General features: G+C 54.3%; 48 protein-coding genes, 1 tRNA gene and 2 pseudogenes (2 of these 51 running past the window's edge). 31 read left to right on the top strand and 20 right to left on the bottom strand.

From position 1 onward, the window contains the following. Positions 1–318 carry the final stretch of a methane monooxygenase/ammonia monooxygenase subunit C gene (locus ACZ5BW_RS01075; protein ID WP_464541672.1) on the top strand. 513 nt of this gene lie to the left of the window's left edge, so the window shows 318 of its 831 coding nt (coding positions 514–831); the start codon falls outside the window, past its left edge; its stop codon occupies positions 316–318. A 327-nt stretch (positions 319–645) separates the two neighbouring features. Here the strand turns inward: ACZ5BW_RS01075 and ACZ5BW_RS01070 are convergent, their stop codons facing one another. From ACZ5BW_RS01070 to ACZ5BW_RS01050, 5 genes are all read right to left on the bottom strand, one after another. Then, positions 646–2,973: a DNA translocase FtsK gene (locus tag ACZ5BW_RS01070; RefSeq protein ID WP_464541669.1), complete on the bottom strand. Its 2,328-nt coding sequence runs from the start codon at positions 2,971–2,973 to the stop codon at positions 646–648. Between the two features lie 288 nt (positions 2,974–3,261). Next, on the bottom strand, positions 3,262–4,611 hold the full coding sequence (gene glcF / locus ACZ5BW_RS01065) for a glycolate oxidase subunit GlcF (RefSeq protein ID WP_464541667.1): 1,350 nt from the start codon (positions 4,609–4,611) through the stop codon (positions 3,262–3,264). Then, on the bottom strand, positions 4,612–5,721 hold the full coding sequence (gene glcE / locus ACZ5BW_RS01060) for a glycolate oxidase subunit GlcE (protein WP_464541665.1): 1,110 nt from the start codon (positions 5,719–5,721) through the stop codon (positions 4,612–4,614). Between the two features lie 49 nt (positions 5,722–5,770). After that, a complete protein-coding gene (locus ACZ5BW_RS01055) occupies positions 5,771–7,228 on the bottom strand; it encodes an FAD-linked oxidase C-terminal domain-containing protein (RefSeq protein WP_464541663.1) in 1,458 nt (485 codons plus the stop codon). A gap of 35 nt (positions 7,229–7,263) precedes the next feature. Continuing rightward, a complete protein-coding gene (locus tag ACZ5BW_RS01050) occupies positions 7,264–8,205 on the bottom strand; it encodes a 2-hydroxy-3-oxopropionate reductase (RefSeq protein ID WP_464541661.1) in 942 nt (313 codons plus the stop codon). A gap of 251 nt (positions 8,206–8,456) precedes the next feature. Here ACZ5BW_RS01050 and ACZ5BW_RS01045 point away from each other — a divergent pair, with 251 nt between their 5' ends. Both ACZ5BW_RS01045 and ACZ5BW_RS01040 read left to right on the top strand, forming a co-directional pair. After that, positions 8,457–8,621 (top strand): hypothetical protein, encoded by a 165-nt coding sequence (locus ACZ5BW_RS01045; RefSeq protein WP_464541659.1) that lies wholly within the window; start codon positions 8,457–8,459, stop codon positions 8,619–8,621. Next, positions 8,618–9,772, top strand: a complete 1,155-nt coding sequence (locus tag ACZ5BW_RS01040) for an NAD(P)/FAD-dependent oxidoreductase (RefSeq protein WP_464541657.1) — start codon at positions 8,618–8,620, stop codon at positions 9,770–9,772. Before ACZ5BW_RS01045 ends, ACZ5BW_RS01040 begins: the two co-directional genes overlap by 4 nt. Positions 9,773–9,920: 148 nt before the next feature. Here ACZ5BW_RS01040 and ACZ5BW_RS01035 read toward each other — a convergent pair whose 3' ends face one another. Further along, positions 9,921–11,078 (bottom strand): glycosyltransferase family 4 protein, encoded by a 1,158-nt coding sequence (locus ACZ5BW_RS01035; RefSeq protein WP_464541655.1) that lies wholly within the window; start codon positions 11,076–11,078, stop codon positions 9,921–9,923. An 827-nt stretch (positions 11,079–11,905) separates the two neighbouring features. Between ACZ5BW_RS01035 and ACZ5BW_RS01030 the strand changes: the two genes are divergently transcribed. Then, positions 11,906–12,112 (top strand): YqaE/Pmp3 family membrane protein, encoded by a 207-nt coding sequence (locus ACZ5BW_RS01030; RefSeq protein ID WP_074975983.1) that lies wholly within the window; start codon positions 11,906–11,908, stop codon positions 12,110–12,112. 126 nt (positions 12,113–12,238) lie between these two features. On the opposite strand, the pseudogene ACZ5BW_RS01025 reads toward ACZ5BW_RS01030, so the two are convergent. After that, positions 12,239–12,421, bottom strand: a pseudogene (locus ACZ5BW_RS01025) (transposase); the annotation flags it as partial. 359 nt (positions 12,422–12,780) lie between these two features. Here ACZ5BW_RS01025 and ACZ5BW_RS01020 point away from each other — a divergent pair. Then, entirely contained in the window at positions 12,781–15,303 is a 2,523-nt protein-coding gene (locus tag ACZ5BW_RS01020) for a TonB-dependent receptor (RefSeq protein ID WP_464541653.1), read from the top strand. A 197-nt stretch (positions 15,304–15,500) separates the two neighbouring features. On the opposite strand, the gene ACZ5BW_RS01015 is transcribed toward ACZ5BW_RS01020, so the two are convergent. Beyond that, complete coding sequence (locus ACZ5BW_RS01015; RefSeq protein ID WP_464541651.1) at positions 15,501–15,899, bottom strand: response regulator; 399 nt, start codon at positions 15,897–15,899, stop codon at positions 15,501–15,503. 290 nt (positions 15,900–16,189) lie between these two features. Between ACZ5BW_RS01015 and ACZ5BW_RS01010 the strand changes: the two genes are divergently transcribed. The 13 genes from ACZ5BW_RS01010 to ACZ5BW_RS00950 all read left to right on the top strand — a co-directional run bounded on the left by ACZ5BW_RS01010 (position 16,190) and on the right by ACZ5BW_RS00950 (position 34,517). Further along, positions 16,190–18,427: a TonB-dependent receptor gene (locus ACZ5BW_RS01010; RefSeq protein ID WP_464541649.1), complete on the top strand. Its 2,238-nt coding sequence runs from the start codon at positions 16,190–16,192 to the stop codon at positions 18,425–18,427. An 18-nt stretch (positions 18,428–18,445) separates the two neighbouring features. Next, entirely contained in the window at positions 18,446–19,864 is a 1,419-nt protein-coding gene (locus ACZ5BW_RS01005) for a Y4yA family PLP-dependent enzyme (protein WP_464541647.1), read from the top strand. 13 nt (positions 19,865–19,877) lie between these two features. Continuing rightward, a complete protein-coding gene (locus ACZ5BW_RS01000) occupies positions 19,878–20,969 on the top strand; it encodes a PLP-dependent cysteine synthase family protein (RefSeq protein ID WP_464541645.1) in 1,092 nt (363 codons plus the stop codon). After that, a complete protein-coding gene (locus tag ACZ5BW_RS00995; protein WP_464541643.1) occupies positions 20,966–22,105 on the top strand; it encodes an NAD/NADP octopine/nopaline dehydrogenase family protein in 1,140 nt (379 codons plus the stop codon). The genes ACZ5BW_RS01000 and ACZ5BW_RS00995 overlap by 4 nt, the downstream gene beginning before the upstream one ends. A gap of 32 nt (positions 22,106–22,137) precedes the next feature. Next, complete coding sequence (locus ACZ5BW_RS00990; RefSeq protein WP_464541641.1) at positions 22,138–24,024, top strand: IucA/IucC family protein; 1,887 nt, start codon at positions 22,138–22,140, stop codon at positions 24,022–24,024. A gap of 3 nt (positions 24,025–24,027) precedes the next feature. Then, the gene (locus tag ACZ5BW_RS00985) at positions 24,028–25,284 is read left to right on the top strand and encodes an MFS transporter (protein WP_464541639.1); all 1,257 of its coding nucleotides are present in this window, start codon (positions 24,028–24,030) and stop codon (positions 25,282–25,284) included. 37 nt (positions 25,285–25,321) lie between these two features. After that, positions 25,322–26,509, top strand: a complete 1,188-nt coding sequence (locus tag ACZ5BW_RS00980; RefSeq protein ID WP_464541637.1) for an ABC transporter substrate-binding protein — start codon at positions 25,322–25,324, stop codon at positions 26,507–26,509. Then, positions 26,509–27,573 (top strand): FecCD family ABC transporter permease, encoded by a 1,065-nt coding sequence (locus ACZ5BW_RS00975; protein WP_464541635.1) that lies wholly within the window; start codon positions 26,509–26,511, stop codon positions 27,571–27,573. Before ACZ5BW_RS00980 ends, ACZ5BW_RS00975 begins: the two co-directional genes overlap by 1 nt. Beyond that, a complete protein-coding gene (locus tag ACZ5BW_RS00970) occupies positions 27,567–28,328 on the top strand; it encodes an ABC transporter ATP-binding protein (RefSeq protein WP_464541633.1) in 762 nt (253 codons plus the stop codon). The genes ACZ5BW_RS00975 and ACZ5BW_RS00970 overlap by 7 nt, the downstream gene beginning before the upstream one ends. 37 nt (positions 28,329–28,365) lie before the next feature. Then, a complete protein-coding gene (locus ACZ5BW_RS00965; protein ID WP_464541631.1) occupies positions 28,366–28,791 on the top strand; it encodes a hypothetical protein in 426 nt (141 codons plus the stop codon). Between the two features lie 7 nt (positions 28,792–28,798). Next, positions 28,799–29,989: an aminotransferase class V-fold PLP-dependent enzyme gene (locus ACZ5BW_RS00960; RefSeq protein ID WP_464541629.1), complete on the top strand. Its 1,191-nt coding sequence runs from the start codon at positions 28,799–28,801 to the stop codon at positions 29,987–29,989. A gap of 192 nt (positions 29,990–30,181) precedes the next feature. Further along, complete coding sequence (locus tag ACZ5BW_RS00955) at positions 30,182–33,364, top strand: efflux RND transporter permease subunit (RefSeq protein ID WP_464541627.1); 3,183 nt, start codon at positions 30,182–30,184, stop codon at positions 33,362–33,364. Next, positions 33,354–34,517: an efflux RND transporter periplasmic adaptor subunit gene (locus ACZ5BW_RS00950; RefSeq protein ID WP_464541625.1), complete on the top strand. Its 1,164-nt coding sequence runs from the start codon at positions 33,354–33,356 to the stop codon at positions 34,515–34,517. Before ACZ5BW_RS00955 ends, ACZ5BW_RS00950 begins: the two co-directional genes overlap by 11 nt. Before the next feature lie 52 nt (positions 34,518–34,569). Here ACZ5BW_RS00950 and ACZ5BW_RS00945 read toward each other — a convergent pair whose 3' ends face one another. Both ACZ5BW_RS00945 and ACZ5BW_RS00940 read right to left on the bottom strand, forming a co-directional pair. Beyond that, positions 34,570–35,178 carry a thermonuclease family protein gene (locus tag ACZ5BW_RS00945; RefSeq protein WP_464541623.1) on the bottom strand — a complete coding sequence of 203 codons (609 nt, stop codon included), beginning with the start codon at positions 35,176–35,178 and terminating at the stop codon, positions 34,570–34,572. A gap of 114 nt (positions 35,179–35,292) precedes the next feature. After that, positions 35,293–35,559 (bottom strand): surface-adhesin E family protein, encoded by a 267-nt coding sequence (locus ACZ5BW_RS00940; RefSeq protein WP_464543744.1) that lies wholly within the window; start codon positions 35,557–35,559, stop codon positions 35,293–35,295. A 203-nt stretch (positions 35,560–35,762) separates the two neighbouring features. On the opposite strand from ACZ5BW_RS00940, the pseudogene ACZ5BW_RS00935 reads away from it, so the two are divergent. Further along, positions 35,763–36,083 (top strand): annotated as a pseudogene (locus ACZ5BW_RS00935) (IS481 family transposase); the annotation flags it as partial. 23 nt (positions 36,084–36,106) lie between these two features. Here the strand turns inward: ACZ5BW_RS00935 and ACZ5BW_RS00930 are convergent. Both ACZ5BW_RS00930 and ACZ5BW_RS00925 read right to left on the bottom strand, forming a co-directional pair. Next, positions 36,107–36,754, bottom strand: coding sequence for a hypothetical protein (locus tag ACZ5BW_RS00930; RefSeq protein WP_464541621.1), 648 nt, complete (start codon positions 36,752–36,754; stop codon positions 36,107–36,109). Between the two features lie 109 nt (positions 36,755–36,863). After that, the gene (locus ACZ5BW_RS00925) at positions 36,864–37,289 is read right to left on the bottom strand and encodes a hypothetical protein (RefSeq protein ID WP_464541619.1); all 426 of its coding nucleotides are present in this window, start codon (positions 37,287–37,289) and stop codon (positions 36,864–36,866) included. Between the two features lie 320 nt (positions 37,290–37,609). On the opposite strand from ACZ5BW_RS00925, the gene ACZ5BW_RS00920 reads away from it, so the two are divergent. The 3 genes from ACZ5BW_RS00920 to ACZ5BW_RS00910 all read left to right on the top strand — a co-directional run bounded on the left by ACZ5BW_RS00920 (position 37,610) and on the right by ACZ5BW_RS00910 (position 41,414). Next, positions 37,610–38,077, top strand: coding sequence for a hypothetical protein (locus ACZ5BW_RS00920; RefSeq protein ID WP_464541617.1), 468 nt, complete (start codon positions 37,610–37,612; stop codon positions 38,075–38,077). 179 nt (positions 38,078–38,256) lie between these two features. Next, on the top strand, positions 38,257–38,970 hold the full coding sequence (locus tag ACZ5BW_RS00915; RefSeq protein ID WP_464541615.1) for a protein-L-isoaspartate(D-aspartate) O-methyltransferase: 714 nt from the start codon (positions 38,257–38,259) through the stop codon (positions 38,968–38,970). Positions 38,971–38,975: 5 nt separating this feature from the next. Further along, on the top strand, positions 38,976–41,414 hold the full coding sequence (locus tag ACZ5BW_RS00910; RefSeq protein ID WP_464541613.1) for a spermine/spermidine synthase domain-containing protein: 2,439 nt from the start codon (positions 38,976–38,978) through the stop codon (positions 41,412–41,414). A 273-nt stretch (positions 41,415–41,687) separates the two neighbouring features. Here the strand turns inward: ACZ5BW_RS00910 and ACZ5BW_RS00905 are convergent, their stop codons facing one another. Beyond that, complete coding sequence (locus ACZ5BW_RS00905; protein ID WP_464541611.1) at positions 41,688–43,115, bottom strand: exonuclease domain-containing protein; 1,428 nt, start codon at positions 43,113–43,115, stop codon at positions 41,688–41,690. A 257-nt stretch (positions 43,116–43,372) separates the two neighbouring features. On the opposite strand from ACZ5BW_RS00905, the gene ACZ5BW_RS00900 reads away from it, so the two are divergent. From ACZ5BW_RS00900 to ACZ5BW_RS00880, 5 genes are all read left to right on the top strand, one after another. Further along, a complete protein-coding gene (locus tag ACZ5BW_RS00900) occupies positions 43,373–43,855 on the top strand; it encodes a DUF2127 domain-containing protein (RefSeq protein ID WP_464541609.1) in 483 nt (160 codons plus the stop codon). A gap of 519 nt (positions 43,856–44,374) precedes the next feature. Further along, complete coding sequence (locus tag ACZ5BW_RS00895) at positions 44,375–44,794, top strand: hypothetical protein (RefSeq protein WP_464541607.1); 420 nt, start codon at positions 44,375–44,377, stop codon at positions 44,792–44,794. A 65-nt stretch (positions 44,795–44,859) separates the two neighbouring features. Further along, positions 44,860–45,501 carry a hypothetical protein gene (locus tag ACZ5BW_RS00890; protein WP_464541605.1) on the top strand — a complete coding sequence of 214 codons (642 nt, stop codon included), beginning with the start codon at positions 44,860–44,862 and terminating at the stop codon, positions 45,499–45,501. A gap of 312 nt (positions 45,502–45,813) precedes the next feature. Beyond that, positions 45,814–46,113: a hypothetical protein gene (locus ACZ5BW_RS00885; protein ID WP_464541603.1), complete on the top strand. Its 300-nt coding sequence runs from the start codon at positions 45,814–45,816 to the stop codon at positions 46,111–46,113. 54 nt (positions 46,114–46,167) lie between these two features. Continuing rightward, on the top strand, positions 46,168–46,599 hold the full coding sequence (locus ACZ5BW_RS00880) for a hypothetical protein (RefSeq protein ID WP_464541601.1): 432 nt from the start codon (positions 46,168–46,170) through the stop codon (positions 46,597–46,599). Between the two features lie 196 nt (positions 46,600–46,795). Here ACZ5BW_RS00880 and ACZ5BW_RS00875 read toward each other — a convergent pair whose 3' ends face one another. Together ACZ5BW_RS00875 and ACZ5BW_RS00870 are read right to left on the bottom strand one after the other, a co-directional pair. After that, positions 46,796–47,209, bottom strand: a complete 414-nt coding sequence (locus tag ACZ5BW_RS00875; protein ID WP_464541599.1) for a type II toxin-antitoxin system HicB family antitoxin — start codon at positions 47,207–47,209, stop codon at positions 46,796–46,798. A 539-nt stretch (positions 47,210–47,748) separates the two neighbouring features. After that, positions 47,749–47,824 (bottom strand) — tRNA-Lys (locus ACZ5BW_RS00870). Between the two features lie 7 nt (positions 47,825–47,831). On the opposite strand from ACZ5BW_RS00870, the gene ACZ5BW_RS00865 reads away from it, so the two are divergent. After that, on the top strand, positions 47,832–48,062 hold the full coding sequence (locus ACZ5BW_RS00865; protein WP_464541597.1) for a hypothetical protein: 231 nt from the start codon (positions 47,832–47,834) through the stop codon (positions 48,060–48,062). Between the two features lie 4 nt (positions 48,063–48,066). On the opposite strand, the gene ACZ5BW_RS00860 is transcribed toward ACZ5BW_RS00865, so the two are convergent. Next, on the bottom strand, positions 48,067–48,822 hold the full coding sequence (locus tag ACZ5BW_RS00860) for a Mut7-C RNAse domain-containing protein (RefSeq protein WP_464541595.1): 756 nt from the start codon (positions 48,820–48,822) through the stop codon (positions 48,067–48,069). 164 nt (positions 48,823–48,986) lie between these two features. On the opposite strand from ACZ5BW_RS00860, the gene ACZ5BW_RS00855 reads away from it, so the two are divergent. From ACZ5BW_RS00855 to ACZ5BW_RS00845, 3 genes are all read left to right on the top strand, one after another. Next, on the top strand, positions 48,987–49,844 hold the full coding sequence (locus ACZ5BW_RS00855) for a GNAT family N-acetyltransferase (RefSeq protein WP_464541592.1): 858 nt from the start codon (positions 48,987–48,989) through the stop codon (positions 49,842–49,844). A 108-nt stretch (positions 49,845–49,952) separates the two neighbouring features. Next, positions 49,953–50,408 (top strand): nucleoside deaminase, encoded by a 456-nt coding sequence (locus tag ACZ5BW_RS00850; RefSeq protein WP_464541590.1) that lies wholly within the window; start codon positions 49,953–49,955, stop codon positions 50,406–50,408. A 379-nt stretch (positions 50,409–50,787) separates the two neighbouring features. Continuing rightward, positions 50,788–52,764, top strand: a complete 1,977-nt coding sequence (locus tag ACZ5BW_RS00845) for an AAA family ATPase (protein WP_464541587.1) — start codon at positions 50,788–50,790, stop codon at positions 52,762–52,764. Positions 52,765–52,849: 85 nt separating this feature from the next. Here ACZ5BW_RS00845 and ACZ5BW_RS00840 read toward each other — a convergent pair whose 3' ends face one another. From ACZ5BW_RS00840 to ACZ5BW_RS00825, 4 genes are all read right to left on the bottom strand, one after another. Further along, positions 52,850–54,196, bottom strand: coding sequence for a N,N-dimethylformamidase beta subunit family domain-containing protein (locus ACZ5BW_RS00840; RefSeq protein WP_464541585.1), 1,347 nt, complete (start codon positions 54,194–54,196; stop codon positions 52,850–52,852). A 26-nt stretch (positions 54,197–54,222) separates the two neighbouring features. Next, positions 54,223–55,914, bottom strand: a complete 1,692-nt coding sequence (locus ACZ5BW_RS00835) for a carbamoyltransferase family protein (protein WP_464541583.1) — start codon at positions 55,912–55,914, stop codon at positions 54,223–54,225. A gap of 297 nt (positions 55,915–56,211) precedes the next feature. Continuing rightward, positions 56,212–57,411 (bottom strand): cupin-like domain-containing protein, encoded by a 1,200-nt coding sequence (locus ACZ5BW_RS00830; protein WP_464541581.1) that lies wholly within the window; start codon positions 57,409–57,411, stop codon positions 56,212–56,214. Between the two features lie 195 nt (positions 57,412–57,606). Then, positions 57,607–57,671: the final stretch of a type II toxin-antitoxin system RelE family toxin gene (locus ACZ5BW_RS00825; protein WP_464541578.1), read on the bottom strand. 205 nt of this gene lie beyond the right edge of the window; only the last 65 of its 270 coding nucleotides appear in the window; its start codon lies off the right edge, out of view; the stop codon is at positions 57,607–57,609.

Below are 57,671 nucleotides of genomic sequence, written 5' to 3'. Positions count from 1 at the left end.
TACCTGTATGCGATGACACGCCTGCCGCTGTATTCGCGCGGCACCTCGTTCCCGCTGGTCATGGCCATTGCAGGGCCGCTCATGATCCTGCCGAACGTAGGGTTGAACGAATGGGGCCACGCCTTCTGGTTCATGGAAGAACTCTTCAGCGCACCGCTGCACTGGGGCTTCGTGATACTGGGCTGGTCGGGATTGTTTGCAGGCGGGATTGCGGCTCAGATCATCACCCGCTACTCCAACCTGACGGACGTCGTCTGGAACGGCCAGAGCAAAGTCATCCTCAACAACCGCATCGTACCGTACGACAAGAAGTTTTAGGATGGGTTTTAGGATAGAGGCGCTGACCTTGATCGCTCAAGATGAGTTCAGAGGTTAAGGTTGAGACCGATACACTGAAAGACTGAAATAACCGAAGCCGCCGCCCGCTTCCCGAATCATGGGAAGCGGGCGGTATCATTTGAGCCATCCAGCACACTTACTGCCTGACGGTGTAACGGCGGGCAAAGCCCGCCCTACTTCTTGCTACGCCTCCTGGTTTTGTCCCACGCTCTGTCCAACAGGCCCAGTTGTAGCCGAGCTGTAGGATGGTGGAGCGCAATCCATCAATAACGATAGGTTACAAACGCCGTCTTCGACAGCACCCTTCTATTCGTTCCGTGCAGGAACCAGAACTTCCCGGTTGCCATTGCTTTGCATGGCCGAGACGAGGCCTGCCCGCTCCATTTCTTCAATCAACCGCGCGGCCCGGTTGTAACCAATGCGCAAATGCCGCTGCACCAGGGAGATGGAAGCGCGTCGAGATCTGAGCACGATGGCGACAGCTTCATCATAAAGCGGATCGCTCTCGCCGCCTTCCTGCCCCGCCACTCTATTTTCGCCCCCCCCGCCTTCCTCATCCGATGCATCAAGCACGCCGTCCACGTACCGCGGCTCACCGTGCTCCTTGAGATATTCCACGACCCGATGCACTTCCTGATCGGCAACGAAAGCGCCGTGAACCCGCTGCGGATACCCGCTTCCAGGTGGCAGATAAAGCATGTCGCCCTGCCCCAGCAACGCTTCCGCTCCCATCTGGTCCAGGATCGTGCGCGAGTCCACCTTGCTCGATACCTGAAAAGCTACGCGTGTCGGAATATTGGCTTTGATAAGCCCGGTGATCACATCCACGGAAGGCCGCTGAGTGGCGAGAAGCAGATGGACTCCCGCCGCACGCGCCTTCTGGGCAAGCCGGGCAATCAACTCCTCGACTTTCTTGCCCACGACCATCATCAGATCCGCCAGCTCGTCTATCACCACGACAATCACCGGCATTTCCTCCAGCGGTTCCCGTGCTTCCGGAGTGAGGCTCAGCGGATTGAGGATGGGTTTCTCATTCTTGATCGCCTCGCGAATTTTCTGGTTATAGCCTCCCAAGTTGCGGACACCAAGCGCGGACATCAGCTTGTAGCGGCGTTCCATTTCAGCGACGCCCCAGCGCAGGGCGCTTGCCGCCTGACGCATGTCGGTAACCACCGGGGCCAGCAGGTGTGGAATGCCCTCATATACCGACAATTCAAGCATCTTCGGGTCCACCAATATCAGACGTACCTGCTCCGGGGTGGATTTATAGAGGAGGCTCAGTATCATGGCGTTGATGGCGACCGACTTACCCGATCCCGTCGTTCCCGCGACAAGTACATGCGGCATTCTCGCCAGGTCTGCCACTATCGAATGTCCACCGATATCCTTGCCAAGGGCAATGGTCAGGGGCGATCCCATATCGGCATAAGCCTGTGAACTGAGAATTTCAGACAAGCGCACGACCTGCCGCTTGGGGTTGGGAATTTCCAGACCCATCCAGGTCTTCCCTGGAATGGTCTCGACGACTCGAATGCTTACCACTGATAAAGATCGCGCCAGGTCTTTGACCAGATTGAGAATCTGATTGCCCTTCACGCCGACGGCAGGCTCAATCTCGTAGCGTGTAATGACAGGACCGGGATATGCCGCCACTACCTTGACCTCTACCCCGAAATCCATCAGTTTCCGCTCGATCAGGCGGGAAGTGAATTCCAGTGTTTCCGTCGACAGAATTTCCACTTCTTTCTTTGGCGGCTCATCGAGCAGGCTCAACGGCGGCAAAGTGGAATCAGGCACGTCAGGAAAAAGCGGAGTCTGCTTTTGCCTGGCCACCTTGCGCGGTTTGGGGAGCGCGGCGACCGGTTGTTCAATGTGTAAAGGCGGATGTTCCTGCGGGCAATTTTTTTCCACTTCCACCAGCTCTTCGCGTCTGATGGCGAAAACGGCTCCTACATGACGGTTCCGCCTGCTCCGCCAGCTACGGCCGATAAACAGGAAGATGCTTTCTATACTGCGCCAGATAAGCAGGAAAAAACCTTCTATCGAGGCGCCTATCTGCTCGACCAGGCGCAGCCAGGATAGTCCCGTAAATAAACTGAAACCGATTGCAATCAATATCAGGAGGGCCAGCGTTGCGCCAGTAAAGCCCAGTATCTGGGATAGACTCTTACTGAGCAGGAAACCCAGCACACCTCCCGGCATCTGCGGCAAAACCACCTTGAGGGAGTAGAAACGCAGTGCTTCCATTCCGCTGCTCGCCACGAGTAACAGCAGAAAGCCGACCATCGAAACAAACCACGGCCGGCGGTCGAATATGCTTCCATCGATGCGGTGATACATCCACCATACCAGGAAAAGTAAAAACAGCACAGACCACCAAGCGGAAACACCCAGCAAGTACAGCATCAGGTCGGACAGCCAAGCCCCTACCATGCCGCCAGGATTCTGTGCGGGCCCATCGCCACTGTGCGACCATCCGGGGTCCGCGCGCTCATACCCATAAAATATCAGCACCAGATAGAGCGCCACACCCAGCAGGGCAAGGCTCGCCGACTCCCGCAGGAGCCGAGCGACTCTGGGCGGCAAAGGGTCGGGACTGATTTTTTTTGCCATTGGCTTGTTGACGAAGCTCATGGATATAGCAGCAGGAACAGTAACGACATGGATTATATAAGAGTTGGATGGGGGGTTAAAAATAAAACCACTACAGCGGAATAAGCAGCAGGAGGGCTCCTACCTTGCTTTTTATTCCGTCGAAATAAATCTTCCTCGGGACCGTTCACTTCGCCAGAGGCATGTCCGAGCCGTTCGGAAAGCTTAGGACATGCTTGCCGAAGGGGGCGCTCTGAACTCCCTTCTATCCTTCGACAGGCTCAGGGTGAAGGGGAATGAGGAATGAAGAGAAGAAGGCGCATTGAAAAGCTAATCTTCAATCGTGCCAGGTTGAGCAGCCTCAAGTGTCTCGTCCAGTATCTCGATCCAGTGCTCGACCGGCAGCGCAGCTCCATCGCGTATATGCATGAGGCAACCTATGTTGGCGGTGGCGATCCGATCCGGATGGCCCGATTCGAGCGCCGTTACCTTGTTTTTCAGCAACTGCTGCGATAACTCCGGTTGCAGAATCGAGTAGGTCCCTGCGGAGCCACAGCAGAGATGTGCATCCGGCACATAGGTCAACTCAAAGCCGGCAGCAGCCAGAATCTTTTCGGCGACACCCCGGATACGCATTCCGTGCTGTAAAGTGCAGGGAGAATGGAAAGCAAGCTTCTGCTTCGGGCTTTCCATCCCGGCAGCTGATTTACTGAGAAGAGAAACGAGCGCTGGCATCTCCGTTTCCACTATTTCGCTGATGTCCCTGGTCAACTCTGAAATGCGCGCGGCTTTTTCCGCGTATGCGGGATCATGGCGCAACAAATGACCGTATTCCTTCACCGTCACGCCGCAGCCGCTCGCAGTCATGACAATTGCTTCGACGCCCCTTGCTTCCTCCTTTGCTCCTCCTGTTGCCCTCTCCTTTGTTCCCGGCTTCGCTCCCGGCCCTTTTTCCGTTTCGGGTGCGATATAGGGCCACCACGCATCCACATTGCGGCGCATGTAATCCAGCCCTTCCTGTTGGGCATTGAGATGGTAAGACACCGCACCACAGCACCCCGCATCCGGAGCGCTGATGAGTGATATGCCGAGCTTGTCCAGCACGCGCACGGCAGCAGCATTGATATTGGGTGCCAGCGCCGGTTGAACGCAACCCTGGAGCATCAGCATTCTGCGCTCATGCCGAGCAGCGCGAAGCGATCGGCTTTCTTTCACGAGTGCAGCAGGGATCGAATCCTTCAGACCACCTGGCAGCAACGGACGGGCAGCCCGGCCTATCTTCAACAAAGATGCAAACAGGCTCGGGTTCGGCAACGCCTGCCGCAACACATATCGCAGGCTTCCGGCAGCAAGGCTGCGTCCCACCTTCTTTTCGACAATGCCGCGGCCAATATCCACCAGATGGCCGTAACGCACACCCGACGGGCAGGCTGTTTCGCAAGCGCGGCAGGTGAGGCAACGGTCGAGATGCAATTGCGTCTTTTCCGTCACCGGCTCGCCTTCCAGCATCTGCTTCATCAGATAAATGCGCCCGCGCGGGCTGTCGAGTTCGTCTCCCAGTAATTGATAAGTCGGGCAGGTGGCGAGGCAGAAGCCGCAATGAACGCAGGTTCGCAGTATTGCCTCAGCTTCCTTTCCCTCGGGAGTATCCTTGATGAAATCAGCGAGATTGGTTTGCATTTATAGTTCGGGATATAGACGGCCGAGGTTGAAAATGCGCATCGGGTCAAATTTCTCCTTGAGGCGGCGGTGAATATTCATCATGGTCGGCGGAAGCGGATGAAACACAGCAGCAGCGGGCGTCCGGCTACGGAACAGGGTGGCATGTCCCCCGGCATCCCTTGTGGTCTTGCGGACAAGCGCCTGCACAGCTTCGTTATCCATCTCTGCATCGACGGAGAGCCATCGCAACGCGCCGCCCCACTCGATCAACTGTTTTCCAGGCAAGGACAGGGGAGCAGTAGTCGATTTAATGGACAAGCGCCAGAGCTGCTTTTCTGATCGAAAAAAAGGATGTGTCTGCTCCCGTATCGATTCCCAGAAAGATATTCCCTCGGCAATTTCTTCTCCTCCCAATACCGCACGCGCCGCACGCACGGCGGAGGTTGCGCCAGATAGCCTTACAGTGAGTTCGCCGTTGCAGAAGCAGGTGGCCGAAACCGGCAACGGCTTGCCTGCCCAGCGATTCATCATCTCGACAGCTTCGGCTTCACTCATCGATAAACGCAGCGTGCGCTCTTCCGCAGGCAGGGGAAGGACTTTCAGAGAAACTTCCAGCAATAATCCCAATGTGCCCAGGGAACCCGCCATTAAACGTGGAATGTCATAACCAGCCACGTTCTTCATTACCTGGCCGCCAAAGCTCAGGTCGTCTCCCCTGCCATCGAGTATGCGCACGCCCAGCACGAAATCCCGTACGGCCCCTGCCGAGGCGCGGCGTGGACCGGATAACCCCGTCGCGATACAGCCACCCAGGGTGGCACCAGCCCCGAAATGCGGCGGCTCAAACGCAAGCATCTGACCACGCCCATTCAATTCGGTTTCCAGTTGCCCCAAGCGAGTGCCCGTCCGAGCCGTGACGACCAGTTCGGTAGGTTCGTAATCCACTATACCCGCATAAGCCGAGGGATCGAGAATGCTCCCGCTCGCCCCGTCTCGCCCTTTGTCCTGGTGGCTATAATCCTGGTGGCCATAAAAATCCTTGGTGCCGCCGCTGCGGATACATAGCGGTGCATTACCCGCCGCAGCGGCGCGAATGGTTTCGGCAAGCTGATCAATGATTTTCTGCATGCGACGTCAGACTGTCAGGCGGTGGGAAGTAAATGAAAGAGGCATAACTTCAAAATCTCGGCAACTCGGGGAATTTCTCTTTACCCCGATGCACGTGCATCGCTCCATGCTCCGCGCAGCGCTGCAAGGTTGGGATGGCTTTTCCGGGATTCAACAGGCCGCCAGGATCAAAAGCGGCTTTTACCGCATGAAACATTTCCAGTTCACCCGTCTTGAATTGGGAACACATCTGGTTGATTTTTTCAATGCCGACGCCATGCTCGCCGGTAATGGTTCCCCCAGCCTCTATGCACATCCTGAGTATTTTTGCTCCGAATTCCTCGGTCAATTCCAGCTCTCCCGGATGATTGGCATCGTAAAGAATCAGCGGATGCAGATTGCCGTCACCCGCATGAAAAACATTCATGCAACGCAGGCCGTATTCGGCAGAAAGCGCCTCGATTCCAGCCAGCACGCTCGCAAGATTCTTGCGCGGGATGGTACCGTCCATGCAATAGTAATCAGGGGAAACCCGGCCTGCGGCAGGAAAAGCTGCCTTCCGGCCTGCCCAGAACCTGACGCGCTCGGCTTCGTCGCGGGATGTCCTGACTTCCGTTGCGCCGCTCTGCCGCATAATCTCGTCGATGCGTTCGATCTCCTCCGCCACCTCTTCTTCTGCGCCGTCGGATTCGCATAACAGGATCGCAGCCGCTTCGATGTTATAGCCGGCGTGGACATACTCTTCCACTGCCCCGGTCGTGATCTTGTCCATCATTTCCATTCCGGCCGGGATGATGCCGGCGCCGATCACATTCGCCACCGCATTCCCCGCATCGCGGATGTCGTCAAACGCAGCCAGGACAACCCGGGCTTTCTCCGGGCGGGGAATCAGTTTCACTGTCACCTCGGTCACGATACCCAGCAGGCCTTCGCTGCCCGTCATGAGCGCCAGCAGATCATACCCAGGAGCATCCAGACTGTCGCTACCAATTTCGAGAAGCTCGCCTTCAATGGTCAAAACACGCAGTTTGAGGATGTTGTGCACGGTCAGCCCGTATTTCAGACAGTGCACGCCTCCCGAGTTTTCCGCTACGTTACCCCCGATGGAGCAGGCGATCTGGGAGGAAGGATCAGGCGCGTAATACAGTCCATAAGGGGCCGCGGCTTCGCTGATCGCAAGGTTGCGCACGCCTGGCTGCACCCTTGCCGTACGCGCTGCCGCATCGATCCCCAGTATGCTTTTCAGCTTCGCCAGCGACAACAGCACTCCCTGCGGATGCGGCAAGGCACCGCCAGAGAGGCCGGTGCCCGCCCCGCGGGCAACCACAGGAATCTTCAATGCATGACAAGCTTTCAGAATTTCCGCTACTTCATCTTCAGTCCGCGGCAGCGCCACGATCATGGGCGTTTGCCGATAAGCGGACAGGCCATCGCACTCGTACGGCCTCACGTCTTCGGTCTCATGCAGCACCGATTCCGCAGGCAGAAAAGTCCGAAGCTTTTTTACAAGTTCGAGGGCGTCGTTCATACGGGATTCATTGCCGCCAATTCAACTCATTCAACTCATGATTCATCATGCGGGCCTTCCGGGGCCTCGATCTCATGGTTCGCCAATTTTTCCAGCATCCGTACCATGGCCGAACTATCCCATCCGGCACCGCCATGCGCTATGCACGCATTCAATAATTCCTGGACTACCGCCGTGCCGGGCAGGCTCACGCCCAATGCCTGCGCATTGGACAAAGCAAGACCCAGATCCTTCCGGTGCAGTTCGACGCGAAATCCGGGCTCGAACGCGCGCTCGAGCATGCGCTCGCCGTGTACTTCCAGCACGCGGGAGTATGCAAAACCGCCCATTAACGCCTGGCGTACTTTCCGCACATCGGCACCCGCTTTCGAGGCGAACAGAAAACCTTCACCCACTGCCTCGATAGTGAGCGCGGCGATGATCTGATTGGCAAGCTTGCAAACCTGGCCCGTGCCATTGGGACCGATCAGGGTTATCGTTTTACCCATTAACTCAAGAACCGGCTTCACCTGCTCGAATGCCGAGGGAGTGGCGCCGACCATGATGGTGAGAGTGGCATTTCGAGCGCCGATATCTCCGCCCGAAACGGGCGCATCCACGTACTCGCACCCAAGCTCATTGATTGCAGCGGCAAATTTCCGCGTCTCAGCTGGCGAGATAGTGCTCATGTCCATCACGATCCTGCCGTTACTTCGCGCGGTGCTCAATCCCTCCGCAACCCCGTCATCACCGAACAGCACCCGTTCCACATCACCTGTGTCCGGAAGCATGGTAATGATAATGTCAGCATTCTGCGCGACTTCAGCCGGTGAAGAACAGGCTTGCCCACCCTGCGTGAGCAATTCTGCCGGGACACCGCTGCGGGAATGCAGGAATAAGGTATGGCCGCCCTTGATCAGATGGCTCGCCATCGGCTTACCCATGATGCCAAGACCGATGAAACCAATTTTCGTTCTGCCCGTCATACCTGTGCCCATGTGCTAACCGCGTCGATGATTATTCACCTTCGCTACTCATTGCTCCTCGTTTCCTGCCTTCCGATTTTCGCATGAGTCTGAGCTCGTCTGGTGTAAACTTTAGATACCTGACGGAAATGGCGGGAAACAGGAGCATATCCGTCTCAAATTTTTTCTCCAGGCTCTGGAGGAAAAGCATTATTGGCGGACTGGAATTTTCCGGCACATCAAAAATCAAATCGGCATTTTGGAGAAATCCACCCTGGAGCAGAATGACTGCATTTCAAAAATATCGCAGTAACCCTTACCGTATCGTCCATGGCGATGCGGTCCCCAACACGGAAGCATTGAACGCAGCGCGAATCGAAACGGGAGCAGCCTCAGCAATCCATTGCAGTATGAGCGGCAACGTCAACACGGCAAAAACTCAAGCATGAGCACACAACCAATCGTCATTATTGGCAGCGGCCTTGGCGGCTACACCGTCGCACGTGAATTCCGCAAGCTGGATACTACAACGCCTGTCATGATCATTTCCGCGGATCACGGCGGTTTCTATTCCAAGCCGATGCTTTCGAATGCCCTGGCGACAGGCAAAACACCTGCCTCGATAGTCACCGCGAGCGCCGAGAAAATGGCCGAGCAGCTTAAGCTGACAATCCGGCCTTATAGTCGCGTCAACGCTATTGATCCATCCAGCAAAACAGTAACTCTACAGGATGGAGAGAAAGTTTCCTACAGTAAACTCGTTCTAGCCATGGGGGCCGATCCAATCCGTCTGCCGCTGGAAGGAGAAGGTGGGGAAGACATTCTTTCGGTCAACGATCTGGAGGATTACCAGCGGCTACGCGACGCCCTGGGAGGAAAAAAGGATGTCACTATCTTGGGTGCCGGCCTGATCGGCTGTGAGTTTGCGAATGACCTGACGACAGCAGGTTATCGGGTACAGGTAATCGATATCAGCGTTCAGCCCCTGGGTCGGCTTCTGCCACAGGCTGGGGGTGCTTTCATGCAACGCAGACTCGAAGCTGCCGGTGTCGTTTTTCATCTGGGCGCCGCAACCGAATACGTGGAACGGATACACGAAAGTTTTCGCCTGACGCTTGCCAATGGGGAAGCGCTGCAGACCGATATTGTACTCTCCGCCGTCGGGTTGCGCCCACGCACCACCTTGGCCCAGGCTGCGGGTCTCGGGGTAAATCGGGGAATAGTGGTAAATCGCTCCTTGCAGACGCACAATGAGGACATTTACGCATTAGGCGATTGTGCAGAGGTGGAAGGCAGAATTTTACCCTTCGTCATGCCGATCATGCATGCCGCCCGCGGGCTGGCATCGACTCTCGCTGAAACACCCACTCCGATACGCTATCCGGCCATGCCTGTCCTGGTCAAAACGCCCGCCTGCCCGGCCGTCGTATCGCCCCCCGCAGTCGGCGCGCAGGGCGAATGGGCAGTGGAGGAAGATGAAAGTGGCGTGAAGGCCCTGTACAAAACCGCCGAGGGCAAACTGCTCGGCTACGCCCTGCTAGGCGGAGCAACCAAGGAAAAGAATGCGCTGGCTGCGGAGCTGCCGGCGGTAATGGAGTAGAACGCCGGTCGTCTTGAAGCCTGCCCGGCGTATAGTATATTTTAGCGAAAGCAGGCTTGATCGCTTCTGCAAATTAATTCGAGAGCGCGACCTCAGGCGTTCGAGTTCAGTTTTCAGTTATTTGGATGCAACAGCAGGTCTGCGAAGATCATACTTTAGGCTGAATCTCGGGGACATGCGCCTCCCCTCTCTGCACCACTGGCTCTGGCTCTAACACACCCGAGTTTATCCACAACTGCTCCAATTGCGATTGCAGAACCTTTATAGAGAACCTGGACTCGCTCTTGTGCCTTCCTCTTTCTCCGAGTTTCCGGCGAAGTGATGGCGCAGCAAGCAGACGCGTCAACGCATGTGCGAGTCCTACGATATCGCCAGAGTTTATCAGTAAACCCTCTTGTTCTTCCGTTACCACCTCGGGTATGCCTCCAACAGGGGTAGTTACAATGGGAACCCCCCAGGACATCGCTTCCAGGATCGCCATAGGCACCCCTTCGTGGTATGAAGGAAGTACAAAGATAGCTGCTCGAGCGAGCAAATGATCTTTTTCTGCTTTACCAAGCCACCCCGCAAACAGAATCTTGTCACTGACACCCAGTTCTTCCGACAACATCTGTGCCTGCTGTAGTTCGCCATCACCCCCGACAATTAACCTGAAATTTTCGCCCAGTAACGCTACCGCTCGAATCAGGTCAAATATACCCTTACGCTTACCAACATGACCAAGAAATAATATAAGAGGAGGATCACATAGCTCGCTGCTACTTTCGTCTATCTCTTTCTCACGTAACACCGCAGCAGGTAGCGGTACGGAGTTAAAAAGAATTACTGTACGTGTAGCAGGAGAAATCTTCTTAATATCTTTAGCCCAACCAGGGGATAAGGCAATAACATATAGCGCTCGCGATAGCAGAAATCTGATTAACTTCTTTCTACGTTCTCCGCACTCCTGCTCAAAAAAACCAACGAAATCCGGGCTGTGCAAGTGAATGAGATACGGGACCCGAAACATCATCCCCATCAGCAGAAAAAATGACTTTCTCCACGTGCTTGCTCTTGAAGACATGTGCACATGAAGCAATCCAATCTGACCAGTAACCAGCATGTAGAGTAACTGTAACATCGCTACTCCTGCCGCATATGCTTTGGCAAATCTCGAGCCCTGGCCATGTGTCACTACATACTTGACCTTCCATTTCTTCAGCACACCGCAGTCTTCGTAGTTGCCGACTACGGTTGCGATTCCACCATGTGCTTCAGGCGATGTTCCGAGCATTACGATTGTCTTGTACTTTCCTTTTTTTATCATAATCGATTCGACTCAACCGCAAGTGAACAAACAGACTTAATGGCAGAAATCCATTGGCGCATGGATTGCCTGAATGCCTATTGATGCTTCCCCTGACGGTATTAATCCAGGGTAAGTAAGCATCAATCGCATTTACAGGGGGCGTACCATCAGGGATGGATGAGAGGATCAATCAGTTTGCCTTCCAAGCTGTGGCAGGCATCGCCAGTGGCCGCAGCTGCCAGGGCCATGCCAACGATTGTTTTTTATTTTTCCCTTTGCTGTAAGCACAGCAGAGAATCTTCCTCAGGCTCCCATCATTTATCCCTAAGCAAATACTATGCCATGATTTATAGAGACATGAAAACAAAGACTTAAAAGAATATTTACGCGTCCCTATCATTGAGTGTAAGAACTTTCGACAACGAATTGTGGAGGAAGTCCACCATTCTTGAGCATGAGGCAATGATGGCGCAGCCTAGTAGAAGCAGTGCGAGGTAGGTGCGGTGTATTTTCTCGAATCGGGCCAGTAGTTCTCGGAAGGGATTCAGCCAGGAATGCCTGACCTCGACCACCCAGCGTCATGCTCAATGTTTCGACTCTGCATCCTGGCCTGGACTTCCTCATGCAGGGGAGCACATGAGGGGTGTAGCCGTGCGACCTATCACCCGCCGCGAGGGCTCGCCTACGTATCCTGCATCGGCGCATAGATGTTGAGGCGCCTTGGTGCTAACTGCTGACCACCTCCCATTCCCCCGGCATAGTCGGGAAATTACCGTATTTATTTATCTTTTTTGTGGGATGGTCAATAATAGCCATTAACGCCCCCCCCTTGAAAGGCTCTGCGTATGCGTTTGATTATTGCTTTGTTCCTCCCTTGGCTAACCTTCTTCACAATCGGCCGGCCTATTACGGGTGTTATCTGCTTGCTCCTGCAAATAACGCTTATCGGCTGGATTCCCGCGACGATTTGGGCAGTGTACGCATTGAGCCAGTATAAGACTGACCAAAAAATTGAAAAAGCTCTCGGTCAAAAACGTGCAGATCCCCCGTAAGAAGTGATAACACGATCAGTTCTTTACCAATCGTCATACTATGTGCCGAAGTCGGGAATTAGAGGAATAGCCTGCTTCTATTTCCCACTTTGATGCAATCAAGCTTGATCTGGCGAGACGCTGTCTTCTATTTAAGCGTTCGTTCTTCTCCTGCAATTGTTTGAGCTGTCTTGCCTGAGCGCTGTCCAGACCCGCTTACCACTTCTTCCAGCGGTAAAACGTTTGTTCGGAAATACCAATGCGGCAAATCAACTCGGCAACCGGCATCCCAGCTTCCGCTTCCTTCAATACCGCAACAATCTGCTCCACGCTAGCTAAACCGTTTCGTCTTCATGCAAAACTCCTTCCTCCAAGGGTAAATTTCGCCGAAAACTAACATTGCCACTGGCTACATTTTTGTGGGACTCATCAACAGTGTCTTGCAGTAGCTGCACTCGCAATAGAACTGGCGATATCCGTAGGCTGCGACAATTTGTCGCATTCCTGCAGTAATCAAAATAGGTTACTCTCCCGCTCGATTTGCCGAGGGACATTGCTCGAAAGAGAAATTATCCGCATATCTGGAAATAAGACCCGCTCCAGCGAATCACTGACTTCCCTCCTCAACGAACAGATTGGAAAAAATTGAGGCAAATCGTGGAAAAGGCTGCCAACTGAGCAAACATGAATTGAATATCAAGCAAAGACTCGCCCTTTTTACTCTTGCTTGCGGGGCTTGCATATCCTCTGTCGCGGTAGCCGATGAGCCAGCGCTACCGTCAAAAGACAACAATAAAGCTGCAATGCCAGCGAAAAAGAAATCAGATATTGTTGCTCCGGCACCCGGAGTTGCCGCCAAAGGAAAAACCTCATCTGATGATTCCGCAGTCGAATTGCCGGAGATGACGGTAACAGAAAAAATAAAGCCGCCTCGCACTCAGACCGAAAAGGAACGATACCGACTACCTCAGACCACGGAAAGTATCACTCGGGAAAGAATCGACAATACGATTAATCTTGCGAACCCCGAGGATGCCATCAAGTACATGCCATCCATCCAGGTACGCAAAAGGTATATTGGCGACACCAATGCCCCGGTTGGCATGCGCACTTCGGGCACGTCTGCAAGCGCCCGTAACCTGATCTACGCCGATGGCATCCTGTTGTCATCATTGCTTGGCAACAACAATGGAAACACCGGTTCGCCCCGCTGGAATACTGTATCGCCGGGAGAAATTGAACGTGTCGATGTCATGTACGGCCCATTTTCGGCCGCCTATGCCGGCAACTCCATAGGGGGCGTAATCAATATTACGACCCGGATGCCGGAAAAATTCGAATTTGGAGCGGACGCCCAAGCCTCGTGGCAAACGTTCAATCTCTATGGCACGAAGGATACTTACGATACGCAGCGCTATTCCGGTTACGTCGGTCATCGCTACAACGATCTGTCGTTCCGTTTTGACTACAGCCATCTCAATGCGCATAGTCAGCCCATTACGTTTGCGACCGCACTCATCTCGAATACTTCGGCGAGTGCTGGAGATACAGCCGTCACGGGTGCGTTTGCCGGAGCCAATCCTACAAATGCCTCAAACCTGACGCTCGGCGCGGGGAATATCAACCACACCGTCCAGGACAATTTCAAGTGGAAGCTCGCCTACGATATCACTCCTTCAATCAGGCTCGCGTACACCCTGGGCCTGTGGCTGAACGATGCGCATGCGAGCCCGCAGAGCTACCTGAGGGATGCAGCGGGAAACATTGTACAAGGCGGTTTTATCAATATTGGCGGTCGCCGTTACAACCTGTCTGCACCTAATAGTCCCACTTTCGCCGGAAACCAGACTGATCAGAGAACCTGGTCGCATGGAATCAATCTTCGATCCAATACCGGGGGAGTTTTTGATTGGGAGTTGACCGGCAGCGTGATTGATTTTGGCAAGGATACGGTTCGGGCGCCAACAGTTGATCCCACTCGCGCGTTTGGCGGCAATGCGCCTGGCAGGATCACGAGTCTGACCGGCTCTGGTTGGCATACAGTAGATGCAAAGGGTATTTGGAGGCCCAGGACCGATCTTCTTGGTTATCATGAAATCAGCTTCGGTTTTCACCATGATTTATATACGCTGAAGAATCCCGTATTCAATACCGGCGATTGGCAGAGCGGCGGTGGTCAAAGTATTTTTACTAATTCCACCGGAAAGACTCAAACTGAAGGGTACTGGATTCAGGATGCCTGGGATTTCCACGAGAACTGGAACTTTACTATAGGTGGCCGCCTGGAATCCTGGCACGCTTACGATGGGGTAAACACAACTACAGTGGCAGGCTCGCTGCAGACGATAAATCAGGCCGATAAAAGCTCGGTCAACTTTTCGCCCAAGGCGAAATTGACCTGGACTCCGGTGCAGCAAATCAGGATTGGTGCTGCAATCGGCCAGGCTTATCGTTACGCAACCGCCACGGAATTGTTCCAGACCACTACAGTCGGTACTGGCGCAACGGCCATATCCGTTAATGGAAATCCGAACTTGAAGCCGGAAGAGGCACTAGCCTCGGAATTGTCTGGCGAGTATTTTGTGGACAAGGGAAGATTGCGTGTCAGCCTGTTCCAGGAGCGCGTCAGAAATGCCATTTTTTCCCAGACCGGGTTAATCACCAATCCGCTTACCAATCAAACTGTCCAGTCAACCTTTATATCGAACGTTGGAGAAATCGATACCTACGGTGTCGAGGTTTCCGGGGAGAAGACTGATGCGGTGATTAAAGGGCTGGATATTCTTGGCAATCTCACCTGGGTGGATTCCAGAATAGAGGATAATCGAGCGGCGGACGCGGCAGCAGCAGCCTTAGGCCCTACAGCAGCCAATCCCAACGCCGCGGTACCGTCGACCGGAAAGCATCAGCCCAGGCTTCCCACCTGGCGGGCAAACGCCGTAGTCACCTATCGAGCTAATGAAAATTTCAGTGCTTCAGTAAATGTTCGCTACAGCAGCGGCCAGTTCGGCCAATTGAACAACACGGATACCAATGGTTTTGCCTACACGGGGTTGACGAGTTATCTCGTCGCTGATCTGGTCGCAAGATACAAAATTACGAAGCAGGTGACCGCGATCGGCGGTATTAATAATGTCAACAATGACAAGTACTGGATATTCCACCCTTTTCCCCAGCGAACCTACTTTGCCCAACTGAGGTTTAATTATTAGGCTTTAGTCCCACTGCATGATGGGATGTAGAGTTATAGGCACCTACAGAGGGAGGCACAAGTATGGATCGATGGCAGCACTGCTGGGCTAAGCATGTAAGGGTCACAGACCATGAAAGGCACGACGAATTGCCGCTGGAGGTCGGCGTAGTCTATGGCAGGCAGGAACGAGAATCGTGGCTGTCATTGGCTTGCTTCCTAAGGAATTGCCGAGTCTACGGCGCTTATAACTCCGGTAATCAACTCCTGCAGTAAAACAGGTTTGGAGAGGCACACCAGAAAGCCCGCGCCTAGAACATCTTCCCTGGAATAGCTGAGTGCGCTTAGTGCTACCGCAGGAGTATCTCTGCCTCTATGCGCAGGCAGACTTCGTACGGCACGGATGAACTGGTAGCCATCCATTTGAGGCAGGCTGATATCGCTGACAATTACATCCGGTGCATGTGTTAGCATCTTTTCCAGGCCCTCGGCAGCAGCAGGAGCGGTAACCACTACCGCCCCATACAACTCCAGCATGAGCCTGGTGACAGTCAGCGCGTCTTCCTCGTCATCTACGAGCAGCACCCTGACCCCTGATAGGAGCAGTTTATTATCCATTATGCCCCGATTATGTAAGTGTCCTCCCTCAACACTTTCTAAGTTACCTGTGAGTTAAAGAGATAACTGTTCGCTTCCCCACATAATGTAATAAAGCTCCTGGCGATGATATGAGCTCAACATAAATATAAAGCCAGATCCCGGCTTTACATGAGAATGATTTCGATTTACACTGTAGATTCCCGTTAGCCATACGGAAAGAATCAACAACCTAGAATCAGCCATTGCACCAGCCAGCCCATAGCCAGCCAGTGCTCTTCCAACAAAAAACCAAAAAAAAGGAAAACATTGTGTTGTGCAAGATTACTTCTGCCGCCTGCTCTTCGCGTATCCCCATGCCACTGCGCCTTAAGCCGCTGGCTTTTGCCATGCGTATGGCCTTCGCCGGGTTGTTGTTTGCGGGACTGATGAATCATGCTCATGCCCAAACTGCGCCAAAGGAAAAACAAGAAGCTACCGAAAAGCAAGAAGGCGCCGCCAGTGATGTCACGACACTTCCCGAGATGAAGATCAGCGCGGAACGGCCTGATGAGCTTCCACAACCCTATGCCGGCGGACAAGTTGCGCGCGGCGGACGGCTCGGCGTGCTCGGCAATATGGACCTCATGAAGGCTCCTTTCAGCATCAGCAGCTATACCTCGCAGATGATGCAGAACCAGCACGCAATCACGGCGGCCGACCTCTTGACCCGGGATCCCTCAGTCCGCTCTACCGGTCAACGCGGCGGTGTCGTCGATTCCTTCTATATTCGTGGCTTTCCGATCGGCGAAGGCAACGTGGGGGAATTCGCTTTCGATGGGCAGTACGGCGTGGCCCCCAACTACCGGATATTTACCGAATACACCGAACGTATCGAGGTGCTCAAGGGGCCTGCTGCGCTGCTGTATGGGATATCCCCGAACAGCGGTGTTGGCGGCGTCATCAATATCGTTCCCAAGCGTGCCTCGGCCGATCTGACCCGGCTCACGGGCAACTATTTATCAGGCGCGCAGGGAGGCGGACACCTCGATATCGCCCGGCGCTTCGGTGCGGATCGCCAGTTCGGCATACGGCTCAACGGCAGTCATCATCAGGGCAATACGCTCCTGGACAACCAGTTCCGCCAGGCGGATATCGCTTCCGTGGCGCTCGACTATCAGGGCGAACGGTTTCGGGCAACGCTTGACGCCTTCGGCCAGTATGAGCGGTTCAAGGCCCCGTCACGCCCGTTCCTGGTTGCTGCCGGTGTTGCCGTGCCATCCGCGCCCAATGGCCGGCGTAACGTCACTCAACCCTGGGGCTGGTCGAAAATCAAGGACGCGGGGCTCCTGCTCAAGGGCGAATATGACCTGTCCGACGCGCTGACATTGTTCGCCAGTGTCGGCGGTGCCCACACGTGGGTGGATCGGCTATCGGATCAGACGCCGACGATCCAGAATGCCGCCGGCGATACCAGGTCAGTACCGATGTTTTTCAGGTTTGGCGTCGACCGCTCCAGCGCAGATGGCGGATTGCGCGCCCGGTTCAATACCGGTCCCATTCGCCACAACGTGACGCTTCAAGGCACCGGTTATCGCGATCGCCTGGAGCGAGGCTCCACCGCTGGCACGGCAGTATTGTCGAACATGTATTCCCCGATTGACCGTCCCGGTCAAGCTCTGGCCACGCCCGGTCTTATGAAAGTCTCGGAGACCGAATTCTATGGAGGCGCATTAACCGATATCGTATCCATGGCCGAAGAGCGTATATTGCTTACCCTGGGCGTGCGCTTCCAGCAGGTCAGATCGGACAATTTCAGCTCAACAGGCGCCGTCACGTCCACCTACGACAAGGCGGCGATCACGCCGCTGGTGGGTCTGGTCGTCCGGCCCTGGAAAAACATCTCGATCTACGCCAATCGCATGGAAGGGCTGAGCAAGGGTGACATTGCTCCTCAGATCGCAGTCAATGCCGGCCAGGCTCTCGCGCCCTACAAAACTGAACAGCTTGAGGTCGGCGTCAAGGTCGATTACGGCCGCCTGATCACCACGCTGAGTCTCTTCCAGATCAAGCGGCCCAGTCCTCTGCTCACGGACAATGTCTTTTCCCTCACTGGCGAGCAGCGCAATCAAGGCGTGGAACTCGCCCTGTTCGGCGAACCCGTGTCAGGAGTTCGGCTGCTGGGCGGTGTGACACTGCTGGATGGGGAATTAACGAAAACCGACAATCCCGCCACGCGGGGCAATAAACCCGTCGGCGTGCCGGTATTGCAAGCCAATATGGGCGCCGAATGGGACATGCCGTGGCTGCCAGGGTTCACCTTGACCGGCAACCTCGTCCACACCGGCAAGCGATATATCAACCAGGCCAATACGCAGAGCGTGCCTTCCTGGACAACGTTTGACTTTGGCGCGCGCTACAGTACCAAGGTGGCTGGAAAATCCACCATCATCCGCGCCAATCTGCTTAATGCCTTCGATCGCAATTACTGGGCAGGCGTGGCTTCTTTCAGCACCTTATCGCTAGGCACGCCGCGCACTGTGCTGGTGTCGGCTACGGTCGACTTTTGAGTTGAGCAGGGAGCGCCTATGCAAAACAATCTTCTATTGATGGAGGGCCAAGCGGAGTATAGACGTGTCTCGATCCCCATCGCACTGCCGCCAATTCTCGATCGAAGCATAGCAGACACCCTCTATTCAGCGCCTCAGACGCTTTTGGAGCTGGTCGATCGGTATGGATCTCCCCTCCATGTCATTTGGCCGCATATTCTGCAGCGGAACGTGGATGCGTTTCGAGCGGTCCTTCATGCGCATGCCCTGCGTTTTGAAATCTTCTACGGCGCCAAGGTCAACAAGTCGCAGGCGCTCATTCGTGCTGCGGTGGAGTCCGGCGTTGGCGTGGATGTCTCCAGCATCTATGAATTGCGGGATGCCCTCGCCGCAGGCGTGGACCCTTCACAGATCTGTGCAACCGGCCCGGCAAAGACCCCGGAATTCCATGCCGCACTCATCGCCAATGCTTCGTTGATTTCGATCGACTCCATTGAAGAGTTTTCCGAATTGGAGCAATGCGTCCGCAAGCTTGCGTCGCTTACTTCGCCACCTCACAAAGTGAGGCTTCTGCTTCGCTATCGGCCTGCCTCGGCTACTGCCAGTCGGTTTGGAATGGGCGGCGATGATCTATTGCAGTGCCTGCATCGGCTCGTGCAGCTCAGAGAGCTTTTTGCTTTCGAAGGGTTTCATTTTCATCTCAGCGGTTATGCTCATGAAACTCGTGCCCAGGCCCTGCGCGAACTTACTGCCTACGTCGATGCGGCGTGCAATCTAGGCTTGCGTCCCAGAATCATCGATATTGGGGGCGGTTTGCCCATCCGGTATGTGGAGAGCGACGAGTACGAGGCATTCTTGCGCAGCCAATGCAAGGAACGTTATCGCAATGGCAAGGTTCCCGCATCGTTTTATCCATATGGGGGTCGGGTTGATGCTTCCCAGTACCTGCACTGGCTGCTTGAATCGCCGTGTACGGACGGTTTGTCGGTTGCACAATATCTCAAGTCGATGGATCTTGTTTTGGCAGTCGAGCCAGGCCGCTGTCTGGCCGATCAAACTGCCATTTCGGTCTTCAGGATTACCCGTGTCAAACCCTTGGTGGATGGGAATCACGTGATATTCGTGGAAGGAAGCAGCTTCAGCGCTTGCGAAACCTGGTTTGCTTCGGAATACCTGGTTGATCCGATTCTGGTTTCGTGTGCGGCCCCTGGCGCATGCCAAAACGTTCCAATGCGTGCCTATATCGCCGGGCACAGTTGCCTGGACGATGACGTCATTACAAACCGTTTGATTACCTTCGAAAGGATGCTGCAAGCAGGCGATCTGCTGGTTTTCGCCAATACTGCGGGTTACCAGATGGATTTGCTTGAGAACGAATTTCACCGCCATCCGATGCCGCGTCGAATCGCTGTGACTTGCAACGCCACGGGTGGAATAGAGTTTTCACCTGACGACTGAATGGAGCGACGCGATGATATTGAGTAAAGTGACCGATCTGATCGGCAATACCCCCATGCTTGGTCTTCCGATTCCCGGAAAGAACGCCACCCTGCTGCTCAAGATCGAGAAGAACAATCCTGGGGGCAGCATCAAGGACAGGATGGCACGCAACATGGTCGTTGCGGCGCTCAAGTCGGGGCGGCTCAAACCCGGCGGGATCGTAGTGGAGTCTTCTTCCGGCAATACAGGCATCGGCTTAGCCATTGCAGCGATCGAGTTCGGGCTGCGTTTTATTGCCGTGGTCGATCACCATGCGGCTCAGGACAAAATCGCCGTGATGCGTGCTCTCGGCGCGGAGATCCGCTATGTCGAGGGGGACTATCGCGAAGACGAGGTGGCTGTCGTCGAACGCCAACGCCTGGCGGCCGAGATCGCGAGCCAGCTTCACGGTGCGGTATTCATGAATCAATCGGACAACGTGGCCAACGCGGGCGCGTATTTCGATTTCGTGCGTGAGGTCATTGGCGAGGTGGACGGCGGTATCGACGCTTACGTGGGCTGCGTGGGAACAGGCGGCTCGATGACGGGGATTGCACGGGGACTGAAATTGTACAATCCACGCACCAAGACCATTGCCGTCGAACCGGCGGGATCGATCATTTTCGGTCAATCGGGACATCCTTATTATCAGTCCGGAACAGGTACGCCCCAGGGTGACACTGTCGGCCTGGTACTCGACTACAGCTGCATTGATATGGGAGTTCAGGTTACCGATTCCCAGGCATTCGAAACCACTCGATACATTGCACAGCGGACAGGACTGCTCGTGGGCGGCTCAACCGGGGGAGTCATCTACAAGGCGCTGGAGTTCATTCATGCGGGTCTGATAGGCGGCAACGTTGTGATTGCAGTTGCTGACGGCGGTGAGAAATATCTTCACACAGTATTCAATGAGAGCTGGCTGAGAGAGCGCAAGCTCCTCGATCCGGAAATCTGGAAAAGACTGGAGGGGTGGTTTGGGCAGGGAAGCCCGGATGAAATGTCGCGACCGGTTCCACGGCTGTTCTGGGCGGGGCCCGGGACCGGGGTGAGTGGCCAGGAAAAGGTGGCATCCGCCTCATGAAGCCGCTGAATGTCGCTATTTGTGGCGGTGGCAGAACAGGTCATTTAAACGCCGTATTGTTCAAGCAGCTTCCCGCCGTGCGCGTCTCGTTGCTCACAAGTCGCCAGGACGTAATCGAGCAGCATCGCCATGGCAAGGAGATGGTCGCTTTTCTGCCGGATGGAGATCAACTATCCGCCCGTCCGGACACCGTGACGAACGCCCCGGAACAAGCACTTGGCGACGCGGACATTGTCATCATCACCGTGCCTGCCCATGGGAGGCAGGAACTGCTGCGCGCGATTGGATCCAACCTGCCAGCGAACAAGCCAGTCTACGTGGGTGCCATCCCGGGCTTCTGTGGCTTCGATTGGCTTGCCGAAAGAGCAATGAGGGCTCGCCCGAATGTCATCATCTGGGGTATGAAAGATGTTCCTCACACCGCTTATGATCTGCAGCCGGGCATCTCGATCAGGATGGGGGGTGCGAAGAGCAGGCTTTACATTGGCACGCATGGGCGCGAAAGCGAAGCAGCGCGCCTTACTCTTCTGGAGCATCTGCAAAGGCTGTACACCTCTCCCGTCGAACTGCTGGCTGACTATCTGGAAATCACCTTAACGCCCGGCAACCCCATCATGCATCCTGCGGTAGTGTATGGGCTGATCGGGCCCTATGGGCAATGGCACAACAAGTCATTTTCTTCACCCATTTGCTGGTGGACGGACTGCCCCGAGATTGGCGCATATTTCCTGGAGCGCAGCGATCAGGAAAGCCAGACTTTATGCAAGGCGGTGGAGCAACGCCTGGATGTGGACCTGTCTTCAGTGAAGCCCTTGAAGCAAGAGATTATCGAAGCCTACAAAGATCAGATACGCGACCCCGACACGATGCTGTCAGTACTGCGCACCAACCAGGCCTATGACTCGATTGTAGCGCCACTGGTCCCCGCCATTAACGGGAGGGGATATGTCATCGACAAGGAAAGTCGCGCATTTCACGAAGATGTGGCCTACGGTTTGGCCTTGCTCGTCAAGATGGCAAAGCAACTGAACGTGAAAGTGCCGCATCTCGAAGAGATATTCAAATGGAATGTTTCTTACATGGGTGGACTGCGCAATTCTGCGCTTGATTACTTTCCTGAGACCTGGCCAGCCTGATGTGGAATCCAATAAAAAGCAATCTAGCTTTATTGCAAACGGACAATACATTTTACGCCGAGCACAAGAATAGCGCCCTGACATTTGCCCGGCACAATGCCTTGCGACGCGTTGTTCGTTGTTTATTTGCCGAAAAGATCATTGACAAGGACTTGCTAGTGTTTGCTCCCCAGAGCCGCAGCGCCTGGCTGCCGCTTTGGGACAAGCACGCCATCCTCTTCTTTGAGGACTTATGGGCCGCTCCAGCGGATACTTTTATCAACCGCGGCTCGATTATCTTGCTCACATCCAATGGCGCTAGAACTGCCGTCGACATGCCGCATCAACTGATCGATTTGTTGCGCGACCAGTTTGATTTTTCCCCGAGCGACGAAGGGGTCGAGGGCCTTAAGGCGGATATAACAAACAGCATCGCCAATGATGCTCTCGCCCGAATCTACCGTGAGGTATGGAACGCACAGTTGAACAACTGCATTCATTCGACTGACGTAACGGGCTTTATCGACTATCTTCGCCGAGGAGCTACACTCAGGGAAGCCGCCATACTGCTGGATCAATGGGGTTCGTTGGAAGGGCACCCCTTCTACCCGACCTGGAAATCCAAGCCCGACCTTAGTCCTGAGGAGGTGGCGGCCTTATCACCGGAATTCAACGCAGAGGTTTCCGTGCGAATCGCTGCCTTGCGTTCGGATATGGCATACATGGAACGTATGCCGCATGTTCAGAGCTATCACCAGTGGTTCGCAGATCAATTCCCGGTGCTATGGATTCAATGGAAAGAAAATCTGAATGCGCGACAGTTGAATGAGGAGGACTGGCTACCTTTACCGATTCATTCCTGGCACCTCGAGCACTATGTGAAGCAGGAATATGCAGCAGAGATCGAGGAGGGCATACTAATTCTAGATGGTCCCGATATAGGGACACTGCCAACCATGTCCTTCCGCACCATGGCGCCGCTGGGGCCAAAAATGGCGCCGCTTATCAAACTGCCCGTGGCGCTATGGCTGACCAGCGAGCAGCGCAGCCTGCAAGCCAAATCGATCCATATGGGGCCACGCATCAGTACAGTGATCAAGCATATTCTGGCCGAAGAAAACGGGTTCGAGCGAACACTCGATGTCTTCCCGGAGGAAGTCGCGTTTCACTACAAGCATGCGGTAAAGCAGGAAGACAGACCGGGACGCCACCTGTCGGTCGTTTATCGGGCAAGCAAAGAGGCATTCGAGCGAACGGACGGGTTGTTGCCCATCACCGTGGCGGCCTTGTTCACGAGGTCGCCATCGAGCGAGCGTCCTCTCATCACGGAGTTGATCGAGTGCAATGGTGGGCAATCGCACACCGAGCGGGTGGAAACCTGGTTCAGACAGTATGCGCGCACCGTTACGCGTCCCGTGATCGGCATCTATCTACTGTATGGTATCGGACTAGAGGCGCATCAACAAAATGCGTCCGTGCTGTTCTCCGAGGACGGGATACCCAGGAGTTTGCTGATGCGTGATTTTGGCGACGGTCGCACCTATGCGCCGCTGCTTTTGCAACGAGGCTACGAGCTCAAGCCTTACGTCCATCCCGGAATACTTCCCACCGTCTTCTCCGACGATATCGAGCCGGTTCGTTCATTCGTGCTGGATGCATGTTTCGTGTGCCACCTGCACGAAGTGGCGCTGCTGTTGACGAGCGAATACCAACTCGCCCCATCCCGCTTGTGGGGGATATTGCATGAAGAGACGGAAAGCGCCTTCGATGCTGTCGCACCCCGCGTTGCCGAGGCCCTATGGCGGACGGAGCGAGCGGCATTTCTGGAGAACCCCTGGCCGACACGCTCCGTGCTTCGAATGCATTTACTCAAGTACTCCAATTATCGGCTGCAGCATCACCTGCCCAACCCGCTGATGACAGCAAATGGTGGAAATTGACTAATGTCTAATGTAGCTGACGTGGTGAGCCCTGCGTCGCGCCTGATCCACATTCTGTTTGCCATTCAACTGGTTTCCATGGGAGCCATGGAGATGAGCGGTCCTTTCTGGCCCATTTACCTGAAGGCGCTCAGTTCATCCGATTCGCTGTTCGGCTTTGCCGGCATCGCAGTTTACGTCGGGCCGATGCTCGGCATCATGCTAACGAGTGCCTTCTGGGGCCGAATCGGCGATCAGTTCGGGCACAAGCTGATGATGATCCGCGCCTTGCTGGGCCTGTCATTGACCCAGTTGGCGCTGGCCTACGCGTCCGATGTATGGATGATCCTGGTGCTACGCTTCATGCAGGGTGCCTGCGCTGGATACATCGCGCCTGCCCAGGCCTATGGCGTCAGTATCGAATCCCCCTCCCGGCGGGCTCGCCTGTTCGCCTATTTGCAGGTGTCGACTAATGTGGGATCACTGTTCGGCGCCATCGCCGGAGGCTTGATCCTCGATCACGCGGCATTTTTCTGGATCAATATCGTCGCCGCCATCTTGTGCGCGATCTGTGCTGCTGCCGCCGCGTTGAGTTTGCCCAATGTGCCGCCATCGAAGGTCGCATTGCCGGCAACGCAGCCCACACCGCCTACCAATGCGCCGGTGAGTGCCGGTTCGTTACCCCCCTGGCGTTCATCACCGATCTTGGGCTTGCTGCTCATCACTGGCATACTGCTCATGAGCCGCATGCTGACTCAGACACCATTCGCCCTTTATGTTCGCGCTGTCTTTCAAGTGGACAACTGGGTCGTGGGCTTGTGTTATGGCTTGCTTGCCGCGGGCTTTGTCGTGTCGGCTTCGTTGTGGGCAAGACGCTTCGAGAAAAAAACGTTATCCGACGCGCTGGGCCGCATGATCTACATCGTCCTTGCCTGCTCGACATTGATGGCGGTTGCCGGCATCACGCATAGCATCGGCGTGTTCGTCGCGATTCATTTTGTTTGGGGGATCCTGCTCGGCGCCACGACGCCGGTGCTGATGTCACTGATCTCAAAGGCAGCCGGCAGCCTCCAGCAAGGTTATATTCTCGGCATCGCTCAAAGCACCGCACAGTTCTCGTCGATCACCGGCATCGCCTTAGGCGGCTGGTTGATGCAAACCGCGGGGTTGCAATACACGTACTTCTTCGTTTCTTTTTCATACGCCCTGGCGATGATCTTCGTTTTAACCATGAGGCGGGGCCAAGTTGCGGCCCAGCCCAAAATGGCGCCACGGCAATAGGAAGGAATCCGAGTATTTCTTTTCGGGAGTCTTTACGATGACATTTCAACGTCGACAGGCCGGTGTGCTGATTACCTTTATATCGGTTTGCCTCCTGGCCGTACTTCTCATTGTTTTAAACCAGTCCAAAGGAACAGCGGCAGGGGCAGTGACACCGTCCCCCGATACCATCACAGTGACCGATCTGCTCGGACGCCAGGTGGAGATACATACACCGGTCCAACGCGTCATGCTGGGGGAAGGCCGGTTACTATATATAGTCGCGGCGCTCGACACGGAAAACCCGATTGGGCGCATTATCGGCTGGCGCAAAGATCTGATCGAGGCCGATCCGGACACGTACGCGTTGTACCGTCGGAAGTTTCCGAAGATCGCGGACATTCCCACCTTCGGCGGCTTTGAGGATGGCACGTTCGAAATCGAGCAAGCAATCACGCTGAAGCCCGACGTCATTTTTCTGAATATCGAAGCGCAACGTGCCATAGATGATGCCCACTATATCGAGAAGCTCTCGGCGCTCGGCATTCCGGTGGTGTATGTCGACTTCCGTCATGCCCCGATGGAAAACACCGAACCTACCTTGCGCCTCTTTGGCAAGCTCTTCGGCAAGGAGGCGCGTGCGGAACAGCTCATTGCATTTCGGAACGAGCAGATCAAGCAAGTCACGGACGTCATCGCTGCCCATCAACCGGCACGGCCGAAGGTATTCATCGAGCGTATCGGTGGTTACACTACCGACTGTTGTCTCAGCTTCGGCAATGAGAATTTCGGCAAATTCGTCGAGCTCGCCGGGGGGCGCAATATCGCCAAGGACAGCATCCTCGGGACCTTCGGGCAGTTGAACCCGGAGCAGATTATCGCCGCCAATCCCGATCATGTCGTCGTCACCAGCGCCAATTGGGAGGCCTATGTTCCGGGCGGAAACTGGATTGGGGTAGGGCCAGGGACCGATCCAGGCGAAGCAGTGCGCAAGCTCGCGTTTTATACGAAGCGGCCAGCTTACACCGACATCACTGCGAACAAGGATCACGCATTTCATGCGATCTGGCATCAGTTCTACAACAACCCATACCAGTTCGTGGCGATCCAGCAGTTTGCCAAGTGGTTTCATCCAGAACTTTTTGCCCATCTCGATCCCGAAGCATCCTTTCGCGAATTGCATGAGCGATTCCTGCCGATCGCTTACCAGCCGGGCTATTTTGCGACGCTGGACAGGAGCGGCTAATGACGAGCGCGACTCACGTGTCGGAAGCAGGACAGCGTCACACCTATCGCACCCTCGTGCGACGCAAACAGTGGCTGCTCGGACTCCTCGTCATTCTGTTGCTGGGCAGTGTCCTGCTCGATCTTGCGCTCGGGCCGGCACGCTATGACCTTGATGAAATTATCCAAGCGCTGCTGTGGCCGGATAGCGCGTCTGCACAAGTGCGGGTTGTGATGTGGGACATTCGCCTGCCCGTAGCTCTGATGGCTGTGGCAGTGGGAGCGGCACTGTCGCTCGCCGGTGCGCAAATGCAGACCATCCTCAACAATCCGCTGGCAAGTCCATTCACGCTTGGCATCTCGGCAGCCGCGAGCTTCGGCGCCGCCTTGGGGATCGCTTTCGGCTTCAAAGTGCTCCCGGGTATCGTGGCCGAATATGTCGTGCCGCTGAACGCGTTCGTCATGGCGATGCTGGCTGCGTTCTTGATTCATTTGCTTAGCCGGCGGCACGGCGTAACCGCCGAAACGATGGTACTGCTCGGCATCGCCCTGGTCTTCACTTTCAATGCGCTGTTGGCACTCACACAGTACTTCGCGAGTGAGCAAGCAGTCGCCGCCGTCGTATTCTGGACTATGGGCAGCCTTACCAAGGCCACATGGCCAAAGCTTGCCATCACCTGCTTGGTGATTCTGGCTATGCTACCGATCTTCGTGCACCGCGCCTGGGCGCTGACTGCACTGCGCCTGGGCGAGGACAAGGCAGCAAGCTTCGGCATCGATGTGCCGCGGCTGCGGCTGCAAACATTGATAATGGTGAGCCTGCTTGCGGCCTTCCCCGTGGCCTTCGTCGGCACGATAGGATTCGTCGGCCTGGTCGGTCCCCATATTGCCCGCATGCTGATCGGTGAAGACCAACGCTTCTTTCTGCCGGCATCACTGCTGTCCGGCGCCCTGCTGCTGTCGCTGAGCTCGATCGTCAGCAAAACCCTGATCCCGGGCGCCATTTTTCCGATCGGCATCGTCACGTCACTGATCGGCGTACCGTTTTTTATCGCATTGATTCTAGGCAAGAGGCGCTCATGGTGAGGCTGCGATTGGAGGATATCGGTGCGGGTTATGGTCGAGGACTGATCGTCTCCGGGATCAGTACACCCGTCTTTTCAGGGGGCGAGGTGATTGCGGTCATCGGTCCCAACGCGGCCGGAAAGTCGACACTGTTCAAGCGTATAACCGGGCTGATCAAAGGACCCGGCAGGGTGCTGCTCGACGGTTCGCGTAAAGGAACCGAGGGTATTTGCTACATGCCGCAGGAAACGACGGCGAGCGCTCGACTCACTGTCTATGAATCCATACTGCTAGCACGCAAGCAGCACGCATCCTGGTCGGTGCAAGAGACAGATCTGGCACAGGTCGATCAAGCTCTCGCAACGCTAGGCATCGCGGAGCTCGCATTTCGTAACCTGGAGGAGCTCTCTGGCGGGCAGCGCCAGTTGGTTGCAATTGCACAGACGCTCGCACGCGAGCCTGAAATTCTGCTCATGGATGAGCCGACCAGTGCCCTTGATCTACATCGGCAGGTACAGGTGCTCGGCTTTATGCGCACCCTGGCTAGAGAGCAGGGAATGATTGTTTTCATCGCCATGCACGATCTCAACCAGGCATTGCATTTTTCCGACCAGGTACTGGTGCTCGCTGCGGGTAAGGCATGGAAGAGCGGTACTTGCGCGGATGTCATTACTGTCGCGATGCTGCAAGAGGTGTACGGAATAGAAGCTCGCATTGAATGCTGCTCGAAGGGTATCAGTCACGTTATCGTCGATGGCGTAGCTTTACCCGGTTAAGCAGTGATCATGAACGAAGAAACAGAAAGGGGTAGCTATGTTGCGCATACTTTCAATTCAACTCGTTCCAATCAGCTGGATTCGTCCTAGCGAACTCCACGATCCGCAACACGCAGCTGCCCTAGCCGACACGCTGCAGAATGATCGAATCTGGCATATTCCGGTCACGCTTGAGCGACGTAGTCTCACGATCATGGATGGGCATCATCGGGTTGCCGCTGCGCGTCTGCTCAAGCTCAAGTTTGTTCCATGCGTGCTGTTGGACTATAGCCAGGTCGAAGTGGACGCCATGCGCGCTGGCTATCTCGTCACGCCACAGGAAATCGTGCGCCGTGCGCAGATGGAAGATCTCTATCCGCCAAAAACCACCCGTCACCGGTTTTTGTCACCGTTTCCCACCTGCAACCTCTCATTGTCGTTATTGTCAGGGGAGGCAGTAACTAAAGACGTGGAAACCGGTTGACAATCTCATGCTTAATCTAGAGCAGCTCCTTGCCGACACGCCGGGTGCCGGCAATGTCATCCATTTGAATAATGCCGGCGCTGCGCTCATGCCTCGTATCGTTCTCGATACCGTCGCCCAGCACATGCAACAGGAAGCGTTCGTTGGAGGATACGAGGCAGCGGAAGCAGCGAGCGAGCGCCTGGAAAATGTCTATGACTCAGTCGGACGTCTCCTCAACGCGCAGGCCGAGGAGATTGCAGTTATGGAAAGCGCGACTCGGGCATGGCACATGGCGTTTTACTCGCTGCCACTGGTGAGCGGCGATGTGATTCTGACCGCGGCGACCGAGTATGCTGGCAATTATATTCCCTACCTGCAGTTGAAACGGCAGCGCGGTATCCAGATCAGGATCATCCCGAACGATGAGTACGGTCAAGTTTCAGTCAGTGCGCTCCACGACATGTTGGCCGACCCACGCGTCAAACTCATTTCCTTACCCATCATCGCAACAAACGGTGGTCCGGTGCAACCCGTTGAAGCAATCGGCGCAGCAGCCCGGGCAGCGGGGGTATGGTTTTTGCTCGATGCTTGCCAAGCCGTGGGTCAGTTGCCGCTGGACGTACAGCAGCTGGGGTGTCACATGCTCTCGGCGACGAGCCGCAAGTATCTGCGCGGGCCACGAGGCATGGGTTTTCTTTACGTTGAACAAAACTTGTGCCAGGAGCTTGAGCCCGTGTTTCTCGATTTACATGCGGCGACGCTACAAACACCCAACCAATTTAAAGTACGCGGGGATGCGCGGCGTTTTGAAAACTGGGAATACAATGTTGCTGCCAAACTTGGCATGGGCGCTGCAATTGAGTATGCGCTCATGCTTGGCGTCGACTACCTCTGGGTCCGCATTCAACAGCTCGCCAGGCTTCTGCGTGACCAGTTGGCGCTGATCGACGGCGTCACGATTTGGGATAGTGGTGTCATCAAACCCGGAATTGTCACGTTTACTTTGGACGGGTACGGGTCGAAGGAGATCAGGTGCCTGCTCGCCGAGCAGCCAAGGCGTATCAATGTCTCCACATCGACCTTCCACTCGACAATGCTGGATATGCAGGCACGTGGCTTATGCGAGGTTGTACGCGCTTCCGTTCATGCCTATAACACGGAGCAAGACATCGAGTCAGTCGTACAAGCGATCGAAACGATCCGTAATACCCATTAGCGGGGACACCAAGGTGTACACCATTCTTCTGCGGCTTCGATCCACGACGCTGCCCCTGGCATCCTTGTTTTGGGAGCTTCCTTCGATGGAAAAACTTTGAACAAGTCATCAAGGCAAGAAAAAAGTTCGGATAAGAGAAGCAAGATGTGCAGGGATAATCAATAGTGCGACTTTTAGTTTAAGAGTGGCCGCATGATCGAGATTGTCCGGGTTGCCTTACGGCGTCCGTATACATTCATCGTACTGGCACTTCTCATCCTGATTCTGGGGACGCTAACAGTCTTTCGGACTCCAACCGATATTTTTCCAGATATTCGTATTCCGGTAATTGCGGTTGTATGGCAGTACACTGGCTTGCCGCCCGACGAAATGGCCGCGCGTATTACGACAGTAGCTCAGCGCTCATTGACGACGACGGTCAACGACATCGAGCATATCGAAGCAAATTCATATGCTGGCTCCGGCATTGTCAAAATCTTTTTTCATCCTGGCGTAGACATAGCAGTCGCCAATGCCCAGGTTACGGCCATCTCGCAGACCGTGGTGCGTCTGATGCCGCAAGGCACGGTACCTCCACTGATTCTCAACTATAACGCCTCGACAGTCCCCATCCTTCAGCTCGCGCTATCCGGCAAGGGCATGTCCGAACAGGCTCTCGCTGATCTTGCCCTGAACACCGTCCGCTTGCATCTGGTGACCGTGCCTGGCGCTGCGATTCCGTATCCCTACGGTGGAAAAACTCGTCAGATACAGATCGATCTCGATCAGGAAGCATTGCAGGCGCGCGGATTGAGCGCACAGGATGTGGGAAATGCACTTGCCGCACAAAACCTGGTTACACCGATAGGTACACAGAAAATAGATGTATTTGAATATACGGTTCAACTGAACAATGCAGCCACTGCAATCGGGGATCTCGGGAATCTGCCGATCAAGGTTGTCAACAACGCAACAATTTATATTCGCGACGTGGCCCATATTCGTGACGGCAATGCGCCCCAGACAAATATCGTGCATGTCGATGGTACGCGCTCGGTAGTAATGACCATATTGAAAAACGGCATGACATCCACGCTTGCCATCGTTGCTGGCATCCGTGCCAAGTTGGATGAAATAAAACCTGCCCTGCCGGAGAATCTAGAGGTCAAGCCCATCAATGACCAATCGTTTTTTGTACGCGCGGCAATCAATGGGGTTGTGCTGGAAGGTGCCATCGCGGCGGTACTAACAAGCGTCATGATATTGTTGTTTCTCGGCAGCTGGCGTTCAACCCTAATCGTGGCGGTGTCGATTCCCTTATCCATTCTCGGTGCCATCATCTGCCTTGCAGCCTTGGGAGAAACAATCAACATCATGACACTTGGTGGACTTGCCCTTGCCGTTGGCATACTTGTCGATGATGCAACCGTGACCATCGAGAGTATTAATCTACATCTGGAACAGGGGAAGGAAGTTGAGGAAGCGATCATGGATGGAGCTGCGCAGATCGCAACACCGGCTTTCGTGTCCTTATTGTGTATCTGTATCGTTTTTGTGCCGATGTTCTTTCTGGAAGGAGTTGCGCGCTTTCTATTCGTACCAATGGCAATGGCAGTCATGTTTTCAGTTGCGTGGTCTTTCATTCTCTCTCGTACTCTTGTCCCAACCATGTCCAAGTATTTATTGCATCCGCATTCATCCTGGGACGAGAGCCAATCATCACGCAATCCACTAGTACATTTTCAGCGCCGCTTCGAAGCACGCTTTGAATATTTTCGAGACCGTTACCGTGAATATCTTGAATTTACGCTAGCACATCGGTACCCGTTCATAAGTATATTTCTCATATTCGTGCTTGCTTCTTTTTTGTTGGTACCCTTTTTAGGGGAAAATTTCTTTCCCGCGGTGGACAGCGGCCAGATTCTGATGCATGTGCGTACCCCGGTTGGCACTCGTGTGGAGGAGAGTGCCAATCAACTTGCTCAGATTCAGAAATCCATCCGGGAAATTATTCCACCCCATGAAATAGACGTAATGGTGGACAATATCGGTCTTCCTCCGAGTAGCATCAACTTGACCTACAACAACACGGGAGTGATGGGTACTCAGGATGGGGATATCCAGATTGCCTTGAATCCAGGGCATCAACGTACTGAAGATTATGTGCGCAAGCTGCGCGAAGAGTTGCCACGCCAGTTTCCAGGGGTGACATTTTCATTCCCCCCGGCTGATATCGTGAGCCAAATCCTGAATTTCGGTTCGCCTGCGCCCATCGACCTGCAGATACGCGGCGCCGACCTGGAAGCAAATTTTGACTATGCCGGATTGTTGCTGCCCAAGATCAGAGCAATTTCTGGCGTTGTTGATGTTCGTATCCAGCAGTCCCGCAGGAGACCTGTTTTTAACGTAGACGTTGACCGAACTCGTGCGCAGGAAATGGGAATTACCATGCGGGATGTCACGAATAGTTTGGTGGCCAATCTCGCTGGTAGCAGTCAAGTGGTGCCTACTTTCTGGCTAAATCCCCAGAACGGCGTGCAATATCCGATAGTGATGCAAACACCGCAGTATCGCCTCGACACACTCGCCGCTCTTGCGGGCATTCCAATCGGGGGTAATGAGGGCAATTCACAAGTGCTTGGCGGGCTTGCCAGTTTCACGCGCACCAGCGGTAATGCATTGGTCAGCCAATATGATATTCAACCGATGGTGCAAATTCATGCGACGACGCAAGGAAGAGATCTCGGTGCCGTGGCACGCGACCTTCGTCGCATCCTTGCCGATACCGCAGGTGAGGTGCCAAAAGGGTCAAAAATCTTACTGCTTGGCCAGGTAAAAACCATGGAAAGTGCTTTCTCCGGATTGTTGTTCGGTTTGCTTGGCGCAATCGTATTTATCTATCTGCTGATCGTTGTGAACTTCCAGTCCTGGACTGATCCATTCGTTATCATCACCGCATTGCCTGCTGCGCTCGCTGGAATCGTATGGATGCTGTTCATTACGCACACTCCAATCTCGGTGCCAGCTTTAACCGGCGCAATCATGTGCATGGGTGTAGCAACCTCGAATAGCGTGCTGATGATCAGTTTCGCGCGGGAGCGGTTAAATGCGATTGGAGACGCTACTGCAGCTGCGCTGGAAGCCGGCTTCGTGCGTTGTCGGCCAGTCCTGATGACCGCTCTTGCGATGGTCATAGGGATGCTACCTATGGCGTTAGGTCTTGGCGAGGGCGGTGAGCAGAATGCCCCGCTTGGCCGGGCTGTGATTGGAGGCCTGGTTTTTGCCACAGTAGCAACGCTGATCTTCATTCCTGTCGTTTTTAGCGTTATACATGAACGGCATGCCAGGAAACCCATACCTGCCACTTTCGACACCCCAGAAGCCGATGCTACCTGACTCTTCCGGGCGCCGGATCTCAACTCGAAGACTCCATGTTTTTGGTATAGCTGCGATAATCATCATCGTTGCTATAGTTACAATTGGTCTTATCAGTCGTGTCTCTGCAAGCAAGCAGCTGCGCAGCTGGACCAGTGAGCAGGCAATTCCCGTTGTCGCAGTCATCACACCCGGCATGCAGGAAAATACTACATCCCTTGATTTACCTGGCCGCCTGCAGCCATATTCCCGCGCAATCCTATATGCACGCGTGAATGGCTATCTGAAAAGCTGGAAAGCAGATATCGGGACTCAGGTGAAGGCCGGGCAATTACTCGCCGAGATCGAGACGCCAGACCTCGATCAGCAGTTGTTACAGGCAAAGGCTGATCTTGCCAGTTTAGAGGCGACCGCATCGCTTGCAAAGACTACCGCGGAACGATGGGAAGCATTATTGAATTCCGGCTATGTTTCAAAACAGGCAGCCACGGAAAGAACAGGGGATTTCATGACCAAGCAAGCATTGGTTAATGCTGCTCATGCAAATGTGAAGGGCCTGCAAGTATTGAAATCTTTTGCGCGTATCGTTGCGCCGTTTGACGGGCTCATCACTGCCCGGCTAACAGACATCGGCGCACTCATAAACAGCGGCAGTGGAGCAGGGCAAGAGCTTTTCGAGGTGTCGAGTACAACAATGTTGCGTGTATATGTCAATGTGCCGCAGGTTTACGTACCCGACATCTCCCCCGGCACCAAGGTAACTATCACTGTGCCGGAGCATCCGGGCAAAACCTATACTGCTGCTGTTGCTGCATCGGCACAAGCTGTCAATAATGTGTCTAGTGCGACCCAGATACAAATCCAGATCGATAATGCGAGGGGAGAGTTACTTCCAGGTGGATTTGCAAATGTGAATTTCAAGCTATCTGATAATAGGCCTACGATGAGCGTACCGGCAAGCGCTCTGATATTCAACAAAGCAGGTTTAAGTGTGGCAACGATTGGCCTTGATGACAGAGTTGTACTGAAACCTGTCATGATCATGCGTGATTTGGGCAAGCTCGTTGAACTCAGCGCAGGTTTGAAGCCCGATGACCGTATTATCGAAAATCCACCGGATGGAATTTCAAACGGAGACAGGGTCCGTATCAGCAGTGTTCCTTCACGAGACTGAGGATGAAAGTGTGGGGCAGTGGACGATACGTTTCCTGGATTTTCTTATATCCTCATTTTTCCATTGAAGGGCCAGACCAGATCCGCTGAGAATGCCACCCCCGCGAATGCCATTCCCAGGGTGGAACGGGTGATTCATATGACCACAATCCTCGTTTTGCAGCGCGCGCTTCTTCCTGGAGCTGAACGAGTTCCTTGTCCTCCACCGATTGGTCTGCTACCCATGCCATTCCCCGCCGTACCTGCTCGGCGTTAACATTCACTCCATTGCACTTAACCTTTGCCAACATGCGCCCATAGTAATCTTTGCTTATCGAACTGAGTTCTGCTTCTACCCAGAAGCATAAGTCATGGAGGGATTGCCTGGAATCAATAGCAAATGGCTGATTTCCTTCCGGGGCGTCTACCCCTGCCAGGCGTACCCTTACCAGCTCCTGATTTATAACAGCGCTGATCGAGTCACCATCAACAATACTGACTGCTTTTGCTCGTATTATTTCATCGGCAGAGGCAGCGGCTGAAAGAGGCAAGGCAACAAGGCTTGAGAGCACAATGATCGCCGAGGCCATCATTACTTTGAAGGGAAGTTGCTCGGGCCGCAGATACATTCTTTCAGTAGAGAGGAGTATTGCCGCAAGAATGAGAACAAGTTTTTTCTTCATCGCGGCATGTCCTTTCAAGCGCAACTCACTTACAAAAAGGCTGCACTTCCTATAAGTTCATCCTGGAGCAGGTTTATCGAATTCCCCTACTCCATATAGCCTCGCAGGAGGACACTACTTCCTACACACCAGCTCCAGCACTGTCTCCCCTATAGTGCCTGCTATCACCTTCGTTACTGGCCCTTCCTCTATTGAGGAGGACATGATATCTCCCCTACCTCCATACTGCGAATAGTGCGTGCTTTGCCTGGCGTAATATGACCTATTTTTGCAATTGTATCTGTATAGAAACTTGGTCGACTTGGAGGGGGTCCTGGTATTAGGGAAGTCGGACATTTCCCAAACATCCACAGTATTGCCGTGCCTCCTGATGCTCGGCATATGGACAAAAAAGACCTCCTTTTCAGTTGTCGCCACAACTTTCCATCCTGGCCCTGGGTGAGGGTTGTTCAGCGTATTATCCTGGCTTCGTGAAACCAGGGGGAAAGAAACAGAAATAACCAACAAAACCAGTCCAAATAAATACATCGTCATCAGTTGAGTGTAGCGCACGCTACTTCGTCGTCTTGTTATTCTGGTTTAATTCCGCTCACCCTGGCTATCTTGACAGTCAGGACAATTTCTATGCAGTCACGATCAAGGGCGTTGGCAGATTCTATCAGCAGACCTTCATCAATACCTACTTCAAGTGGCCCAAGCCAAACTCGGCCAGGCTCGGCCAAGCTCCATACCGGGAAGACGTCCATTACCGATCTGCTCGGTGATCGATGCTACCTTTCTTAGCAAGGCATGGGCTTGATCCGCATCTTGACCACCGAGATACTCAGAGCCTGCCCATCAACGACATCGAGCACCCAAAAACCAAGGCAAATCATCCGGCGACCAACGGCATTCTTGAAGCATTCGTTTAACGATTGCAATTCAAGCCTTAATACCCCTTAGCGCGCATGCAGGAAGAGTAAGCAGCCTGATACTGCCCATCATGTGATTTAGTCTCATTGAGGCCATAAAGCGTTCCCCCGGCAACGCCTGTTATACTGCCAATCGCAGCGCCCTTGCCGGCCCCTTTTCCACCCCCGGCGATCGCTCCACCTGCAGCGCCTACAGCCGCCCCTAGCGCTGCGCCGAGGGCTGCATTCTTGAGCACTTCTTCGGCTTTGCTGTTCACCTGCTCGCTTGCATAGCGGTTGCATTCATTCATGACGGACTGAGACGGGTAGGACGAACGTACCGGCTGGGGGGAATATGCCGCCGGGGGAGCATAGGACGGGGGAGGCGAAACCGCAGCTGCGGTATTCTGGTTCGATTGCGTTACTCTGATGCGTTTTGGAGGCTCAGGTGCGGCTTGGGCGAGTGGGGCTGGTTCGGGGACTGAAGCAAGAGGCTTTTTCTCTGCCTCGGAAACCGGAGTTTCGCCGGCAGGGGAAGCCGCCTCAGCCTGGGCCACAGGAGCCACGGGCTCAGGCTTGGAATCGGAATCGCGTCCCGTGATGAACAGAGTTGATGCAACGCTTGCGCCTACCAGCAATATTCCAATCGTTGCAAACTTCCAATAGTTAACCGCTTCGTTCGACATCACATTTCCTTCCAAAAAGTTCTTTTTCTGCTGCTGCTCCAGGTCTTTCCTGCCGCCTAAGGACATCCAAGGGCATCTAAGGGCGTCTAAGGGCGCCTAAGAGCGATTCCTAGTAATCCGTGCCCTTGCCATGGCCTTTGTGCCCGCTGTGGTTGTCGTGGTTGCTGTGGCCCTTGTGTTCTTTATTGGATTTATCCTTCTTGCCCTTGTCGCTGTCCTCATGATCATGATGACCGGAATGCTTGCCTTTTCCGGCGTGATCTCCATCGCCCGTTTCATGCCCGTTTCCCTGACCATCCCGGTGTCTCCGGTCGGCACGATCCTGTCCGCGTGCTGCTCCTGTCGACCATTGCGCGTTCGAGTTCTCCATGCCGTGCTGGCCCATGTGCTCGGATGCCATTCCTCCGGAGTTTGCATGTTCAGTTCCCCCTCCCGTTTGATGCCCTTCGTGCTTCCCGCCGCCGTTCCGTGCCAGTACCGGGTTTGCGTACGCAATTGCCGCCGCTAGCAATATTGCCAAAATCCGCATATTCATTCCCTCTTGTTGAAATTGTTTGAACTGAATTTACATCTCACTCGTGGCGATTATCTTCGTGTGTTGCCGTGATAGCTATTGGACTTAAGTACAGTGTTACAGACCAGCTATCTGATAAATAACTCTGGTTGCTCCTCCTGCACTCTCCAATAACGTGATACTACCTCGTCCGTTTACTGTCAGAGAGAATATTGTGAAATTTTTGTGAATTTTCTGTAACCGCAAGACAACCAATTCGAAAGTGGCGCGTTATACCTTCTGCAGGTTGAATAGTTGAGGCTCGGCTCTTCGTTAATTACTACTTTGGAATGGAGATCTTCATGACAAAAATAAAATTGGGGTGCTTTGCACTCATGCTGTTCATCGCAGCTCCCTTGAGTCCTGCGTGGGCCGGCAGAGGGCATGGACATGGTCATGGCCATCATCATGGGCACCACCATCATGGGCATCATCGCCACGGCGGAGGTGGGGGTTGGGGCTATGGAGTCGGGATCGGTCTGGGGCTGGGCCTGCTGGGTTACGGCCTGAGTTCCTATGCTCGCAGCCCCTCGTATCCACCTGCCTACAGTTACCCTCCGGCGGGGTATGCACCCGGTTATGGGTATGCGCCTGTCGTCTCGGTTCCCGCTGCTCCGCCTGTCTATATCCAGCAAGGGGTCGCGCAAGTACCGCCGCAGGCTCAGGCCTCAAACTACTGGCATTATTGCCGGAACCCGGAAGGCTACTATCCTTACGTGAAAAACTGCCCAAGTGGATGGCTGCAAGTCGCACCCCAGCCTGTGCAATAGCAAATTGCCATGATTACTCCCCCTGCGCCTCCACCTCGACAGGATAAGGTTTTTAGTTTTTGATAGACCTTATCATCGAACCGTCTGCCAGTCCTGATATACCCTGAGCCAAGCAATGCGCCGCAGCGAGTAAAGCGGCGCATTTCAGCAGGTTGCCGCAAATTTGCTTTAATGAATTGATGAACCGGCAGTTTGCGGCAGCCGCTTTCGGCGCATTGATTTATTTCGGTTGTGTTATTCCGCTGTCAGCTGCGGAATATGAGGCCTTGCGCCAGAAAATGGTGAGGGAAGTGATTGCCGCATCCGGTAATTCCCCTCCCGGAGCAAGTATTGTAGCGGCAATGGAAAAAGTGGAGCGTCATCGCTTCGTACCTGCCTGGCTCTCCATATTTGCGTATCGCAATCATCCACTCCCGATCGGCCACGGACAGACAATCTCACAACCCCTCATCGTCGCGCGGATGACCGACCTGTTGAAGCTCAAGAAAGACGACAAGGTTCTTGAGATCGGCACAGGCTCGGGTTATCAGGCTGCTGTCCTGGCGGAGATCGCAAAATCGGTCTATACCATTGAAATCATCGAACCTCTGGGAAACGAAGCTGCGCGAAGATTTCAATCGCTGGGCTACGACAATGTGAAGACCCGCATAGGGGATGGTTATTACGGCTGGCCAGAAGCGGCGCCGTTTGATGCCATCCTGGTAACGGCTGCCGCCAGTCATGTGCCTCCTCCTCTGCTCAAGCAGCTGAAGCCCGGCGGACGCATGGTGGTGCCATTGGGCGCACCTTTCATGACCCAGTACCTGATGCTGGTGGAGAAACAGCCGGACGGTTCAGTTACCACCCGTCAAATTGTCCCGGTTCGTTTCGTTCCGCTCAGGGGCGGGCATTGATCATCATGCCCTTGCCGCGTCCGCCCTTTATTGCCATCGGACTGCTCTCCGCCTGCGTACTGGCATATGAGGTATTGCTCACGCGCTTGTTCAGCATCGTGCTGTGGCACCATTTTGCCTACATGATCATCAGCGCGGCGATGCTGGGCTACGGAGCGAGTGGCACGGCTCTCACACTGTCACGAGAAAAAATTGCCGGGTACATAGGCCCTATCTATCTCGCGGCCGCCATCGGCCTCGCTTTTCTCATGCCCGCGGCGTTTCTGCTGGCGCAGGAAGTCCCGTTCAACCCCCTCGAACTGCTATGGGATCCATTCCAGTTGACGCGCCTGCTCTCCATTTATCTGCTCATGATGCTGCCCTTCTTCTGCGCGGGAACAGGTATCGGCCTCATCCTGTCGCATTTTGGACAGCAGGCTGGGCGCATCTACGCCTTCGATATTATGGGGGCGGGAATAGGCAGCGTGTGTGTTATCGGCATGCTGTTTCTTATACCACCACACAACCTGCTTATCGTCCTCGCCGCGCTGGCCCTAATTGCTGCCGCTATCGCCACAGTCGAAATGAGGATACGACCCGGCTGGCTGTGGGTTGTCCTTCTCGGACTGGCTTTCCTGGTATTGGTGGCAATTCCCCCCGGCTGGTTCCGTGTGCATCCTTCCCCTTACAAGGATTTGAGTCAAGCCCTGAATATTAAGGGCGCGCAGGTGGTCGAGGAACGTTCCAGTCCACTGGGACAGATTGCGGTCGTGGAAAGCCCGCGCGTTCCTTTCCGTTATGCGCCCGGCATGAGCCTGAACGCGCTGGAAGAACCGCCGGATCAGTTGGGCATATTCGTGGATGGAAACGGCCCATCCGTGCTGACGCGCTTTGATGGCCGACGTGAGCCACTATCCTATCTCGACCAGCTTACCTCGGCGCTACCTTACCATGTGCTGCAGCGGCCTCACGCAGGCCCGCGTGTGCTGGTGTTGGGAGCAGGGGCGGGCAGCGACGTTTTGCAGGCCCTCTACCATGGCGCGATCAGGATCGATGCGGTAGAACTCGACCGCAACGTCATCAATCTCGTCGAGGAGCGCTTCCATAACTTTGGGGGAGATATTTACACATTGCCCCAAGTGCATATACACGCGGCGGAAGCGCGCGACTTTGTTAACGCAACTCGCAGCCGCTACGATCTGGTTCAGGTCGCCCTGCTGGATTCGTTTGGTGTTGCCGCCGCGGGTGTTTACGGCCTGAGTGAAAACTACCTTTATACCGTGGAAGCGTTTCAAACCTATCTGAGAAGGCTGACGCCGGGCGGAGTGCTGGCCATTACGCGCTGGCTGACCTTACCACCGCGAGATACCCTGAAATTGTTCGCGACAGCAATAACCGCACTGGAGCGAAGCGGCGTAGACGATCCAGGAGCGCGCCTTGTAATGATAAGGGGTTGGAAAACGGTCACGCTGCTTATGAAGAACAGCAATTTCACGATGGCGGAGATCGAAGCGATCAGGAAATTCTGCCGCGAGCGCTCATTCGATACAGCCTATTACCCGGAAATGCGACCTGAGGAAGCAAATCGCTACAACGTGCTGGTGCAGCCCTACTTCTTCGAGGGAGCAACCGCATTGCTGGGTGGGGACCGCCAAGCCTTTATCGACCGGTATAAATTCTTTATTGAGCCCGCCACCGACAACCAGCCTTTTTTTTTCCGTTTCTTCAAGTGGGATTCACTGCGCGAACTGCTCGCCCTGCGGGAACAGGGAGGCATGCCGCTTCTGGATTGGAGCTATCCACTGCTGGTGGCAACGCTGATCCAGGCGTTCGTTGCGAGCGCTGTTCTCATTCTGGCACCCCTCCTGGCATCAAAGGCACGTCGAGCACTGCCTCCTGCGCAAGTCGCTTTGTACTTCCTTGCCATCGGCCTGGCTTTCATGTTCATGGAAATTGCGTTCATCCAGAAATTTATACTGTTTCTCGCTCACCCGTTATATGCGATCGCCGTCGTATTGTGCGCATTTCTGGTATTTGCCGGCGTGGGAAGCTGGCTCGCCGGGCGCTTGCAAAAGCGGTTTCGAAGGAGTGGACATCTGACTGTTGCAGTAATGGCAATAGGAGTCCTTGCACTGCTCTATCTCGCTATCCTGCCCAGCCTGTTTGATACGCTGATCCATTTATCCGATCCGGCAAAAATCGCTATTTCGGTAGCGTTGATCGCGCCGCTTGCGTTTTGCATGGGCATGCCCTTTCCCACCGGAACGATGAGGTTAGCTTTCACTGCACACGAGGCGATCCCCTGGGCTTGGGCAATCAACGGCTTCGCCTCCGTCGTGGGAGCGGTACTTGCCACTTTACTGGCTATTCACCTGGGGTTCGCCTTCGTGATCTTGTTGGCGGTAGCGATCTACGGCTTGGCTGCGTTTGCGTTGAGAGGGTTTCCGCAGGGAGTCGCGGAGTAGGTTACAACTCCTTTCGCCGACAGAACCCCGCCTACTATTCCTCCTTGCAGCGAATCAGTGCAAGGGGTAACAGCGCGCCGTGGACTGCCATGGAGTGCAAAACTCCCTATCCACGCAGTTCTCCCACCTGGCGAAGCCAGTTTATCGCATCGGCGGATTCCCGGATGGGGCGAGAATCAAGGCCCAACTCGGCAAGACTCCCGGAAGAATCGAAGTGCATACACCGCCGAGCCAGACGAACGCCGGTGATTGTAGCCTTGGGATGCTGGCCGCTTACGTAATAGATTCCAGGGAAATTATTGCCGAGCTCTTTCTCAGGCTCTTCTGCAAGAGATTATATACATCCAGGTCAAAGCTCAGGGATGAGCGCGCCTGTAAAAGATCCTCAAGCTCTTCGCCGTTCTGCACAGTGCCGAGGTGACACCACTTGTCAAACACATGAAGTTGGCTGCGTCCGGAAACCTCATTAAATTCACGAAAGCCAATTCTGCCGGGATAGGGCCAAGGTTTCAGGCGAAGCGGGATCAGCGCCTGTTTGAGACGCAGATAGTGGAGATCTGCCGATTCCTTGCCGGCGCAGACCCCATCACAACGTTTGATCTGATGGGCAAAACAGGCGCTCCCAGCACGAGCCCCCTGGGCACCGGCACCTTCGACTCCAATCACACGCGGGCACAATCTGTTGTCGAGGGCGATCTTGCGAAGCGCATCCATGGCTGCCTTTTTCGAGCGAAAGAAGCCGAAGAGATGGTCGAATCTCGCCGGATCAATGTCATCTTCCGTTACGATGTTTATCAAGGGAACTTGATCAGGTCCACCTGCCAGGCTCAGTGAGAACAAGGTGCGGGTCGAACGTAAACGCCGGTTATGGATCGGCTGGCGTTCCTTGATCAGGCTCGATTCCAGCAGCAGGGCGCCCAACTCGCCTGCCGTTTCTATCCATTCCACGCGGTTTACCTGCTGGCCGATACGCATTGCCTTGCTGGATGAATGATCGCCGCTGAAGTGCGACATGACACGCGAGCGGAGCGTGACGCTTTTGCCGATATAGAGCGGCAGATTGTTTTCGCCGTAGAAGAGATATACGCCCGCACTATCCGGAATCTCATCTAAAAAGGCGGCATCCAGGCCAACTGGCAGGCTCGGCCCTTTCAGCAAGGCGGCAACTTCGCCCAGAACCTGCTTCTCCCCTAATTCGCGTTTAGCCAACTCGAGATAGGCCATCAGCAGATTCACATCCCCCATGGCACGATGCCGGTTGTGGGTTACAAGCGAATGACGCTGCATGATGGCATCAAGACCGTGGCTTCTATGCTCCGGATAGAGCCGTCGGGAAAGCTTCATTGTACACATCACCTTCTGCCGGAGTACAGCGTCAAGACGCCTGAATTCACTCTTGAGGAAACCATGATCGAACCGCACGTTATGCGCTGCCAGCACCGCTCCTTCAATATAGCCGTACAACTTGTGAGCGATCTCATCGAACGCAGGTGCGTCTTTCACCATTTCATTGGTAATGCCGGTCAGACGGGAAATGAAAGGCGGAATACTGACTCCTGGATTAACCAGTGTTTCCCAGCGATCAGTTTCAATTCCGTTTTCGAAGCGCACGAGAGCGACCTCCGTGATACGGTCGTGCAAGGGCGAATCTCCGGTCGTTTCGAGATCCAGGACTACGAAATGAGGCAGGTTGGAAAACATTGAGTTGTCGATCGCTCTCAGAACTGAACGCTCAACGAAACCAGGAAGAGAAAGCTGCTGAAACCGGCATTGGATTACGTTGCGCTAACGTGAAAACTACTGGCGGCCACTTAAACTCTGAAGCCTGGGTCGCTGGCCAGATATTTTACCGCGATTCGGAAATTGAAGGCTTGACTCGTCGGGCTGGTTGCGCTGCTGTAAATTGACAAGGTGATATAGCTACCGCTGTGGCTCGATACGACATTTCACTATCGCTTATGAAATTATGCAGTGCATTACGCACAGTCGCAGTTTTTGAAGCCGCCAAAGGTGCTCTGGTATTGCTGGTTGGATTTGATTTGTTCTCCCTGGTACATCACGACATTCAGCAAGCTGCCGAGCACCTGCTGGCGCGCACTCACCTGAATCCAGCCTCCCGTTATCCTCACATCTTTATTGATATTGCCAATCAGCTCACAAGCACCCGCTTATTGCTGATCGCGGCTGGTGCTGGCGTCTACTCGCTGGCACGATTCATCGAAGCGTACGGGCTCTGGCGTGCAAGGCGCTGGGCCCAATGGTTCGCGGCTGCAAGTGGCGCAATTTACGTGCCTTTTGAGCTTTTCGAATTGTATGAACGTGTTACCTGGCTTAGCCTTGGCGCCTTGACGCTGAATCTGGCAATTGTTGCCTTCATGCTCTACCACCTGTTCCATGCAGGTAACAAGAAGATAGCAAATGCGCAATCATCGAGCCGCTAGCTGCTTCGATCTGCCGCAGGGCGGGACGTGCTCGGGGTGCATCGATCTGACCCGGCGTATTCTGTGTTGCCGCTTTAAGGGTCGGAACAGTCAGTGTATCGCTCTGCCATGCCTATGACTTTTCCATTAAACCTTTCCATTGAACGTTGCAACCTGTGCCAGCCATGAGAGACACGTGCGGTTGCTCCGCGGGTAACTTCAAAAAGTCGGTATGAGCATTATAAAGGCTCCTCTGAGTGGGATTCCGCACAGATTATCGGGCTTCCCGAATTTAACCTGTTTTTGGAAATTGTACGCTACCTTCCAGGTGCTGATGGGAGACTCCTCATGGCAACAAATACATGGAACGACACGTGAAAATGGGTAAAGAGAAAAGGGAAACTGCTCTCTCCATCTCTGCGCCCTCGGGAATCGGCAGAGAAAATATACATCCAGCGGCTACCCGGAACTGGCTACAAGAACTGCGCCTGCCGCGCCCTCTCTAGGCTCCTCTATTTTTCTCGATGGAGAATCAATCTTATGCATCTGCCTCTTTTGACGTCCTCTGCAAACCGCCTGCTCATTTCTATCATATTTTTTCTGGCATTCACCTCTCCCGCAGTGCTTGCGCAAGCGCCGCAACCGGCACAGGCGCCACAGCCCGTTGAAGCAACCATGAAAAACATGATTTCAGCTATTCTGACTAACTCACTGGCCGATTTTGTGGCGCCAGGAGATGAAGCATTTCAAGCCGGGATGACAAAGGAGATGCTCAGCAGCATCAACCAATCCCTCGCCTCGCGCCTCAAGCAAGGCTACACCACGACATTCCTGACCACACTGCATCAGCAGGGATTCGACGTATATGTCTGGAAGCTGGTATTCAAGGACGAAAATGACGATGTTCTTATTTTCATGGCCCTGAAGGACAAAAAAGTCGGCGGATTCTGGTTGCGTTAGTTTGCCCATAAAAAATCTGGATCAAGTCAAGCCTGCGATAAGGACCGATAGGGACCGAGACCTGTATGAAGAAGATTAAATTGATGTGCGCTGTCCTTCTCATGCTTGGGTTGATCCCTGGCGTTTCAGTATGGGCGCGCGGAGGTGGCGGGGGAGGACATGGAGGTGGAGGATTTGGTGGCGGCGGACATATGGGAGGCGGAGGAATGCATTTTGGAGGCGGCGGGCACATCGGGGGCGGGGGATGGGCGCACGGCGGAGGAATGCATTATGGGGGTGGGGAGCATTTTGGCGGAGGAGTCGGTTATTATCGAGGCGGTGGAGTCGGCCGCTATCGCGGGGGCGGATTCGGTTACTACCGGGGGCCCCGCGGTTTCTATCGTGGCTACGGTTACGGCCTGGGATTTGGATTTGGAGGATATGGGCTAGGGCTAGGATTAGGATATGGCCTTGGTTATGGCATTCCAATTTATGGACCGCCTTATTATCCATATCCGCCCGTGTATCCATATCCACCGGCGGTGCCTGTACCTGCAGCACCGCCAGTATACATTCAACAAAACCTTCCAGAACAAAATGACACGCAAAACATGGTTCAGCCACAATCCGGCTATTGGTATTATTGCCGGGAATCGGAAGGTTATTACCCCTATGTCAAGGATTGTCCCAGTGACTGGGTACAAGTCGCTCCACAGCCGCCCCAATAATGTCGTTTGCGTCCTTTATACACGCTCGCATAAATGTGGGAGGTGTTTGATTTGAGACATTAAGGGAAAGAAAAAACGCCGCGAAAAACCGCACAAATAAGGGGTTCACGAGGATTTCAGGCCGTTTTCTCCATTTGAGACAAAATAACAAAAAACGACAAAAAACTGATGAATTTTGCGATTAATTTGAAACGATAGCAGCTACATTCTGCATCCCCGCCACACTACCCTTCCAGCCTGCTCCGAAGTCTCACGGGAGTCTCTTCTGCCGGGCGGAGATCGCCCGAACGGTGGGCGGTGCTCTTGCCGAGCATGACCGCTCCAAGGTGGCGGCGGTTACTGGACGCTTACACGGCAGAATCACGTGAGGATCACATCCCTCCTCTGGATACATCCATCGCCTTCGATATGGTCGTTGGCAATTTCAGCTTGATCAATCTATGCGCAAACAAGCTTGGTGCCCACGTATCCGTGGGCGCCGAGGCTTGGTATGTCGAGTTGAACAAGCTGGAGAGGCAGCGCGATGAATGGGCTGAGAAGGTCAAGCAACTTAAGAAGTTGATGGAGAATTTACAGAAGTGGCCTTCATCGCCGCCCCCTTCGACTCCCTAATTATCTCGCTGATGAAGTGAATGCAAGAGCAATCCAAGTCATAGGAGAGATGAGGTGAGTCAACGCAATGAGTTAACTCCAAAACAAACATTAATTTTGGCGAATAAGTTGCCTGAAACAATGGAAAACATATTCCCCGCTAAAAACTTTTATGGTCCGGAAGAGGCATTGATAGTGGCCTATCACGTCAGCATCGGCAACAGACGGTTGAGCAGATTACTAGTCAGCCAAGATACGGTAAGCCTGCGTCAGAGCTGTCACGCAATCAAACATTACCGCCTCCACGTCTGGGGTGTTGATGTGGGTGTTAGCAGTACGGTAGTGATTCTGGCTGATCGTAGCGCAGCTAAGACTTGTCGCCAGTTTGAGCAATTCAATAACGGTTTCCTCTTTCATGGTGCGGCTCCTGTTGTTATTTGTGGATTGGGAAAGCCGCAGTTTAACCCAGGTATGACGCGCCACAAAATTAATGAGGTTGGGCTGTGAGCACCGTCAAAGAGTGGTACTCAGCGGCTGAGTTGTCGCAACTGAAGCTGCCGGGTTTGCCTGAAACAGAGTAGGGCCTGCGAAACAACGCTAATAGGCCGAGAATACATTCTCGGCCTATTATCAATTTCGATATCAACGGATAGCTCAGTTTTAACTTCGCCTTTTACAGGCTGAGACCGAGGAACTTTACGTTCTATCGAACAGTGGACGATATCCGATATTGGGGGTTGTGAACAACGGGATTAGAACTCTTATTATCAGCTCCTACCTTTTCCTTAAGTGCTTCTTTTACCAGTTCATTCAGTGCAATGCCTCGTTTTTTGGCAAACAAGGCTAGCTGTTTGTGGAGTGACGGGCCGACTCTGACGTTAAACGTTCCTTTGTATGGTTTATCTGGGACATGCCCATGGCTTTTACAAAAATCAAGATAATCATCAACGGCTTCTTCAAACGCTCTCCTCAATTCTTTTGGAGAATCAGCTTCATAAGTAACGATATCGTCAATGTGAAGGATGCGACCGAATAAACAGTTATCCTCTAAACTAACTTCGGCAGTACCTTGAAACCCTTCGTATGACATGACCTTCTCTGCTTTGGAATCACTCATATTGATCCTCCTCTATTAATCCATTCTCAATAGGAGCTTTTAACACAATGTCAATAACGTAACTTTTAACAGTGTTCTCCGGATGAGGTTTATGAAGCGCAAACTTATGTTTTGTAACCTCGTGGACAAATTTTCGTCGTGAACCCGTTTCCGCTTATCTCTTGATATCCAAAATGCTTTAATAAGCTCGCCAATTCGTCCCAGGTAAAATCTTTAGGACGCGCTTTTAAACGTGCAAGAGATTTGCTATGCCTAGACACGAAACCATAAGGAAAATTGTTAAAATAGCAACTAATTGATAGTTGCACAATAGTCAAAGGTAAGAACGTTAGACGTAGTATGACAAAGCTGAGAATAAGGCGTCAGCAACTGTGACAGTCATCAAATAACCGAGCGGTATGGTCGAAAACAATTAAGAGGATAGAAGTGCTTTACCGTATGGGCCAACCGCACGAGATAAGAATAATTGCGGAAAAAAGCAAGAATTGCGGAATAATACGGCAGAGAAACTGCCGTAAGTAGTAAGTAATTTGTTTTATTGGTGGGTCGTGAGCGATTCGAACGCTCGACCTACGGATTAAGAGTCCGCTGCTCTACCAGCTGAGCTAACGACCCGGATTGAATGAACCGGATTTATTCAGTTGCAGGTTCGACGCATTACAGAGGCAAAACCTGTCACGCCTTTATTGCTTCTTTGCCGCCTGAAGCTGAGAGTGCTAATCCTACCACATCCGGAAAGAAATTCGAATGGGACAATTACCTGATCGGATCATTCCTGATGCAGAAGCTTGATCTGGACGCACAGGAGAACCGGTTCGCTCCGTCTGCGAATCATCCAACTGCACTCACGTGAACAGCTATCCCGCAAATCGATTTGGCTGGATGCATTCCTCCAGCATCGTCCGCATGCGCTGCCAGTGCGAACCCTCCCAGAAAACCCGTTGACAGATATCGCACGTGCTGAAATGGTCGAAGCGCTCTCGTACGGACGGGGGCAAGCGTTCAAGCACTGCGGCTTTTTCAACAGGCCGCAGAGGTGCGTTGCAATTCAGGCATAAGGTAAAAGGCTTGATGCTGTGGGCGAGATCCAGCCGGTCGAAAATCTCGCAGAGCTGGTCAGGAGGTTTCAAGGCCCGCACATAACATCCATGTGTAATCGAACGCCGCTTGAGCAATTCCCGGTCGCGGGTGAGCACGATGCGCCTTTCCTGAGCGGCGAGCAATTCGATCTGGCGGTCGTGATAATTATTGTCGTACAGCGTGTCGAAACCCGTCATGCGCAACAGATGCGCCAAACCACCCAGATGGGCATCCGCAATGAAGCGCGTTACCCGCAGGGGATGCTCGCGCACACGCAGCAGGGGTGTAACATCGACCATCTCGAATTTGGGAAAGACTGCGACCCGATCGCCTTGCTCCAGTATCCGATCGAACCCCACCGATTCTCCGTTTACCAGCACCAGTTCCACTTCGGTGTGCGGCACACCCAGTGCTTCGATCATATGCTTGGTGGTCGCTGCACGGGCGCAGGGACAGGAAAATTCCCGCTTGCGTCGCTCGCGAGCGAGAAAGTCATTCAGTTCCTCATAAAAACGGAATGTAGCGGTAACCATAAATCAGTATTGCACTTTTCAGGCTTAAGCGCATGATTACCCCGTTTTACGGCAGAATCAACGGCAGTTGCGCAAGGGTGTTCTCTTTTTCTGGAGTAACATCATAATACTGCACACACGTCTGCTGTTCATCGCCCATCAGCGATTCCATTAGCGGGGAAAACATGCAATTCATAATACGGGAGGGTCGTCCGGCGGATGCTGAGGCGGCCGGGATGATCTGTTACGAAGCATTCAAGACGATTTCTCAGCAGCACGGTTTTGAACCCGATTTTCCCTCGTTCGAAGTGGCGCGTGATCTCCTGCTGACTTTGTTTTTGAGACCAAATGTATATTCAGCCGTGGCTGAAAGCGAAGGAAGAGTCTTAGGCAGCAATTTCTTGTGGCAGGATTCCACCATTGCCGGCATTGGTCCACTGACGGTAACACCGGAAGCCCAGAGCGGCAGGGTGGGCCGAGGCCTGATGGAGGATGTGCTGGAGCATGCCCGGAATAAACATTTCGCAGGAGTGCGGCTGGTGCAAGCTGCATACAATAACCGCTCCCTCTCCCTCTACACCAAGCTCGGGTTTGAGGTGCGGGAACCATTGGCAACTCTGCAGGGAGCACCCCTGCGAATCGATATCCCCGGCTACAATGTCCGTCCGGCAGGGGCGGAGGATACGGACGCATGCGACCATTTGTGCCGGAAGATACACGGCCACGATAGAGGGCAGGAATTGCGCCACGCGATTGCGCAGCGGACTGCAATGGTGGTGGAACACGGAGGCCGCATCACCGGTTACGCAACGTTAATTGGCTTCATGGGGCACGCAGTGGGGAAAAGCAATGAAGACCTCAAAGCCCTGATCGGCGCCGCGGATGTGTTTGCGGGACCGGGCTTTCTCCTGCCCACGCGTAATAGCGAGTTGTTCCGCTGGTGTCTGCAGCAGGGGCTTCGGGTAGTTCAGCCAATGAATCTGATGAGCCTTGGTCTCTACAACCAGCCCTCGGGCGCCTTCCTGCCCTCCATTCTTTTTTAAGGGGAAGAGATTCCGGGAGCTTGCCGAAATCATGCCGGTACAGCTTGACATGGCCGATAGGCGATCGGCGATAGGCGATAAGAACGGATAAGTCAGACAGGAGGCCAGATGTCTCAACATGAAACATTCCTGTGGGAAGCGGTGCGTCTCGCCAAGAACAACCGTGAACGCGGCGGCCGGCCCTTTGCCGCAGTCCTCGCTATTGAGGGGCAGGCCGTCTCCACCGGCGTCAACGACGTCGTGCAGAGCAATGATCCCACCATGCATGCAGAAATGGAGGCAGTGCGCGCTGCCAGCCGGAATCTCGGTCGTGCTGATCTGAGAGGCAGCATCGTTTATGCCAGTGGCCACCCTTGCCCCATGTGCCTGGCGGCCATGGTGATTGCAGGAGTGGACGCCATCTATTACGCTTTCGACAATGATGATGCGGAACCCTATGGTTTTTCGAGCAAGGCGGCCTATCAGAAGCTGCGCCTGTCACTGGAGCCTCCACCCCTGCCGCTCACTCGACTTGATCTCGGCCTGTCTCCTGCAGAACTGTATGGTGCTAGCTTTGCAACCTGAGAGAGACGGCAGGAAGAGAATATTGAGTCAGCGAGCAAACAGTACGAACGTCATATCGGCCGAAGCGGATATTCAGTGACGTTCAAAGCACGCCATTGTCGGGCGTGGACTGGATTCCGGTTTGCTGGATTCCGAGTCAAGACCGGAATGACGAGATTCATAATATTTTCTGGCCGGGTCAATAAGAAGTAAGGAGGTAAGAAATAAGGAGGCAAGACGCAGCCGTGCATTCCGCAGCTTTTTTAGCGGATTGACAACGTTGTCTAAAAGTATTAAAGATTCCAGCTCAACAAACGCTCTTTAAGTACCCGTCCCGCGCAATCAGAGGATTATAATGACAGCACATATATTGCCTGCCACAGAAGAAGACACGAACTCTATGAATAAGCAATCATTGCAAGACATGCTGCTCCTTCCCCGCATACCAGACGTACCAGACATACCAGACCCCGGGGATCATGCGGAAGCAACGAGCAATAGCGAAAGTCCCATCGACGCCCCGATCTTGAGAGAAGCAATAGACGACAGAATAATACAGCCTATGCGCCTTACTCGATTTCTGGTCACGAATTTTCGCTCGGTAGAGAACAGCGGCTGGATTGAGATTGATAGCGTTACTGCGCTCGTCGGCGTGAACGAATCCGGCAAGACGAACCTGCTGATTCCGCTCTGGAAGCTGAACCCAGCAGTCGGAGGAGAGATCGTGCCGGCTTCCGACTACCCGAAAAAGCAATTCGGCATCCTGCGGCAGGCACCGGAAAACTTCTGCTTCATAACGGCGGAATTTGAGGCAGGAGAGCTTGCAGAAGAGCTTTGCGGCAAGCTGGAAATCTCCAGCGAAGAGGCCTCCCTCATCGCTGTAAAACGGTACTTCAATGGGGATTATTCGATCTCCTTCCCCCGACGGGAAGAGCTTGGCGAGATGAGGAGATCATCAGGGGAAGGCACAGAGGATGTTGTGGATGCGGTAATCCGCGCCCTTCCGAAATTTGTCTATTACTCTGAATTCGGAAACCTGGATTCTGAAATCTATCTTCCCCACGTAGTACAGAATCTTCAACGCACTGACCTTGGGCCCAGAGAAGCAGCCAAGTCGCGTACATTGCGAGTTCTTTTTAAATTCGTAGGCCTCGAGCCGGGAGAAATCCTTGAACTCGGGCGGGACTTCCCAAGACGCAGAGGTCGCCGTCGTGAACCCACCACGGAAGAAATCCGGGAAATCGCGATGAAGAAAAGGGAGCGTTCCATCCTGCTGCAATCGGCAGGCGGGCTTCTGACGGATAAGTTCAGAAACTGGTGGAAGCAGGGAGATTACAAATTCCGCTTCGAAGCGGATGGAAGCCATTTCCGCATATGGGTTTCCGATGACCGCCGGCCGGAGGAAGTTGAGCTCGAAAGCAGAAGCACGGGACTTCAGTGGTTTCTGAGTTTTTATCTGGTCTTCCTCGTGGAAAGTGGGGGTGAGCACCAAAATGCTGTCTTGTTGCTGGACGAGCCCGGATTGTCGCTGCACCCCCTGGCGCAGCGCAACCTTTTTGCCTTCTTTGACAGTCTTGCAAAAGTCAACAAAATCCTCTACACGACCCATTCACCCTTCCTGCTGGATGCAGAGCACCTGGGACGCGCGCGCAAGGTGTACGTTTCCCCTAACGGAACGACGCAAGTGACATCCGACCTTCGTAGCGTGGAAAAGGATGTCCGGCAGGCAGGAGCCGCCTATGTGGTTCACTCGGCGTTGAACCTGAATATTGCCGAGAGCATAGTGACAGGCTGCCAGCCAGTCGTCGTGCAGCGCGTCTCGGATCAATATTATCTCTCGGCCATCAAGACACTACTCATTGGGGCAAACAAAATAGCCCCGAAGCGCGAACTGCTCTTTCCTCCGGCCGGCGGCAGCAAAACGGTAGGTGTTATCGCAAGCATTATCAGTGGGCGTGACGAGGCGCTGCCCAAGGTAGTCCTGCGGGATGATGAAGCAGGAAAACAGGTCAATGCAGAATTGAAGTCGGATTTGTACAGCGACGCGCAAGAGCGCATCTTTTCGACGGATAATTACGTTCTCTTCAGCAATTCCACGACAGAAGATCTGATACCTGCGCCATTTTTTGCACAAGTGATAGACCGCTGGGAGAGGAATACGGATACTGCCTTTGCGGACGTCCTGGTCAACGGCAAGCCGGTGGTAGACCAGGTGGAGGCCTGGGCCGACGCACAGGACGTCGTACTACGCGACGAGTGGAGAGTCGAAGTTGCAAAGCGCGTCAAGGAACAGGCGCTGAAAAAGGGCATCGGCGCGTTTGATGCTGGCACCATTGCCCGCTGGGCAAAGCTCTTCCAGGAGTTGATCCGGAACTGATCCTCTCCAATGAGTTCCTGCTTCCGCTGCTTTCGCTATTGGCTTCGGTGCCCAAGGCGATTTGTAGCATAAACAGAGCTCCTCATCACTTGCGAAGCAAGCGGTCGATGACATTGCGTGTGATGATATGGACGTGTTCATTTTCGAGCACCTGGGCCCAGTCGGTGGTTCCCGCGGTAAACACTGTGCCGTTGCGCGAAAAGATTCCCATTGTTGCTGCGTGAATACCTTCGTGGGCGGGATACGCCTCCCGAGGAGGGAGTTCCTGCCAATTGCCATCCAGCAAGCTTGCTGCCAGAACACCAAATCCGTTGGGGGTGCCGGTGCTTCCGGCATTTGAGGAAAGCACTGCAAGGCCGGTAGCTTTGTCGAATTCATCCAGCGGCGCGCCGTCGCACTCGTACCCGACCAGCGGTGGCGAGGTTTTATCGCCGAATGCCTCGCCGCGGCCCAACTCTGTTCCCGCGAATACCCAATGCTCCGGGTCCTGCACGATATACCCTCTCGTGTTCCGCGGGCCATCCCACCAGCCACCTCCATTGCGGTAACTCACGCCCGTCAGCGAATCCTCGGGACGACCCGCGCCTGTGGACGCCCACCAGTGATCGAGCGCTCCACGAGGACCGCCTTGATGGCATAGCATCGCCCCTCCGCCATCTATGATATGAATGCGCCACCAGCAGAGGTTGGCGCCGAAGAAGGCAACATTGCCTCCTTTTGACACGAAATCTTCCGTCCGGTCGCGTATCGTCTCGCTCCAGTATTCGTCGTGCCCCACGCTCAGCATAAGCCGGTAGCGATTGCACAGATCCGGATTGGCATGGATGTCGAGATCGGTGCAGAATTCAGGCTCGTGGCCGTTGCGCAGAAGCCAGCGGATGAAGCGTGCATCCCAGTGTGCGAAAGTCTGGCGCGGCGAACTCAAATCGTAGTAGTCGAGCGCGCCCCAGGTCTCGCCGCCGATACCGCCACCCGGGCGAAGCAGCGAGAGCTTGGCTCCTGGCGGGTCCTGTGAACGTGGAGGATTGACGTAGAAGCAGCCACCGCCGGTGCAGTTATAGGCATGGTAAGTGGCAAGCGGAATCTTGTAGAGCAGCTTGCTGTGTCCACTGCCGCGGACGACGAACAGGACGGCGGCACTTTCCATTGCCAGCGCTACCGGATTGCCATCTGGTTCCTCCAGGTGAGCAATATAGACCGCGGACAGCCAGTCGTGCGGAACAGGAAATTCGTATGACGGCCATTTCCAGTCTTCCACCGCGCCTCGTGGGGCCGCATATTTTCCCGGCAGCCAATCCGTTTCGAATAGCCGCAGCAGGCCATCTCCCCAGCGATAGAACACCACGCGAAAGCGCGGCGCATCGGTGGCAATGTGCAACACCAGCGTATCTCCCGGCGCGACGCCCGCCGAAGCGGGATAACCACGAATCACGTTATTTCTCCTGCTGTTTTCTTCTGCTACCCGACAGGAGCGACCGGCTCGGGTTCGATACGCTTGCGCACGAGATAGGGCGGCATTGCGAGCGCGTGCATCGGCGTGCGGCGAAACGACTCAAGCGCCTGATCAGGCGTTTCAACGATCGGCTCTTCCTTTCGATTGAAGGACGTATTGAGCACTATGGGAACACCGGTACGGGCTTCGAATGCTTTCAGCAGCGCGCGCAGGAAGGGGTCATCCTGCTCGCCGACGGTTTGCAAACGAGCCGTGCAGTCAACGTGCGTGACAGCGGGGATGATATCGGCGGCCTTCGGCCAGACCGGGGCAGCGAACTGCATGAAGGGGGATGGACGGCGGATATCGAAGAATTCCTCCGCCCGCTCGAGCAGCACTACCGGCGCCAGCGGACGAAACCATTCCCGCTCCTTGACTCTGGCGTTGATCCAGTCACGCACGTAGGCATGGCGCGGATCTCCCAGAATGCTGCGATGACCGAGTGCGCGCGGCCCGAATTCGCTGCGCCCGTGGTAGAGAGCGACCACCTTGGTGGCAGACAGCAGGTCGGCTATACGCCCGTACAGATCGGCGGGTTGTTCAAGATGCTCCACGACAAGGTCATCCGCGGGGCTTAACGCGGACTCAATGTCTGACAGGCGCGGCTCAGGCCCGAGATAGTCGTTCTCCCACCGATAGTCGCAACGCATGCCACCCAATTCGGTAAGGCCGTACACGGCGCAGCCAAGCGAAGTGCCTGCATCGCTCGGCGCCGGAGGAATGAAGACGCGCTGGAAGGGAGTTTCACGCAGGAGGCGATCATTGGTAGAACAGTTAAGACCGGTACCTCCGGCAAAGCACAGGTTCTCAGCACCGGTTTGGGCGTGCAGCCAGCGTGCAACTTCGAGCACCGCCTCCTCGAATGCACGCTGCCCGGCAGCGGACAGATCGGTACTATCGGCAAAGCGGGAAGCATCGCCAGCAGCATAGCGAAAACGATTGCGATCGCGCAGAATTTCCATCCACCGATCGGGGATCGTCACCTGCGGACCATCCACCTCCAGGGGCGGCAGGCCAAGCGCGTTTGGGTCACCATGCGGAGCGAGTCCCATCACTTTGCCTTCGTTGCCCTCGCCTGGAAAAACTGCTTGTGTCAGCAGGAAGTAGAACATTCCAAGCCCGACCAGGCGTCGCTCGTTGCGGTCCCACAATTGCTTGCCGATGCATTCGATCCGCTCTCTATCTGCTTGATAGAACGAGGAGACTTCACGCCAATCCGAAGGTACGCTGCTCGAGCCGCTCCATTTCTCTGTGAATTCGGAAACCGGGCTGCCCTGGCCATCGATGATCATCACCGCGGCTTCTTCAAATGGGGATGGATGGAACACACTGTAGACATGCGCGAGATGGTGCGAGATGCGCTTGCGCCGGCAGCCGGGCGAGAATTTCAATATTTCGGTCATCTCCTGCTCATACGCAGAAAGATTTTTTATCTCGCTGTCGGATGAATAGCATTCGACCAAGACATCGATCGGCTTGCCAAGCTCGGGAAGATGCGGTGTGTACGCGTTGCGGAAATCGTCGAGCCTACCCCAGTGGTGCTTCCGCCTAGTGAGCCGCTCTTTTTGTATTGCGTATACCACCTGTGATCCATGCATCAGGCAGATGCTTGCATCCTGCGTGCGGTTCACCCCAAGCACTACCGGTCCATCGCTCATCGAATTCTCCTTTGTTGTTTAGCGGCCAGCTCAACCCTGGAATGAATACGTCCGGCTGGTTTTTCCAGGTACTCCAGTTCGTAGAACGGATATATTTGCGATACCCGGAGATTCACCTGGCGGGTCAACTGGTGAGATCCGTCCAGGAATCGCTGCTGGCGTATAGCTACCTTTTCCTCTGAATTGAGGGAATTTCGTGGGCAGCCTATTATGACTATAGTAGAGATTGGGTATTTGTAAACATAAGCCACCTGCGCGGACAGGCAGTACCTGTGTTGCTGACAGATGGGGTTCCGTTCAATACAACACTGTTTCCTGCTCGTTATGGTCAGTATCACTGGCAAGCGAGGCGATATTACCTCTTATGCTGCAACTGATGACTTCCACGCAGCTTTTCCAGAAACCTCCGGAGAGCAGCTGCAAGGCGCGGAAATACCTGTTGGAGATCTCTGTGGGTGCGGTGTAGCGGCAGGTAATCCCCAGGCCTTCTTCATTGAGGTTGATTGTCTTGTGCCACATCCAGGCAGGGAAAAACAGAACGTCACCGGGATGGAGATCGAACTCATAACGTGGCGCATATTCCACCAGGGGGTACTCATCCCGGTCGCTCGGTTCTCCTTCCTCATTGGCGCTGAACTCCGCAAACCGGCGCATGCCGTTGCCAAGAGCGGCCGGGTATAGCAGCCATGAATATTCGGATTCGATCAAGGTCCAGCGCTTGGAGCCGGAAACGGCAAGATACCAGTTGGGCCCTTCCTCACAGTGGTAGTTCGCGTTCAATCCCGCTCCTAAACCTAAGATCAGAAAGCTCAGAACCGGCTTGGAGGGCCGCCCCATGACAGGAAAATAAGCGTGCGAGCGCGGAATGCGGAAGTATTCATAGAAAATTGGATTTTGATCGAGCAACAATTGCTGCGGAATGTAATTGCAGCGGCGATCCTCCGCGATCTCGCGCAGAGAAGTGTTCACCATCCTCCTGCTCCGCTTATCCAAAGCCTGAACGATGGTATCCGGAAAACGTTCCGCGAGTTTGTCGAGCGTCCAGTCGATCGGCGCATTACCCACGAACCCCCGCATAATGCACGGCACCCCGCGCTTCACGTGCTCCCGGTAAAACCGATTCGGCTCTATCTGGCCGGGTTGATATTCCGTGATGGAGAGAACCTGCCTGCATGGCACGCCCCGGTCCTGCAAGCGTTGCAGGATACGCGATTCGGTACGCTTGCGTGCATCCCGGAACAGGCTCGGATTGCGGGACAGATGCTGGCACAACATGATGCTCTTCAGTGCAAGCACGTTCCAATATCCCAAAGGCAGTTTCTTCACAGCGCGCTTGCCCACACGCTCCACCAGAAAGGTGCGGAGAAAAAGCTGCTGCTCTATCACCAATTGCCATAGAACATAAAAAAATGTCGCCATTCCGGCGAGTGGTATTGCCAACATGTCTCGCACACGTGTCAGTGCAGTTATTTTCTGCGGCTGGCCTGCAATCTCCATCAGACGCTCCCTCCAATTCCCTTCAAGGTTTGATTTACCTTGAAAATCAATTCATCCAAATCTTTATCTTTATCTTTATCTTATAAGCTGAGTCTAGCTCATATCCTGGTTCGTATCCCGGCACAATGAAAATAATGGACAAACGCGAATTGACGTGCAGCTTCCTCCTCCAACACTAAAAATAGATAAAAATATTCAGCGATATATCTCCCTGCGATGGCCTATTCTCACAACAAGAATCTGCACCGCGCTATCCTCGA

The sequence above is a fragment of the Nitrosospira sp. TNL300 genome (assembly GCF_055385915.1).
This window is presented reverse-complemented; position numbering and strand designations above follow the sequence as displayed.

What these genes read in the sequence shown, in the direction of transcription:
- ACZ5BW_RS01070 (WP_464541669.1), bottom strand. Translation starts at nt 2,973, where the DNA reads ATGAGCTTCGTCAACAAGCCAATGGCAAAAAAAATCAGTCCCGACCCT.
- glcF (WP_464541667.1), bottom strand. Translation starts at nt 4,611, where the DNA reads ATGCAAACCAATCTCGCTGATTTCATCAAGGATACTCCCGAGGGAAAG.
- glcE (WP_464541665.1), bottom strand. Translation starts at nt 5,721, where the DNA reads ATGCAGAAAATCATTGATCAGCTTGCCGAAACCATTCGCGCCGCTGCG.
- ACZ5BW_RS01055 (WP_464541663.1), bottom strand. Translation starts at nt 7,228, where the DNA reads ATGAACGACGCCCTCGAACTTGTAAAAAAGCTTCGGACTTTTCTGCCT.
- ACZ5BW_RS01050 (WP_464541661.1), bottom strand. Translation starts at nt 8,205, where the DNA reads ATGGGCACAGGTATGACGGGCAGAACGAAAATTGGTTTCATCGGTCTT.
- ACZ5BW_RS01045 (WP_464541659.1), top strand. Translation starts at nt 8,457, where the DNA reads ATGACTGCATTTCAAAAATATCGCAGTAACCCTTACCGTATCGTCCAT.
- ACZ5BW_RS01040 (WP_464541657.1), top strand. Translation starts at nt 8,618, where the DNA reads ATGAGCACACAACCAATCGTCATTATTGGCAGCGGCCTTGGCGGCTAC.
- ACZ5BW_RS01035 (WP_464541655.1), bottom strand. Translation starts at nt 11,078, where the DNA reads ATGATAAAAAAAGGAAAGTACAAGACAATCGTAATGCTCGGAACATCG.
- ACZ5BW_RS01030 (WP_074975983.1), top strand. Translation starts at nt 11,906, where the DNA reads ATGCGTTTGATTATTGCTTTGTTCCTCCCTTGGCTAACCTTCTTCACA.
- ACZ5BW_RS01015 (WP_464541651.1), bottom strand. Translation starts at nt 15,899, where the DNA reads ATGGATAATAAACTGCTCCTATCAGGGGTCAGGGTGCTGCTCGTAGAT.
- ACZ5BW_RS01005 (WP_464541647.1), top strand. Translation starts at nt 18,446, where the DNA reads ATGCAAAACAATCTTCTATTGATGGAGGGCCAAGCGGAGTATAGACGT.
- ACZ5BW_RS01000 (WP_464541645.1), top strand. Translation starts at nt 19,878, where the DNA reads ATGATATTGAGTAAAGTGACCGATCTGATCGGCAATACCCCCATGCTT.
- ACZ5BW_RS00995 (WP_464541643.1), top strand. Translation starts at nt 20,966, where the DNA reads ATGAAGCCGCTGAATGTCGCTATTTGTGGCGGTGGCAGAACAGGTCAT.
- ACZ5BW_RS00985 (WP_464541639.1), top strand. Translation starts at nt 24,028, where the DNA reads ATGTCTAATGTAGCTGACGTGGTGAGCCCTGCGTCGCGCCTGATCCAC.
- ACZ5BW_RS00980 (WP_464541637.1), top strand. Translation starts at nt 25,322, where the DNA reads ATGACATTTCAACGTCGACAGGCCGGTGTGCTGATTACCTTTATATCG.
- ACZ5BW_RS00975 (WP_464541635.1), top strand. Translation starts at nt 26,509, where the DNA reads ATGACGAGCGCGACTCACGTGTCGGAAGCAGGACAGCGTCACACCTAT.
- ACZ5BW_RS00970 (WP_464541633.1), top strand. Translation starts at nt 27,567, where the DNA reads ATGGTGAGGCTGCGATTGGAGGATATCGGTGCGGGTTATGGTCGAGGA.
- ACZ5BW_RS00965 (WP_464541631.1), top strand. Translation starts at nt 28,366, where the DNA reads ATGTTGCGCATACTTTCAATTCAACTCGTTCCAATCAGCTGGATTCGT.
- ACZ5BW_RS00960 (WP_464541629.1), top strand. Translation starts at nt 28,799, where the DNA reads ATGCTTAATCTAGAGCAGCTCCTTGCCGACACGCCGGGTGCCGGCAAT.
- ACZ5BW_RS00955 (WP_464541627.1), top strand. Translation starts at nt 30,182, where the DNA reads ATGATCGAGATTGTCCGGGTTGCCTTACGGCGTCCGTATACATTCATC.
- ACZ5BW_RS00950 (WP_464541625.1), top strand. Translation starts at nt 33,354, where the DNA reads ATGCTACCTGACTCTTCCGGGCGCCGGATCTCAACTCGAAGACTCCAT.
- ACZ5BW_RS00945 (WP_464541623.1), bottom strand. Translation starts at nt 35,178, where the DNA reads ATGAAGAAAAAACTTGTTCTCATTCTTGCGGCAATACTCCTCTCTACT.
- ACZ5BW_RS00940 (WP_464543744.1), bottom strand. Translation starts at nt 35,559, where the DNA reads ATGCCGAGCATCAGGAGGCACGGCAATACTGTGGATGTTTGGGAAATG.
- ACZ5BW_RS00930 (WP_464541621.1), bottom strand. Translation starts at nt 36,754, where the DNA reads ATGTCGAACGAAGCGGTTAACTATTGGAAGTTTGCAACGATTGGAATA.
- ACZ5BW_RS00925 (WP_464541619.1), bottom strand. Translation starts at nt 37,289, where the DNA reads ATGAATATGCGGATTTTGGCAATATTGCTAGCGGCGGCAATTGCGTAC.
- ACZ5BW_RS00920 (WP_464541617.1), top strand. Translation starts at nt 37,610, where the DNA reads ATGACAAAAATAAAATTGGGGTGCTTTGCACTCATGCTGTTCATCGCA.
- ACZ5BW_RS00915 (WP_464541615.1), top strand. Translation starts at nt 38,257, where the DNA reads ATGAACCGGCAGTTTGCGGCAGCCGCTTTCGGCGCATTGATTTATTTC.
- ACZ5BW_RS00910 (WP_464541613.1), top strand. Translation starts at nt 38,976, where the DNA reads ATGCCCTTGCCGCGTCCGCCCTTTATTGCCATCGGACTGCTCTCCGCC.
- ACZ5BW_RS00905 (WP_464541611.1), bottom strand. Translation starts at nt 43,115, where the DNA reads ATGTTTTCCAACCTGCCTCATTTCGTAGTCCTGGATCTCGAAACGACC.
- ACZ5BW_RS00900 (WP_464541609.1), top strand. Translation starts at nt 43,373, where the DNA reads ATGAAATTATGCAGTGCATTACGCACAGTCGCAGTTTTTGAAGCCGCC.
- ACZ5BW_RS00895 (WP_464541607.1), top strand. Translation starts at nt 44,375, where the DNA reads ATGCATCTGCCTCTTTTGACGTCCTCTGCAAACCGCCTGCTCATTTCT.
- ACZ5BW_RS00890 (WP_464541605.1), top strand. Translation starts at nt 44,860, where the DNA reads ATGAAGAAGATTAAATTGATGTGCGCTGTCCTTCTCATGCTTGGGTTG.
- ACZ5BW_RS00885 (WP_464541603.1), top strand. Translation starts at nt 45,814, where the DNA reads ATGACCGCTCCAAGGTGGCGGCGGTTACTGGACGCTTACACGGCAGAA.
- ACZ5BW_RS00875 (WP_464541599.1), bottom strand. Translation starts at nt 47,209, where the DNA reads ATGAGTGATTCCAAAGCAGAGAAGGTCATGTCATACGAAGGGTTTCAA.
- ACZ5BW_RS00865 (WP_464541597.1), top strand. Translation starts at nt 47,832, where the DNA reads ATGAACCGGATTTATTCAGTTGCAGGTTCGACGCATTACAGAGGCAAA.
- ACZ5BW_RS00860 (WP_464541595.1), bottom strand. Translation starts at nt 48,822, where the DNA reads ATGGTTACCGCTACATTCCGTTTTTATGAGGAACTGAATGACTTTCTC.
- ACZ5BW_RS00855 (WP_464541592.1), top strand. Translation starts at nt 48,987, where the DNA reads ATGCAATTCATAATACGGGAGGGTCGTCCGGCGGATGCTGAGGCGGCC.
- ACZ5BW_RS00850 (WP_464541590.1), top strand. Translation starts at nt 49,953, where the DNA reads ATGTCTCAACATGAAACATTCCTGTGGGAAGCGGTGCGTCTCGCCAAG.
- ACZ5BW_RS00845 (WP_464541587.1), top strand. Translation starts at nt 50,788, where the DNA reads ATGAATAAGCAATCATTGCAAGACATGCTGCTCCTTCCCCGCATACCA.
- ACZ5BW_RS00835 (WP_464541583.1), bottom strand. Translation starts at nt 55,914, where the DNA reads ATGAGCGATGGACCGGTAGTGCTTGGGGTGAACCGCACGCAGGATGCA.
- ACZ5BW_RS00830 (WP_464541581.1), bottom strand. Translation starts at nt 57,411, where the DNA reads ATGGAGATTGCAGGCCAGCCGCAGAAAATAACTGCACTGACACGTGTG.